The sequence below is a fragment of the Collinsella sp. TM09-10AT genome (assembly GCF_003436275.1).
Lineage (GTDB): Bacteria > Actinomycetota > Coriobacteriia > Coriobacteriales > Coriobacteriaceae > Collinsella.
Genome location: NZ_QSOP01000012.1, coordinates 1 through 57671, shown reverse-complemented (window position 1 = coordinate 57671; position 57671 = coordinate 1). Strand labels below are relative to the sequence as shown.

Sequence of the window (57671 nt, the reverse complement as noted above, 5' to 3'; positions counted from 1 at the left end):
CTGGGCCCCAACGGCTCGGGCAAAACCACGTCCATCAACTGTATTCTGCAGCTGCTTGCCTACGACAAAGGCACCATCGAGCTGTTCGGCGAGCCCATGACGCCCGCCCGCTACGACCTCAAGCGCCGCATCGGCGTGGTGCCACAGCAGGTGGCGGTGTTCGACGAGCTCACGGTGCGCGAGAACATCGACTATTTCTGCAGTCTTTACGTCAACGACCGCAAGCGCCGCCGTGCGCTCGTGGACGAGGCGATCGACTTTGTCGGTCTGGGCGACTTTGCCAAGTTCCGCCCCGGTAAGCTCTCGGGCGGCCTGGCGCGCCGGCTCAACATTGCCTGCGGCATCGCGCACAAGCCCGAGCTCATCTTCTTCGACGAGCCCACGGTGGCGGTCGACCCGCAGAGCCGCAACGCCATCCTGGAGGGCATCTGCCGTCTGCGCGACGAGGGCGCCACGGTGGTGTATACCAGCCATTACATGGAGGAAGTCGAGCAGATCTGCAGCCGCATTATGATCATGGACGGCGGCCGCGTGCTGGCGCAGGGCACTAACGACGAGCTCAAGCGCATGATTCAGATGGGCGAGAAGATTGTAATCGAGGTCGGCGAGGTTCCGAGTGCGGCGCTCGGTGCCGTCGCAAGCCTGCCGCACGTTCTGGACCTTTCGGCAACGGCGGGACAGCTCACGTTTTCGTGCGAAGCGAGCCCGCACAACCTGACGGACATTCTCGATGCGCTGCGCTCGCATGACGTGCCGCTCGGCCGCATCTATTCCGAACCGCCGACCCTCAACGACGTGTTCCTCGAGATCACCGGCCGCGAGCTGCGCGACTAGGGGGCGGCCATGTTCAACACCATCATCACCACGGTCAAGACGCTGCTGCGCCGGCCGAGCACGTGGGTCTGGGGCGCTCTCTTTCCTATCGCGCTTTCCACGATGTTCATGTTTATGTTTGCGAACCTCAGCTCCGACGGCACGGTCGACCCGGTGCCGGTTGCCGTCGTGGCGGACGAGGCCTGGGATGCCTCGACCTTTAAGGATGTGGCAGCTTCGCTTGCCAAGGCAGGCGACGACCAGCTGCTCGATGTGAGCGAGTACGAAGACTTGGCTGCCGCGCGCAAAGCGCTCAAGGCCGGCGAGGTCGCGGGCATCTATACGGTTGATGCCGCGGGCACGCCCAGGCTCACGCTGCTATCGAGTTACGACAGCTCGCGCGCCTCGTCGGTGCTTACCGACCGCAGCATCCTTGAAACGGCGGCAAGCTCGTATACGCAAAATGCCGAGCTCATGTCCCAGATTGCCCAGGACAACCCGGCGGCGCTTGCCGACCCGGAGGCGGTTGCGCGCGCCCTGTCGCTCGAGGGCGGAACCCGCCGCGTGAGCCTGACTCGTGCCACGCCCGATGGCACGGTCATCTACTATTACGCGCTTTTTGGCCTGGTCGCGATGATGTCTGCCGAGTTTGCCGCCTTGAGCGTCGTCGATTTGCAGCCCAATCTGTCCGGCCTCGGCGCGCGCCGCTGCGTGGGCGGTCTTTCCAAGACGGCGTCGCTGGCCGGCATTTTTGTCGGCTCGTGGCTGGTTTCCTTTGCATCGATGGCGGTTGCGATCGGCTACGTGCGCCTGGTCGTGGGCGTCGACTTTGGCGGGCGCGAGGGGTTGTGCCTGCTGGGCGGGGCTGCATCCGCGCTTGCCGCCACGGGCCTGGGGCTTTTTGTGGGCACGCTTCCCGTTAAGGGCGGCAAGGCATCCAAGTCGGGCATCCTCACGGGCTTTGCCACCACGTGCGCCCTGTTCGCCGGCCTCTACGGCGAGCCGGCGATGGCGCTTGCCGACGACGTCGCCCGCGCTTGTCCGGTCGAGTGCTGGCTCAACCCCGTCAAGCTCATCTGCGACATGTTCAATCGCCTGTATTTCTTTGAGGACCTGGGGCCCTTCGCTCATATGACCCAATCCGCTGTCAAGAGCCACAATGGCCCCGCCGACCGCTTGCAATCGGTCGGCGGGGCCTGCCGTTAACCCGTCCCGGTCCGCCCCCGGCATGTCATCGACGCCTTCGGCTCAGTCTCATATCCGCGGATACCGTTCTGTCGGCCCGCACTCCATTCCTTCGGCGGGGTTCCCCAAGTCTGTCGAGGCGCATGCGGAGGGCTCCGCGCGCACAGCGAAATAGGGGGTATCCCCGAAGGCCGCCCGGCTCGCCGGGGCGGGGGCTATGTCTATTCCGCGCCCTCCCGGCACATCATGCCGAGGGCCCAGAGCCACCTCACGAGCTCGGCCGCGGTGGCCGCGTTAGCCTTCGCCGCGGGCATGCCGCGGGCGAGCATCTCCTCGCGCCGCCGCAGGAGCCGCTCGGATCCCTTCCTCCCGTGCATCCTTATCTCGAGGGGCACGCCCGTGTCCCTTGGCATGAGCTTCGGCTGGTGCCGTGCCGCGGCGTAGCACCATGAACCCTCAACGGCCAGCTTCCTCACGAGCGCGTTGCCCGCACCGCTGATGCCTCCGAGCCGCACGGAGTCGCCGCTCGACCTCTGACTCGGCGCGAGGCCGAAATAGGCCGTGACCTGCCTTCCGGAACGGAACCTCGTGAAGTCGCCGACCTCGGCCGAGAAGGCTGCGGCCAGCGCGAAGGCGCAGCCCTTGATCGACTGGAGGGCGGCCACCTCCGCGGCGATCGGGCTGGCATCCACGGCTGCCCTGTACTCGGAGAGCAGATCCGCCCGGGCCTCCGCCGCGGCCTCGACCTCGCTCCTCAGAGCGGCGAGCGTCCGAACCCCGCCATCGTCCTCCGGCCTGACCTTGTCGAGCCACCTCAGGAAGTCGTAGGTCCAGTACTTCCTCGGGTTGCCGGCGGGCGTGGTGCCGCCGTAGGCGAACCCTCGCTTTGCGAGGAAGGCGAGCAGCCGCTGCTTGGCGGTCGCCAGGCGCGCGGTCGCCCCGTCGTAGGCGCCGGCGAGGTCCCTGATGCCCTCGACCTCGGGGGAGGGGACCCATACGGGGGAGATGTCGTGGGCGAGTATCGCCTTGGCCATCCTGGCGGCGTCGTTCCTGTCGTTCTTGGAGGCCGAGTCGGCGGCCGACCTGGGGATCTTCGAGACCGCGGCGACGACACACTCGACGCCGAGCCCGGCGAGCTCCCTCTGCGGGGCGAAGCCGGGGTAGCCGCTCTCGTAGGCCGCGAGCGACGGCCCGGGGAACCCACCCATCCACCCGGCGATCTCGCCCCAGGGGTTGCCGGGGAACCTCCTCGTCACGGCCTCGCCGGTGTCCGCGTCGAGGGCGCAGACGGTGGTCGACCTCAGGTGGACGTCCATCCCGAACGCGGTAGAATACTTTGGCATGGGAGCCTCCCAACCTCGTTGCGGCGCGGCTGCGCCTATGGCACTTCAACATCATTGTCGCAGCCCCGACCCGCGGTCACGAGCGGGGGCTCCTATCTTTTTAGTGCCCTCGGATTGGGTCATAGTGTCTGTTCGCGCCGGCGCGCTCGTCCTGATGGCCCTGGTGTTTGTCGCCGCCGCTACGCTGATCTTTGGAAGGAGCCGCTATGAGCACCTTTAAGACCGCGCTTCGCATGGCGCTGGCGCACCCGTTCTACCTGCTCATCTATACGGTGTTCATCTCGCTCATGGGCGTATTCATCGCGGCTTCGGTGAGCTGGAACTCGTCGCAGCTTACCGAGTACAAGCCCTACGACACCAACGTGATCGTGGTCGACCGCGACGATAGCGACCTTTCGCGGGCGCTTACCAAGCACCTGGGCTCACGCTTTGACCTGGTCACGGGCGTCGGCGACGACACATACGACCTTGCTGACGCGCTCTCCAAGAGCAACAGCGCCAAAGGCAGCGCCGACTGCGTGTTCTTTATCCCGGAGGGGTTTGAGGACGATCTTGTTGCAGCCGCCCGCGCGGGGGAGTCCCTGCCCAAGCTCGATGTGACCTACGGTGCCGGCACCATGGCGGCGGCGCTTTCGTCTGCCGAGGCCTCGCGGTGGATCTCGCTCGCGGGCGCTGCGGCCGCACTAGAGCCCGCTGCCTCCAACGGCGACGTCGCAAGGGCCGCCGAGCACGCGGCCGCAAAGCGCGCGGAGGTCCAGATCGAGCAGGTCAAGGTCGACTCGACTGCTGCTACCACGCTCGAGTCGTACTTCAACTTTGGCGCGTACGCGATCATCTCGTCGGTCATCGTGTCGGTGGGACTGGTGTTCTCGGGCATGAACGAGCCCGAGCGCGTGCGCCGCATGGATGCCAGCCCGGTCTCTGAGCGCCAGCGTTCGCTCGCTGTGTTCGCGGCCGCCGCCGTGCTCACCGTCTGCATCTGGCTCGTGTCGAGCATGATGGGCGTCGTGGGCTTTGCCAGCGCGGTTGCCGAGGTCGGCGTGGGTCGCGTGTGCCTGGCGCTGGCGGCAACGTTTGCCCTGGCGTGCACGCCGCTGGCCGTTGGCTTTACGCTGTCGAGCCTGGGCGCTCGCGAGGAGCTGCTCAACGGCGTGGGCAACCTGCTCGGCATGCTCATGACGTTTTTGGGCGGCGCCTGGATGCCATTGTCGCTGATGGGTCCGGCCGTGCAGACGGCGGCGCACTTTGTGCCGACGTATTGGGTGAACGACGCGATCGGCAAGGCGCTTGCCTCGGACCTGACGTCTGCCGTGCTGGGCGACATCGCCTGCGACCTAGGCGTCACGGTGCTCTTCGCCGCCGCCATCGCCGCCGTAGGCCTAGCCCTCGCGCACGCCAAATCCCACGCCTAACCACCTAGTCATTGGGGACAGTCTTTGCCGATTCGCCGGCAGGGCTGGCAGGGACTGTCCCAATATGTCGGCACTTGGGGACCACTCATTGGGGACAGACTTAAATTGAACTGCATCCCATTTCTTGGACTTTGAAATTAAGGTTCGAGAAAAGGGAGGCATCGGAAATGCCCCGCAGGAAGAAGGCAAGATACGGTCGCGAGATGAGGGCACGCGCCGCCGACCTGTTCGAGGCCGGCCTCGGCTTCGAACTCGCGGCCAAGAAGCTCGACGTTCCCGCCCCGGCGGTGAGAAAATGGCTCTACGCGTACCGGGCAACCGGGAGGAAGGGGCTGATCGGGATGGGCGAGAGCCGCAGGACCTACGACATGGAGACCAAGCTCGCCGTCGCGAGGGCCGTCGTGGACGAGGGGATGCCGCGGTCGGAGGCGATGGCCCGCTTCGGCATCGCCGCCGCCACATCGCTCGACCGCTGGTGCAGGCTGTACCGCGAGGGCGGGCCGGAGGCGCTCGAGCCGGGACGCCGCGGCAGGCCGGAGGGCCCCGGGGGGGGCGGACGCGCGAGCGGGAGCTCGAGGAGCGCGTGCGCAAACTCGAGGCCCAGGTGGCGTATCTAAAAAAATCGATAGCCCTGAAAGCGGAGAAGAGCTCTCGAACTGGGAGAAGGCCCAGGTCGTAGCCTCCCTTTCAGGGCACCACCGCCTATGCGACCTGCTCGCGGCCGCGCGGCTCGCGCCGTCGAGCTACCACTATGCCGTGGCGCACCCGCCGAGAGCGACCCGGCCAGAGCTCCGGGAGGCCGTGCGCGAGATCTTCTCGAGGACGGCGAACGGGTGCGGCCACCGCCAGATAGCGATGTGCCTGAGGGCCGAGCTGGGCGCGAGGATAGCGGACAAGACGGTCCTCAAGATGATGCGGGAGCTCGGCATCCGCTGCGGCATCCGCCGGGAGACCGGCTACCATCGCTACAACTCCTACCGCGGCCCGGTCGGCGAGAGGTTCGACAACCTGATAGCGCGTGACTTTCGCGCGGGCGCCCCGTGGGAGAAGCTCGGGACCGACGTCACGGAATTCAGGCAGCCCTGGGGCAAGGCGTACTTCGCCCCGGTCTACGACTTCTGCACGAAGGAGATCGTCTCCTGGTCGGTGTCGACGAGCCCGGACATGGCCCAGCAGGAGGAGGTGCTCAGGCGCCTGTTCGCGAGGATGCCGGCCGGGGCCTCGCCGATCGTCCACAGCGACATGGGCTGGCAGTACCAGCACCCTAGGTGGACCGGCGAGCTCAGGAGGCACGGCGCCAGGCAGAGCATGTCGAGAAAGGGCAACTGCCTAGACAACGGGGCGACGGAGCAGGTGTTCGGGCATCTCAAGGACGAGTTCTTCAGGGGCGTCGAGTGGGCCGACTTCGAGTCCTTCAAGAGGGACCTCGACGCCTACGTCGTGCATTGGAACACGAGGCGTCGCCAGGTGGCGCTCGGCGGCCTCACCCCGGTGGAGTTTCGGAAACGGCTATTGAAAGCGTCCTAGTGTTCGCTTCTAATAAAAGAAGGCCAAGATTCGGGACGCAGTTCAAATGAGCGATTTCACTCATTTAAGTCTGTCCCCAATGAGTAGTCCCAATGAGTAGGTTGGAAAATAGTTCGCGCACGTCGCTTAAAAATAGTTCACCTGGGTTTACTATTACCTTAGAAAAGTAGCATAAGGCTAACAACGGGGGATAGCATGGCGACAAAGCGTGCCTACGTCCAGGTCAACGGGCTCAAGAAACACTACGGCGACGGCGATGCACGCCTGACGGTGCTCGATGGCATCGATACGTCCATCAATCGCGGCGAGATCTGCGTCATGCTGGGGCCCTCGGGCTCGGGCAAGTCGACCTTTCTCAACCTGATCGGCGGCCTGGAGGATGCCGACGGCGGCTCCATCATGGTGGACGGCTGCGATCTCACGGCGCTCAAGCCCGCCGATCTGGGCGAGTACCGACGCCGCGAGCTGGGCTTTGTCTTCCAGTTCTACAACCTGGTGCCCGACCTTACCATCAAGGAAAACATCGAGGTCACGGCGCACCTGTCCAAAAAACCGCTCAACGTCGACGATCTGCTGCGTTCGCTGGGCCTCTACGAGCACCGCAACAAGTTTCCGCGCCAGGTCTCGGGCGGCCAGCAGCAGCGCTGCGCCATCGGCCGTGCGCTCGTCAAAAATCCGGGCCTGCTGCTGTGCGACGAGCCCACGGGCGCGCTCGACTACAAGACATCCAAGGAAATCCTGCAGCTCATGGAGGACGTCAACCGCACCTACGGCTGCACCATCATCATCGTCACCCACAACGCCGCCATCGCGCGCATGGCCAATCGCGTGCTGCGCCTGCGCGACGGGCGCATCGTCGAGGACGAGCTCAGCGAGTCGCCCGTCGCGGCCGCCGAGCTCGATTGGTAGGCGGCGCCATGACACCTCTCGCAAAACGACTCCCGCGCGAGCTGCGCCGCAATATCGGCAAGTACCTGGGCATCTTTTTGCTTATGTGCGGAAGCATCGCCCTCACGTCGGGCTTTTTGCTCGCGGCGCATTCCATCGGCTGCCTCATTGACGACATGCGCGATGCGTACACGATCGAGGACGGCCGCGTGACTACCTCCTTCGAGGCCACCAAAGATCAGCTCAAGGCTGCCGAAGACGCGGCTGAGGACGTCGGCGGCGTTACGTTCTACAAGAACTTCTCTATCGACGCCATCATCAAAAAGGCGGCTGGCGACGACGGCACCAAGCGCACCCTGCGCACCTACGCGCATCGCACCAAGGTTGACATTGCGTCCTACTGCGAAGGCAGGCAGCCCAAGACGGACGATGAGGTGGCAATCGACCGTGTCTTCGCCACCAACAACGACCTCGCCATCGGCGATAAGGTCGAGCTTGAGGGCCGCACCTACACCATCTGCGGCATCATGACCCAGCCCGATAGCCAGGCGCTGTTCCTCGACAATTCGGACTTTACGGTGAACACCATCACGTACGGCGTGGCCGAGGTCACCGACGCCGGCTTTGCCGCGCTTGAGGACGCCGGCGGCGCGCCTGCCTACACCTACTCCTTTACCTTTACCGATCGCGACCTCCCCACCGCGGATCGCATCGATGCGGAGCAGGATATGGTCGAGGCGCTGACCGATGCCGATGCGCGCGTGGACGATCTGATCGATGCCGATTCCAATCAGGGCATTGGCTATGCGCGCGACGACGTGGACGGCGACTCCATGATGTGGATGACGTTGCTCGACATCATCATCGTGATCATGGCGTTTGTCTTTGTGGTGCTCACCGACGCCACCATCGAGGAGGAGAGCGCCATCATCGGCACGCTGCTCGCCAGTGGCTATCGCCGCCGCGAGATCGTGTTGCACTACCTGGCACTTCCCGTCATCGTGGGCGTGGTCGCGGCGCTTTTGGGCACTGCGCTCGGCGTTGCGTTCTTTACCGAGCCCATGCGCGGTCTCTACTACGGTTCGTACAGCCTGCCACCCTTCCAGGTGTACTGGAGCTGGGAGATCTTCGTGAAGTGCGCTGTGGTCCCCGCCGCCGCGCTCATCCTCATCACGCTGGTGGGTCTGCTCCGCAAAATGGGCAAGACGCCGCTGCAGTTCCTTCGTCACGAGGCGAGTGGCAAGTCGGGTACCAAGCGCGGTCTGCAGCTGCCGGAACGCATGGGCTTTGTCTCGCGCTTTCGCCTGCGCGTCTTCCTGCGCAACCTGGGCAACTTCGCCACGCTCTTCGTGGGCATTGCGTTTGCCTCGCTGCTGCTGCTCTTTGGCCTGGCGATTCTGCCCACGATGACGCACTACGCGGACAACCTGGAGACGAGCCTGGTCGCCGAGCACCAGTACACGCTCAAGGCGCCGCTGGAGCTCGAGGGCACTGCCGAGGAGCGCGAGCAGTGGTCGGCACTCGAGCGCTTGCAGTCGGTTGACGGCGTGCTGCTTTCTGCCGCCCAAGATGCCGATGACGAGCTTGACGACGCGGCCGATGCCGCGCAGACGGCAGCCGATGCCGCGACCGCATCTCCGTCTGCCGAGAGCCTGACTGCAGCGCAGGATGCGCTTGCTAAGGTCAAGGACAAGAAGGATGCGCTCTACGCGCGCCTTGACGATCTTGCCGATGCCCTCGGCTGCAACCGCGATGAGGCCATCGATCTGATCGACAAGGCCTCTAAGATCGACACTGACAACGACGATATCCACCCGGTCAATACGACCGACAACGGCGCGGGCGCAATCGCGCAGGCCGAGAAATATGCCGTTCACCAGCTGCAGTACGACCGTGGCGACGGCAATGGCGAGGAGACGATTTCTGTCTACGGCATCTCGTCCGATTCGCGCTACTGGAAGGGCCTCAACATCGGCGATGGCCGCGTCGTCTTTGGCGGCGGTCTGCTCGATAAGTTTGGCTGGAGCGAGGGCCAGAAGGTCACGCTCAGCGACAAGTACGAGGGTGAGCATTATTCCTTTGAGTACGCGGGCAAGGACTGTGCCTGGGGCTCCAAGTCGGACATGAACATCTATATGAGTATCGACGACTTTAACGAGCTGTTCGACAACGACGCCGCCTACTTTAACGGCTATGTGAGCGACGAGAAGCTCGACCTCGACGCGCGCTACTTTGCCGGCGACACCACGCCCGACGACATGCGCGCCGTGGGTGACCAGTTCATCGGCATGATGAGCAAAATGATCGGCATGATGGTCGGGCTCGCGGTGTTTATCTTCCTGCTGTTTATGTACCTGCTGACCAAAGCGGTGATCGACCACAGCGCCCGTTCGATCAGCTACATGAAAGTCTTTGGCTATCGCGATAGTGAGATCTCGCATCTGTACATCCGCTCGATCACGCTGTGCGTGGCGGCGTCGCTCGTGCTGAGCCTGCCGGTCATTATTGGCTCGCTCACGGCCATCTTCCGCTCGATGCTGCTCGCCTACAACGGCAATATCGAGATCTACGTGCCCGCTTGGTCCATGGCTGCATGCGTCGGCATTGGCTTTGCGACCTACCTGGTCGTGGCGCTGCTGCACACGCGCTCTATCAAGCGCGTCAGCCTAGCCGAGGCCCTCAAGGTGCAAGAGTAGTCATCGGGGACGTTCTTAAATGACTGGTCATCGGGGACAGTCTTTGACGATTCGCCGGCTCGCTGGCCGGGCTGGCAAGGACTGTCCCTAACTGCCGGAAGGGAACGTCCCTAGCTGCCAGGTGGCGAGGCACTCATTTAAGTCTGTCCCCAATGAGTGGTTTCAGTCATTTAAGTCTGTCCCCAATGAGTGCCCAACGACTCGGCGTTGCGCTTGACTTCGACCCTACTTTAACGGGTACCATCCTCTATGTCTGTAATGCCATATAGACCGAGGGGATATATCTATGACCGCAACTGCACCCGCAGCACCCGCTAAGGTGTACTTTACCAACCTGCGCACGCATGCTCGCGAGAGCCAGCTCGACAAACTCAAGCGCCTCATTCGCCGCGCCGGCATTGAGCAGATCGACTTCGAGAACAAGTTTGTCGCCATCAAGATTCACTTTGGTGAGCTGGGCAACCTGGGCTTTTTGCGCCCCAACTACGCCCGAGCCGTCGCGGACGTCGTGAAGGAGCTGGGCGGCAAGCCCTTCCTTACCGACTGCAACACGCTCTATGTGGGTAGCCGCAAAAATGCGCTCGAGCACATCGACACCGCCTACCAGAACGGCTTTACCCCGTATGCCACGGGTTGCCAGATCATCATCGCCGACGGCCTCAAGGGTACCGACGAGGCGCTCGTCCCGGTCGAGGGCGGTGAGTACGTGTGCGAGGCAAAGATCGGTCAGGCACTCATGGATGCCGACATCGTGATCAGCCTCACCCACTTTAAGGGCCATGAGCAGGCCGGCTTTGGCGGTGCCATGAAGAACCTGGGTATGGGCGGCGGTAGCCGTGCCGGCAAGATGGAGCAGCACGCCGCTGGCAAGCCGAGCGTCGATACCACCAACTGCGTTGGCTGCCGTGCCTGCGAGAAGATATGCGCGCACAGCGCCATCACGTTTGACGGTACGCGTGAGCGCGAGCTTGCCAACGGCAGCACTCGCACGGTTCATGTGGCTGCCATCGACCACGATCGCTGCGTGGGCTGCGGACGCTGCATTGCGGCGTGCAACCAGGACTGCATCAAGCCCGACTATGATGCCGCGGCCGACGTACTCAACTACAAGATCGCTGAGTACACCAAGGCCATTGTCGACGGCCGCCCGAGCTTCCACATCTCGCTCGCCATGGACATCAGCCCCAACTGCGACTGCCATCCCGAGAATGACACGCCCATCGTCAACGACATCGGCATGTTCGCGAGCTTCGACCCGGTCGCCATCGACCAGGCCTGCGCCGACGCCGTCCTGGCGTCCGAGCCGCTGCCTAACACCGAGCTTACCGACAGCGCGGCCAAAATGGAGCACAATCACGAGCCTTTGAAGGGCGAGCAGGCTAAGGACCCCTTCTGCATCACGCACCCCGACACCGACTGGCGCTCCTGCATCGCGCATGCCGAGAAGATCGGCCTGGGCACGAGCAAGTATGAGCTCATCGAGGTCAAGTAGCACCTAGCTATTGAACAAAACAAGCGCCTCTGTGGCGTAAGTCGAGCAAAAGCCGCCCGTGAGCACAGCGCCCACGGGCGGTTTTCCGGAAGTATGCGGCAAATTTCGAGGCCGCCGAGCACACGACGTTTTTTGGCAACAAAACCCCTGATAAATTGTTGATAAAACTGCGGTCTGGTCGGCAGTTCCAGATTTTGCCGCATACTTCCGAAAATAGGGGGTCAGATAAAGCCCCGGACGTTGCTTTTTGCCTAAAAATTCTTTCCGAGGAAGTCGTCGACCGTATTCCAGTAGAGCTCGGGGTCAACTTGCGCACTCTTGGCGTGGGTGGCGCCATGGATGGTGAGCTTTTGCTTGACCTTGCTGGCGCACGCGTCGTAGTTTTGGTCGAGCATGCTGTACGGCACAAAGGTGTCCTGGTCGCCGTGGATAAACAACATGGGAACCGTCGCGTGTTTGAGTTGCTCCACACTGCTTGCCTCATGAAAGTCATAGCCTGCGCGAACGTTGCACACCAAGTTCGCCACATCGAGCAAAGGGAAGCTGGGCAGGCCGAACACGTCCTTGAGCTGCAGGGAAAACTCGTCCCAAACGCTTGTGTAACCGCAATCCTCGATGATGCATTTCACATTTGCGGGCAGAGATTCCCCCGCGACATTCATGGCCGTCGCCGCGCCCATCGACTCGCCAAAGACCAGGATGCGCGCTTCGGGATCGGCCTGAACGATTCGCCCGATCCACGCGAGGACATCGAGCCGCTCGGGCCAGCCCATGCCGATGTAGTCACCGCCGGAACGCTCGTGGGCGCGGGCGGCGGGTGCGAGTACGTTCATGCCGCGGTCGTGGAAGCGCTTGACGTATCGGGCCATGCCGATGGGCTCGTCGGTGTATCCGTGCAGGCAGACGGCGTAGTCGTGCGTGCTCTCTGACGCCGCGAAATACCAGGCGGCAAGCTCGGTTCCGTCATCTGCGGTGAGGCTGCTACTCTCGCGGTTTTCTTTAAACCATGCCCGCGCCTCGACTGCCTCGGCATCCATCTGCTCGCCCTTTTTGCCGTCCTTGCCGTCCTGCATCATCTTCATGGTGTAGGGCGCTTGGGGATTCAGGGCAAAGTCGAACAAGAAGTTGCCGGCAAACCCCAGCAGCGCGACAACGAGCACCAGCGCAACAACACCGGCTACCTTAAGCTTTCGATGGGAACGTGCGTTTTGAGACATAAGAAGCTTTCCTATAAGATGTTAATACATCAACATTTAATGCAAGCGCATTATGGACGTTCACCGTTGATGCGTCAACAGGCAAAGAATGGGTAAACAAAGGGTCACGTATGGTGCAAATTTCGCACGCGCCCAGACGCTTTGATATAGTGTTGAGAACTCTTTACGTTGGAGGATGTAACCGGCATGTCCGATTCGAGCGACAGTTCCAAGCCGCGACCCAAGGCCGCGGCCGTTCCGCAGTACACGGTGGGCGAGGAGATCATGAACTCCGTCACCCATGGTGTCGGTTGCCTGCTGGGCATCGCAGGTCTTGTGCTCCTGATCGTATTTGCCGCTCTTCGCGGTGGCGGTCCGGCGCATATGGCCGCGGCAATCGTCTACGGCGCCAGTATTATTCTCGAATACCTTGCCTCCACGCTCTACCATGCGATTCAGCCCGCGGGCGCCAAGCGCGTGTTCCGCATTATCGACCACAGCTGCATCTACCTGCTCATAGCCGGCAGCTATACACCGTTTTGTCTCATCACGCTCGCAAACGACGGCGGCCCTGCGCTGTTCTTTGCCGTGTGGGCCATCGCCATTATCGGCATCGCACTGGAGTGCTTTATGCGCGAGCGTCAGCCGCACTGGGTAAGCGGCCTGGTCTACCTGCTGATGGGCTGGCTCGTTGTCTTTAAGCTGCCTGAGCTTGTGGCGCTGCTGAACCCCGTCGCGCTTGCCCTGCTCGCCGTCGGCGGCGTGTGCTACACCGTGGGCGTGCCGTTCTACATCGCCAAAAACGTGCGCTATCTGCACAGCGTGTTTCACCTGTGGGTGCTCGCCGGCAGCATCTTCCAGTTCATGGCGGTGATCCTCTTCGTAATCTAGCGACCACGCCTGCGCCCGCGTCCCCGTTTGGGCGCCGGCACCACTGCCGTATCCGCCCTCAACGTTTTAACCTGACGTCCCGAATCTTGGAGGTTCGAGAAACTCCCGATGGACATAACCATCTCCCTTATCACCACCCTCGTTTTGACCCTCATCAACGGCTACTTCTCTATGTCCGAGATGGCGCTCACCACGGCCAAGCGCGCCGTGCTGGAGCACGAGGCCGAGGAAGGCGACAAGCGCGACGAGCGTGCCATTAAGCTGGCTGCCGACTCCGACCAGCTGCTCGCCACCATCCAGGTCGCCATCACGCTCGTGGGCTTCGCCTCGTCCGCCGTCGCCTCGACGAGCCTGTCCGACCCGCTCGCCACGTGGCTCATGAGCTTTGGCATCGCGCCGCTCTCCGCCATCGCGCGCGGCCTGGCGCCGGTCATCATCACCGTCGCGGTCGCCTTCGTGTCCATCGTGATCGGCGAGCTCGTCCCCAAGCGCATCGGCCTGGCCAATGCCGAGGGCGTGTCCAAGCAGGTCGTGGGACTGCTCTCCGTATTCCAAAAGATCGCCCGCCCGCTCGTGTGGCTGACCGGTGCCTGCTCCGACGGCCTGGCCCGCATCCTGCGCATCAAGAGCGCCGACGACCGTCAGAACGTCTCGGAAGAAGAGATCAAGTACATGGTCTCGGAGCAGGACGACCTGCTCGACGAGGAAAAGCGTATGATCCACGAGATCTTTGACCTGGGTGACACCGTTGCCCGCGAGGTCATGGTGCCGCGCGTGGACACCACCATGTGCGAGGACGACGAGACGGTCGCCGACGTGTTGTCCACCATGCGCCAGACCGGCTTCAGCCGCATCCCCGTCTATCACGAGGACCCCGACAACGTCGCGGGCATCGCGCACATCAAGGACCTGATCCAGCCCGCGCTCGACGGTAAGGGCGACCAGCCCATCGCCGGCTTTTTGCGCGACGCCACCTTTGTGCCCGACACCAAGGACATCCTGCCGCTGCTGTCCGAGATGCAGACTTCGCACGACCAGATCGTGGTCGTCGTGGACGAGTACGGCGGCACGGCCGGCATCATCACCATCGAGGACATCGTCGAGGAGATTGTCGGCGAGATCGAGGACGAGTTCGACCCCGACAACAAGTACCTTACGCGCCTTTCGCGCCGCGAGTGGCTCGTCGATGGGCGTTTTTCGTGCGATGACGCGATTGAGCTTGGTTGGCCGCTCGAGGAAAGCGATGATTATGAGACCATCGCCGGCTGGATTTTGGAGCTTTGCGACTCGGTGCCCGACATCGGAGAGGTGTTTGAGGTCGCGGGGTACAAGTTTAAAGTGCAGTCGATGCGTGGCCAGCGCATCTCGCTCATTCGCGTGATCGCTCCGGCCGAAACCGATAAGAAGGATTCCGAGTCTTCGGTAAACGAGCCGACGACGTCGGGTGCGGGTTCCGCGAATCCGCACGACGGCGACGAGTAGGGCAAGGAAGAGTAGGGGAGAGTTATGGCAGGCCTGTTCAACATCCTTAAGGTCACCGTCAGCGAGGACAAGATCTGCGCGCACGTGCTGGTGAACCCCGGCATGCCGCTCATGACCTCGGAGGACATCGAGGCCACGGCGCGCGTGTATTACCTGGTACCGGCGATTGCCAAGCACCTGTGCCTGGGTGATTCCGGTCGTGAGTTCCAGGACTGCATGGGCCAGACCGAGCTTTGCCACCTGCTTGAGCACGTGACGGTCGAGCTCATGAACGAGACCGGTCTTGCCGGTAGCATCTCGTGCGGCCGCACGCGCGTAAGCGAGCATGACGAGCGTGTCTTTGAGGTTGAGCTTTCGTGCCCCGACGATGCGTTGGCCATCGGCGCGCTGTCTTCGGCAACCTTTATGATGGACTGGGCGTACCTGCACGCCGACCAGCCTGCCCCCGACGTGGAAGGTACGGTCGCGGGCCTGCGCAACCTGGTGCTGGGCATGCGCGCCGAGGCCGAGGGCAAGGATCCTCACGAGGCCGTCGCTGCTGCGAACGGCGAAGATGCTGCCGAGGACGAGGGCGCTGACGAGGGCGATGTGCCGGTCGACGCCGAGCCCGTTGCCGATGCGACCGCCGAGCCCGTTCCCACCGAGCCCCAGGGCGTCCCCAATTTTGACGACGAGCCCCAGGTGGCGATTGATACCGAGGGCGCGGTTGCCGAGAGCCACGAGGCCTCCGCTGCCGTCTTTGGCGGTGCGGCGACGGTTCCGGCAGGACCTGCGCATGAGGGCGGCCTGCCGCTCGTGGACGGCGCCGGCGAGGACCCGGGTGCCACGGTGGCCATGCCGGCTATGCCTCAGGAGTAGGCCTACGCGTTTATCACCATCACGTACCTGCGCCTTTGCCGTACGCAGATGAGCGGAGCGGCAAGTGATGCGCTGCGGGTATAATGGACAGCATTCAAACGGTGGGCACCGACGTGCCCGCAGGAGAGGAATGATCATGGGTAAGACTTTCAGCTTTGTCTCCGGCGCACTTTTTGGTGCTGCTGCCGGCGCTATTATCGGTGTTGCTCTGGCTCCGCGCTCGGGCGCCGAGACCCGCGCCATGGCTGCCGATATCGCCAACGACGCCTGGGACAATATGCGCGACACCTACGAGCACAGCGCCGAGGAGGCCCGTGCCGCGGTGAATGACTTTGGCCCGATGGTCGACGCCAAGACCGACGACCTGCGCGCCAAGGTCGACCTGGCCCGCGAGCGCATGGACCAGCTGCGCGAGCAGCTCAACGACGCCATTTCGGGCGGCAACGTGACGCCTGCCGCCGACGTCGTGGTCGAGAACGCCGTCGAGGCTGATACCGAGGCCGCGGAGCCCTCGACCGAGGCATAATGCGCGCCGGGGATTTTGTCGGCGCCAAGATCTATCGCAAGCCTACCGAGGACAAGCGCACCAAAAAGGACGGCACGCCGCGCAGCCCTAAAAAGCTCGGAAAGATTCACTTTCCGGTCTTTACCCCGGGCGGTACGCGTGTGGTCGGCTTTATGGTCCGCCAGTCCGATATCGCGGGCATGATCGAGCGTCCCGATCGATTCGTAGCGCTCGACGCCATTGGTGTCTACGAGGGCGCCATTGCGGCCGATGACGTCAAGGACACGTACGATGCCGCTGCGGCCAAGCGCCTCGACATCAACCTGGACGATTGCATTATCTGGGTTGGCATGGACGTGCGCACGGAGTCGGGCGATGTTGTGGGCTATTGCTCGGATGTGGAGTTCAAGCCGCGCTCGGGTGTCGTGCAGACGTTCTACGTGACCGCCGGAACCGCCTCGAGCGTGCTGGTGGGCGACACACAGATGCCGCCGACGATGCTGCGCGGTTATGCGGACGGCGCGATGATCGTTTCGGATGAGGTCAAGTCGCTCGGATATTCGGGCGGCGCCGCCGCAAAGGCTGCCGAGGCAAGCGTCGTGGTGGGCGATAAGGTCAAAAAGGGCGCCAAGGTGCTCGATGACAAGGGTTCGGTCGCCGTGGACAAGGGCAGTCGCGCGCTGGGTAAGCAGCTCGGCAAGACGCGCGGTATGTTCAAGGCCTTTAAGGACGAATACCAAAAGGCGAGCGGAGGCTCGTCAAAAGCTACAAAATAGCGACGTACCAAATGATGGGAGGCAAGCCGGAGACCTGTTGCTCCGGCTTGCTGTGTTTATGGGGGAGGGCACATGCGCCAAAACGGATCCAACTTAAACGGGCGTTCGGGTGCGCGTCCGACGGCGCGCCGCGACCTGGGGCAGCTGCCCAGCGGTCAGCGCCGCCGTCACCGTAAGCCCGGCGCGATGTATCTCAACCATAGCCGCGGCTTTAGCGATCGCAGCGCGCGCATCGGCAACAGCCGCACACCCCGTCGTTCGTCTCGCCTGCCCTACGCGCTCATCGCCGTGGGTTGCGCGCTCGTGCTGTTTATCGCTGCCGTCGTGGGCTACGTCAACCGCAGTGTGGACGTGGAGCTCAACGGCCAGAAGACAGCGGTGCGTGTGGGCTCTACGCTGCAGAATCTCATCGACGACCAGGAGTTGACTGACACCTACGACGCAGGCGACCTGCTGGCCGTCGATGACAGCGTGCTCAAGCGCCATGGGGGCGAAAAGCTGTCGGTGAAGGTCGACGGCAAGCGCGTGAAACAGGGCAAATGGGATAGCCGCGAACTTGAGGGCGGCGAGAAGGTGACGGTCAAGGATGGCCGTAACACCTACGAGAAGCACGAGGTTCAGGCTACGGTTATCGAGCCCAAGCTCAAGGTCGAGGGTACGGGCGCTATCGAGTATGTGCAGACGTGGGGTGTCCAGGGCCGCTCCGAGGTGTGGGTCGGCGAGCAATCGGGCAAGACACAGGACCGCGGCGAGGTCGTGCCCGCCACCGATTGCGTCGTTGCGTGCGCCAGCGTGGCGCCCAAGGGCAACAAAAAGTACGTGGCGCTGACGTTTGACGAGGGTCCGAGCAGCGCTACCAAGCAGATCTTGCAGGTACTCAAGGAAAAGGGCGTCACCGCGACGTTCTTCCTGTCGGGCGATGCGGCCGAGGCATCGCCTGCCACGGCCAAGGCGATTGTCGATGCCGGGTGCGAGATCGGATCCAACAGCTACAGCGACGATTCGCTCAAGGGTCAGGACCGTGAGGCGGTACGCGAACAGATCACGAAAGGCACCGATGCGATTAAGTCGGCGACCGGCGTGAAGACGATGCTGCTGCGTGCTCCCTACGCTGCCTTTGACGAGCAAAACTGGATTGATGCGATGGACCTGGTCTCCGCCGTGGTCTCGTGGAATATTGACTCGGGCGACTGGCTGCTCAACGGTGCCGACGAGCAGGTCTCGACGGTGCTCGATTCGGTGACGCCGGGCAATATCGTGCTGCCCACCGATAGAGACGAATGCGCCGAGCAGACGCTCGAGGCGCTGCCGCAGATTATCGACGGCCTCATTGCCGACGGCTACAAGATCGTGACGCTCAGCGACCTGGTCAAGACGGACGCGTCGCTGAGCAAAAAGCTCACCTCGCTGACGAAGGTCACCATGCCCAAGGATGCCGTGTTCCCCCAACTTGCCGAGGACAACGACACCACAGAGTAGTTATTGGGTAGTCATTTAAGAACGTCCCCAATGACTATGTCACGGATGCGTCAGCGTTTGGTATGCCTGCAATGTGCAGCGCATAAATTCGATGCCGCAGGGCGATGCTGATGCTATAGTTACTGCGGTTAATGAGGGTCAAGAGAAAGGTTACAGGTGAAATCCAAACCTCGACCATACAGTCGATGACCCCATGCAGGTGCTTTTTGCGCATGCACGGGGTGTAAGCGTCGAGCGGCGTGCCGCCCGCGCATGCGTATACATATCCAGAAGCCCCCGGACGCCGCACGCGCGGCCGCGTCCGGAGGAATAATGATGGGGAGCACCATTGAATTATCTGAGTGAGATGCTCAAATTGCCAGTCTTGGACGTCGACGGCGAAAAGCTCGGCGTGGTCAACGATTTTGGCATTGCAACCGGCGAAGTTTTTCCGCACGTGACGTCGCTCGCGTTCCGCGGCCCCGGCAAGACGCCGTTTATGATCAGCTGGCGCAAATGGGTCGACCGTATCGACGAGACGGGCGTGTATCTCAATACGTCTGCCACCAATATTCGCTTCTCGTACCTGCAGCCGACCGAGCTCCTGCTGGCGCGCGATGTTCTCAATAAGCAGATCGTCGACACGCAGGGCATGAAGGTCGTGCGCGTCAACGACATCAAGTTTTCCATGTCGGGCGAAAATCAGCTGCGCCTGCTGGGTGCCGAGGTCGGTGCCCGCGGTCTGCTACGCGCCATCAGCCCCGCGCTCGAGCATATCGTCGAAGGCTTTATGAAGCACCTGGGCAAGCCGCTCAGTGAGGACATCATCGCTTGGTCCTACATGGACCTGCTCGACCGCTCGACCAAGAACATTCAACTCTCGGTGTCGCACAAGACGCTCGGCGAGCTGCACCCTGCCGACATCGCCGACATTATCGAGCAGCTCGACCCGCGCCTACGTGCGCAGGTGTTTGCGCAGCTCGATACTGCCCAGGCCGCCGAGGCCATCTCGGAGTTCGATGACGACGAGCTCATGACCGAGATGCTCGAGGGCCTGTCCGACACGGACGCATCGTCGATGCTGGCCATGATGGACCCGGATGACGCTGCCGACCTGATCGACGAGCTCGATTACGAGAAGGCCGAGAAGCTCCTGCGCCTGATGGGCGTCAAGGAGGAGAAGGCGATTCGTAATCTGCTGGGGTATGAGGACAACACCGCCGGCCGCATCATGACCTCGGAGTTTGTCTCCCTGCCCGCCACGGCAACGGTCGGTGACGCCATCGAGGCGATTCGCGAGCTCGACGAGGACTTCGAGAGCGTCTACTACGTCTATACCGAGGATCCGAGCGGCATGCTGACCGGCGTGCTTTCGCTGCGCACGCTGATCGTAGCCGACCGCGACGCCACGCTGGGTCAGCTGGCCTATCGCGACCTGGTCTATGTGTCGCCCGACGAGGACCAGGAAGACGTGACGGACGAGATGACCAAGTATGACCTGGTCGCTATCCCCGTCTGCGACGAGAACCGTCATATCCTGGGTATCGTAACCTTCGACGACGCCATGGACGTTATCGCCGAGGAGCATCAGGAGGACCTGCAGATCGCCGGTGTCGGCTCGGGCGACAGCGCGTCGGACGACTCGACGAACGTGCTCAGCTGGTTCGTGCATCGCCAGTACTGGGTTGTTGTATGGGGCATCGCGTCGTGCATCATGGCGACCGTGCTGGGGACGGCGCTCGGCTCCGCGCATCTGGTGGTGTTCCCCATGTGCGCCATGCCGCTCGTGCTGCTGGCGGCCTCGCGCATGGTGTCGTTCGTCAAGAACTACTTCCTGGAGTATGACGGTCACGACGACGAGCCCAAGCCGTATCTGGGGTTCTTCTTCCAGAGCACGGGCATGGGCCTGATTCTGTCACTCGTGACCTACCTGTGCGCCCAGCTGGTGCGCACCGCTGCGTTCCTCGATGCGCCCATGTTTGAGGAGCAGCTCTTTACCGGGTGCTTTAATATCGCTGCCATTATTTGCCTGGTTGGCAACATGAGCGCCGTGATTTACCTGATGGTGCTGTTCTGGCGTGACGAGCATGACCTCAACACGTCGGGCACCGCCATGAACGTTATTGCCGTCATGATCTCGTGTGTGGCGTATTGCATCGCCGCGGTGCTGCTCGCCATGTCAGTCATGGGCTAGGTGGTCGCGTGCAAAATACCAAGCAAAAGTCGGGCACCAAGCAAAAGCTGACCATCGCGGCCATCTTTGGCGCTATGGGTCCCGGTCTGCTGGCGGCGCTTTCGGGCAATGACGCCGGCGGCATTGCAACGTATTCCAGCGCGGGCGCCAGCTATGGCTATAAGATGCTCTGGATGCTTCCCGTCATGACTGTGCTGCTCATCGTGACGCAGGAGACCGCGGCGCGCTGCGGCTGCGTCACGGGCAAGGGCCTGGCATCGCTCATTCGCGAGCGCTTTGGCGTGCGCAAGAGTGTACTTGCTATGGCGGCGCTGTTGATCGCCAACACGGCTGTGACCATTTCGGAGTTTGCGGGCATCGCCAGCGGCCTTGCTCTTTTTGGCGTGCCGGCGAGCATCTCGGTGCCGTTGGTGGCGCTGCTGGTATGGATGCTTACCATGTCGGGTAGTTTCCAGCGCATCGAGAAGATTCTGCTGCTGGTGAGCTGCGTGTTCGTGACCTACATCGTCGCCGCGTTTATGGCTGGCCCCAACTGGGGTGAGGTCGCGGTCGACCTGGTCGTGCCTAACATTCAAAATGACCCCAGCTACGTGTCGCTCGTGGTCGCAACGATCGGTACCACCATCGCGCCGTGGATGATTTTCTTGGCGCAGAACAACGTGGTCGATAAGAACGCGGGCGAGGACGACATCGTGCTGCAGCGTATTGATACCGTGAGCGGCTCGCTTGCCGCCGATGTTATTGCCGGCTTTATTATCATCACGACCGGCACGGTGTTGTTCCCGGCGGGTATTCAGATTAGCGATGCTGCCGATGCTGCCCGCGCGCTGGAGCCTATTGCGGGTCAGTGGTCTACGGTACTGTTTGCCTCGGGCCTGGTCGCGGCGAGTTTCTTGGCTGCCTGCGTGCTGCCGGGCGTTACGTCGAGCGCTATCTGCGAGGCATTTGGCTGGGAGCGCGGTGCCGACCGCAGCTGGGACGAGGCCCCGGTCTATCGCGGCATCATTACGGCCATCATCGGTATCTCTGCCGTGCTGGTGCTTATGCCCGGCGTCGATCTGTTCCAGATTATGATGACCTCGCAGGTCATCAATGGCGTGCTACTGCCCGTGGTTCTGGTGTTCCAGGTGGTTATCGCCGCCGACCGTCACATTATGGGCGCCAACCGCAACGGCCGCGTATGGAACGTGCTCACGTGGGCGACTATCGGCGTGATTACGGTGCTCACGGTCGTCATGTTTGTCCTGCAGGCGATGGGCTACAGCGCTTAACGCCCACTTTTGCTTCCGAACAGGCCGCAGCGATGGACTGCGGCCTGTTTTTTGCCCGCTATAGGGCATTAGTTATATGGCAGTGGACAAAAAATGCCAAATATGAGTACTGTTGCTAAGTGAATAGCATTTACATCCAAGAAGATAATGGACATAGCCGATAGTATGTTCATTAAAATTGGCTCCAATATGTCTTAAACCAGTCAGGTTGGCTGCTTTAGGGGGTTGTAGGGGTCGCTCGGACGTCATTTTGGGTGGTTTTGCCTGCTACTAAAATGGTAACAGTACTCATATTTGCCCCTTTTTGTCCACGACCCCTTGGAGCCGGCTCGAAAAGAGTGATTTTGGGTTGTTTGCTGCGGGTGTGGGCTTGGAAACAACGTTCGGGGTGGCGAGGCGCCCAGAATTTGGTCGCAAGGAGGGCGTTCCTCGGCTGTGTCAGGAGTGTCCCTGGGTGCCGGCACATAAGGAACGTCCCTAACTGTCGGAGGGGGTGCCTGCCGTGGCGCACCCCTCCGGATGTGGGAAGTTTGCGCTGCAGGTTACTTGTCGGTGCCCAGCTTGTGCGGCTTGAGAGCGAGCGCATTGACGAGCGCGTCGGTGGCAGACTTGACGGCCGCCGGCTGCAGATCGTTGACGTGATCCTCGGGATGCACGGGCAGGTCCTTCTTGACTGCATCGTGGATCAAGTTGAGGTACTCAGTCACGCCAGTGGTCGACAGGTGCGTGCCATCGCCATCGAACAGGTCGTTGCGATTGGCACTGTATCCGTACCAGTCGATAACGCGCACGTTCTTGTAGCGCGTAGCAGCGTTGGCGATGGCCTGGTTGGTAGAGCCAACCCACGGCTGCGGGCTGCGCGTGTTCACAAACACCACAATACGCTTATCTCCTGCATCGGTCATGATGGCGTCGATCTGGTCGTCGGTTACCAAGCCGTTGGTGCCCAGTGCAAAGACCACGATCTTGCCGGCAAGGTTCTGTTGGAGATAGCCCTCAAATGTCGCGCGGCCCGCATCAAACTGGCGGCCCTTTTCGGCATCGATATGGCTGTGCGGGAACACGCCGTCAAAGGAATCAACGGCGCGCAGCGACACGGAGTCACCGATCATCAACAGGTCGTAGGAGCCATCGGGGAAGCCGTCGTTGTCCTTGTCGGTGTCGTCGGCCGCCTGTTGGTCTGTGGGCGCGGTGTTTTTGGCTTCCTTGTTGAGGACTTCGGCGCCCTCACCGCTCAGTGCGGAGGTCTCCGGCACAAAGATCAGGCCGCCCAGTGCAACGACCAACACGACAGCGCAGGCTGCGCAGACAGGGACGTGCGCGCGCACCCAGTTGGCGGGCGCGGTGATGCCGTCGCGGAACTCGGATACGGTGCGCCCAAAGGCGCCCTTTCTAAACGGCGTCTCGATAAAGCGATATGAACATTCGGCTACGGCGACCACCAACAACACCTGCAAAATGTACTGCCACCACGGCGTATCGTTGATGTTGGCGACCGGGTTCATGAGCAACAGTAGCGGATAGTGCCACAGGTAGATGCTGTACGAGCGCTTGCCAACCCACACGAGCGGCTCGGCGGACAGTGCGCGGGCAACCATTCCCTGGGGCTGCACGCAGGCCGCGATGACCATGAGCGTGAGGATGGAGCATAGCAGCGTGCCGCCGCGATACTGGAACGCGGTGTAGCCGTTGGTGAGCGCGACCATGGCGGCAAGGCCAACCAGACCCACGACGCCCAACACATCGATGGATGCGGGCGAGGACCAAAAGCGCACGAGGGCGCTCGGCTGTGCCGGGACGGTCTCGGCTGCGTTGTCGGCCTTCTCGCCAGGCTTGCCCTCGGCGTTCTTGCCGTGCTTGGCGGCGCCAGCCAGGCGATTGAGCCCCAAACGATGAGCGAGACACACCGGCGCCAGGTCGCGATCGGGGATAAAGGCCATCCAGGCGCCCAGCAGCAGCGAGAAGACGCGGGTGTCGGTGCCGTAGTACACGCGGCTGGGGTCGGCGGCAGGGTTGTAGAGCACCATCATGGCAAGGGCGGATACCGCTGCGAGTCCCAGGACCATACGGCGCGTGTTGGGTTTGCTCACATGCATGGACACCATGGCAAACAGCAGCGGTGGCCAAACCAGGTAGAATTGTTCCTCGATGGCGAGCGACCAAAAGTGCGTAAGCGGCGAGGGGTCGCCCAGGGCGTTGAAGTACGAAACGTCCTGCATAATCTGCCACCAGTTGTTAAAGAACAGCAGCGACGGCAGAATGTCGGGACGCATCTTGGTGAGCATCACGTGGTTGAAGACGGTGCACAGCGCACAGGTTACAACCACAACGGTCACCACGGCGGGGACCAGGCGACGGATGCGGCGGATCCAGAAGCTCTTGAGGTCGATGCGGCCGGTCTTAGCGACTTCGTTGAGTAGCAGGCGTGTGATCAGATAGCCCGAAAGCACAAAGAAGATCGTGACGCCAAGCAGGCCGCCCTGAGCCCACGTGAGGTTGAGGTGATAGAGCACCACCGCGACGACGGCAAGCGTGCGCAGGCCGTCGAGCGCAGGGATGTAGCGGGACTTGGGGCGAGCAGGCGTCTGCTCCGCGGCGGGAGTGTTGGCGCGGCCAGCGTTGTTGGCAGAAGCGCGATGGGGGCTCGCGGTGCGTCGCGGCTCGTTGGCACGGCGCTCGCCCTTCACGCGTTCGTGCGGCGCCGGCTCGTTGCCCGTGCGGCGTCGACCGCGCGAGCCCGATTGCGAGAATTGTTCCATAAAACATCATCCAATGACGAGAATAATCAGCACGTATTCATTGTAGCTGCCTGCCCCTGTGAATGCTTGCTGCTGGCGCAAGCTCAAGCGCGCGTCCACATCAAAGTGGACTAAAGTTATAGGGGGTGCGAGAGTGCACAATCGTTGGTCGATGGTGGGCGCAAAGCCTGAAGACGAGGAGGTTTCCATGGCGGATCACAGCATCGTTGCGGTGTTCGGCAGCATGAACATGGACCTTTCGGTGGCGTGCGAGCGCATGCCGCGCGCGGGCGAGACGGTCGATGGCAGCGGTTTTATCACCAACGCCGGCGGTAAGGGAGCCAATCAGGCCGTTGCCGCTGCGCGCATGGGTGCGCGCGCGTGCATGATCGGCGCTGTTGGGCGCGATACCTTTGGCGATGCGCTTGTGGCAGGGCTCCAAGATGCCGGCGTGGGCGTTGAGTCCGTGACACGTCTCGACGACGTGGAGACCGGTACTGCGACTATCATTCGCTGTGAGAGCGACAACCGCATCGTGCTGTCGCCGGGCGCCAACCATGCGCTTGCGGGCGAGGACGTTGCCCGCGCACTGAGGCGTTTGGTGGCCGACGAGCTCGACGGCGATGCCAGCGAGATTGCCCCGGCTGCTGGCGGCGTCTTTATCGCCCAGGGCGAATGTGACCTTGCGGCGACGGCCGGGGCGCTTGCTTGCGCTCACGAGCTGGGGTTCTATACGATCTTTAACCCGGCGCCCGCCTGCGACCTGCCGGCAGGAGCGTGGCCAGCGGTCGACCTGGTCTGCCCCAACGAGACCGAGTGCCAGGTACTGACGGGCATTCTGCCCACGGATGATGCGAGTTGCGTCGCCGCGCTCAATGCGCTGCTCGACAAGGGCGCCGGGGCTGCGGTCATCACGTTGGGCGGCGCCGGCTCGGTTACGCTCGGCGATGGCGGTGAGCCGCTGCGCATGCCGGCGCTTTCGAGCGCGGTGGTCGATACGACGGCCGCGGGCGATACGTTTATCGGCGCGTTGGCGGCGGCTCGTCTGGAGGGCCTGCCGCTCTTTGAGTGCATGGCGGCGGGTGCTCGCGCCTCGGCGGTGACGGTGTCGCGCCTGGGCGCTCAGCAATCAATTCCCACGCGTGCGGAAGTCGAGCACAAGTTTGGTTTAGACGGTTTGGATGTAGACGGAGAAGCGGAGTAGAACAATGGCAACCAAGAAGCTGATCCTTGATCTGGATATGGGTGTGGATGATGCGATGGCGCTTGCCTACGCCATCGCGAGCCCCGAGGTGGAGCTCGTCGGCATCACCACGTGCTTTGGCAACGTGCGCGTCGAGCAGTCGGCGCACAACTGCTTGGCGGTGCTCGACCTGTTGGGTCGTCCCGAGGTGCCGGTGTACCTGGGCGCCGATCGTCCCATGAAGGCGACCGAACCCTACACGCCGCCGGCGTCCACCACGCTTATCCACGGCAAGAACGGCATCGGCGGCGCAAGCGTGCCCGCCTCGCCGTACGAGCCGGTGGGCGCGACGTCGGCCGACGGCAATGCGGCGGTCGATTACCTGATTGATGCCGCGCGTACCTATGGTCCCGATCTGGTCTACGTTGCGACCGGCCCGCTCACCAATCTGGCGCTTGCCCTGGAGCGCGATGCGGCGGCGATGATGTCTATCGGCCGCGTGGTCGTGATGGGCGGCGCCCTTACCGTGCCCGGCAACGTGAGCGCGGGCGCCGAGGCCAACATGGCGGGCGACCCCGAGGCTGCCGACGCTGTGTTGCGCTCGGGCCGCAAGCTCACCATGGTGGGCCTGGATGTGACGCACCGCGTGGTGCTCACACGTCGCGACGTTGCCGGCTGGACGGGCTCGGGCACTATGGCTGGCTGCGCGTTTGCGAGCATGGTCGAGCACTATATCGGTTCGTACGAAATGAACGCGCCCTACCTGGGCGGCTGCGCGCTGCACGATCCGCTGGCGGTTGCCGTGGCGATTGATCCCACGCTCGTGGGTGCGCTCGGCTGTAACCTGCGTGTCGACCTGCTGGGCGAGTATCGCGGCCGCACCATCTGCGACGAGCACCGTCTGTCCGATCCAGATAAGAGCGCGCTCGTGGCGCTCACCGTGGACGCCCCACGCTTCCTGTCCGAGTTCAAGGCGCGTATGGCCCGCGTCCTGGGCTAAATGTTTTTCACGCCCCGCCCCAAGTAGTCAATTTGGGACGGGGCTTTTTTAGCTACCGAGCAAATGTGCCCGTTGGGGGAATAGTCGCGTCGCTTCGCTTGACAACAGGCTAAACTAGCTATTAAACATTTACTATTCTGTTTAGATTGAATTTGCGGTCGTTTAGTTGTCGAGTCACGGGGCGGTCAGGCCACGATGCTCGACCGCGACCGCTACTAGGGGGAACAATGGCCAAAGCAAGTGTTCGCGAAATCAGCCGCATCACCGGTTTTTCGCCTGCGACCGTGTCCAACGCGCTTAACCGCAAGCGCAGCGTGAGCGAGGAGACCGCCAAGGTCATCCTGGAGTGCGCGCGGTCGCTCGGCTATCAGCAGTCGACGCAGCTCGAGAGCATCCAGTTTGTGCTCGCGCGCAAGACGGGCGCCATCCTGGACGAGAGCACCTTCCACCCCGCGGTCATCGAGGGCGTGGAGCGCCAGGCGCGTCGCCACGGCATGAGCACGAGCTTTGTCTCGCTCGACTTTAGCGACCTGGACGCCGTGCGCCCGCAGGTCGAGGGCCTGATCGCCGACCCGTCGGCCGCCATCGTGCTGATGGGTACCGAGCTGGGTGAGGAAGACTATGCCTTGTTCGCCAACGCTGCCGCCCACTTGATCGTGCTCGATGGCTGGAGCGATCGTCAGTACTTCGATGCCGTAGTCATTGCCAACACCGACTCGGTGCTGCGCGCCGTGGACTACCTTATCGAGAAGGGTCACAAGCAAATCGGCTATCTGGCAGGCGACCTTCGCATCCGCAACTTTAAGGATCGCGAGCGCGGCTATCGCCAAGCGCTTGAGGATGCGGACCTTGAGGCCAACCCGACATGGCGCGTCACATTGGGCACCACGCTCGAAGGTGCTTATCGCGACATGGGCGCATGGCTCGACAGCGTCTCGCGCGACGACCTGCCGACGGCTTTCTTTGCCGAAAACGACGTGCTCGCCGTAGGCGCCATGCGCGCGCTGAACGAGCACGGCATACGTGTCCCCGAGGATGTCTCAATCATCGGCTTTGACGATCTGTCTTTGGGCGCCTTCTCCAATCCGCCGCTCACCACGGTGCACGTTCCCAAGCACGAGGTGGGCGAGATCGCGGTGCGCCGCCTGGTGGGCAACATCCGCAATCCCAAGAGCTATACCTGCAAGACGGCCGTGTCGACCTATTTTGTCGAGCGCCAAAGCGTGCGTGAGATCTAGGCAAAGGCAACGCTGGGCCGTAGGGAGGCAAAGCTCGCTAAGGCAGCCATACATAACGCTACTAAGAGAGGGTCCTTTGGGCCCTCTTTTTGATGCCCTTGTATGTTCAGTTTGTTTACATACCGTTTAGGCTGATTTCTCTACCGTCTACGGGTATTTCGCGTTAAACTTCTAAACAGTAGAGTAAAACATTTAGTAAACAGAACAAAACGAAACATGCGTCTGTTTACTGAACATGTGATTAGGGGAGGACGTACATGGACAAGATCAAGCTCGGCTTTGTGCCCACGCGCCGCAGTATCTTTAGCGCGCCGGACGCAATCAAGTATCGCGGCCTGACGGCTGATCGCCTGCGCGAGATCGGCGTCGACATCGTGGATATCGACGACATCAATGAAGAGGGCCTGCTGTTCGACGACAGCCATATCGAGCCCATCGTCAAGAAATTCCGCGCCGAGGGCGTCGATGGCATTATGCTGTGCCACGCCAACTTTGGCACCGAGTACGTTTGCGCTCGCCTTGCCCGCGAGCTCGGTCTACCCGTACTGCTGTGGGGTCCGCGCGACGAGCGCCCCGAGCCCGACGGCACACGCCTGCGCGATAGCCAGTGCGGCCTGTTCGCCACCGGCAAGGTCCTGCGCCGCTTCCAGGTTCCCTTCACCTACATGACCAACTGCCGCCTGACCGACCCCGAGTTCGAGCGCGGCGTTTGGGACTTTTTGGCCGTTTGCAACGTGGTCAAGACCTTCAAGCACACCCGCATCCTGCAGATGGCCACCCGTCCGTTCGACTTCTGGTCGACCATGTGCAACGAGGGCGAGCTGCTCGAGAAGTTCAACATCCAGCTTTCGCCTATCCCCATGACCGAACTTGTCCAGGCTGTGCGCGACGCCCAGGCCGACGAGCAGGCCATGGCCGCCATGCTTGCCCACATCAACGACAGCTTTGAGATCTGCATCCCCGAGGACAAGGTCCCCGCGGTCGCCGGTCTTGCCATCGCCATGAAGCGCTTGGTCGAGAAGTATGGCTGCAACGCCGGTGCCATTCAGTGCTGGAACGCTCTGCAGGACGAGCTGGGCATTATGCCCTGCGCCGCCAACGCCATCCTCAACGAGATGGGCATTCCTATCGTATGCGAGACCGATATCCACGGCGCCATCACCGCGCTGATGGTCGAGGCCGCCGACCTGGGCCGTCACCGCGGCATGTTCGCCGACTGGACCGTGCGCCATCCCGATAACGAGAACGGCGAGCTGCTGCAGCATTGCGGCCCCTGGCCCTGCAGCTGCGCGGCCGTCAAGCCCAAGCTCACCTACCCGCTGGCTTTCGATCACCCCGGCGCGCTGACGGCCGAGGCCAAGCACGGCGACCTCACCCTTGCCCGCTTTGACGGCGACAACGGCGAGTACTCGCTGCTGCTGGGCAACGCCCGCGGCATCGACGGCCCGGCCGGCATGGGCACCTACCTGTGGGTCGAGGTCGACAACCTCAAGCGCCTCGAGGCCAAGATCGTCGAGGGTCCCTACATCCACCACTGCGTCGCCATTCACGCCAACGTGGTGCCGGTGCTCTACGAGGCGTGCAAGTACATCGGCATTGTCCCCGACCTGTACGACCCCATCGAAGAAGACGTCAAAGCTTACCTGCGAGGAGAGTAGAAATGGCAACTATCGAAGAGCTTGAATCCCTGCGTTGGGACCTTCGCCGCGATTGCGTCGATATCATCATGGCTGGCGCCGGCGGGCACATCGGCGGCGACATGTCGGTCATCGATGCGCTGATGACCCTCTACGCCAATCACCTCAACATTTCGCCCGAGACCGTCGACGATCCCAGCCGCGATCGCTTCGTGCTCTCCAAGGGCCACGCCATGGAGGCCTACTACGCGGTGCTCTGCCACGAGGGCTATCTGGACCTCGACGACGTCAAGGCCCGCTTCTCCAAGTTCGGCAGCCCCTACATCGGTCACCCCAACAACAAGCTCAAGGGCATCGAGATGAACTCCGGCTCGCTGGGCCATGGCCTGCCCGTGGCCGTCGGCATGGCGCTTGCCGGCAAGATGGACGGCCGCGACTACCGCGTCTACACCATCATGGGCGACGGCGAGCTTGCCGAGGGCTCGGTCTGGGAAGGCGCCATGAGCGGTGGCAACTACCAGCTCGATAACCTGTGCGCGCTCGTGGACCGCAACCGCCTGCAGATCAGCGGCAGCACCGAGGACGTCATGAAGCAGGATTCGCAGGAGGAGCGCTGGGCTGCCTTCGGCTGGAACGTGCTTTCCATTCCGGGCAACGACATCCAGGCCATTGACGCCGCGCTGACGCTTGCGGCCGAGACCAAGGGAAAGCCCACGGTCATCATTCTCAACACGGTGAAGGGCTATGGCTCGCCCATTATGGAGGACAAGGCCGCCTGGCATCATCACCTGCCCAACGATGAGGAATACGCCCAGATCATCGCCGATTTCGCTGCCCATAAGGAGGCCATCAATGGCTAACAAGATCGCCAACCGTAAGGTTATCTGCGACACGCTGCTCGAGGCCGCCGAGACCGATAAGGACATCGTCGTCCTGTGCTCCGACTCCCGCGGTTCCGCATCGCTCACGCCGTTCTTCGATCAGTATCCCCAGCAGTCCGTCGAGGTCGGCATTGCCGAGCAGGACCTGGTGAGCATCGCCGCCGGTATGGCTTCGTGCGGCAAGAAGGCCTGGGCCGCCTCGCCGGCGTCCTTTGTGACCACGCGCTCGTATGAGCAGTGCAAGGTTGATGTCTCGTACTCCAACACCAACGTCAAGCTCATTGGCATCTCGGGCGGCGTGTCCTACGGCGCCTTGGGCATGAGCCATCACTCCGCGCAGGATATCGCTGCCATGAGCGCGATTCCCAACATGCGCGTATATCTGCCGAGCGATCGTTTCCAGACTGCCGAGCTCGTACGCGCCCTGGTTGCCGACAACAAGCCGGCCTATATCCGCGTGGGCCGCAACCCGGTCGAGGACGTGTACACCGAGGACGAGTGCCCGTTCCAGATGGACCGTGCCACCTGGGTACGTCGCGGCACCGATGTGACGATTGTCGCCACCGGCGAGATGGTCCGCCATGCCGTTGACGCCGCCGATCTGCTGGCCGAGCAGGGTATCTCCGCTACCGTGCTCGACATGTACTGCGTCAAGCCGCTCGACGCCGAGGCCGTGATTGAGGCCGCCGGTGCCACGCGCGCCGTCGTGACCGTCGAGGAGCACAGCCCCTTTGGCGGCCTGGGCTCCATGGTCGCGCAGGTCGTGGGCGAGCATTGCCCGCGTCCGGTTAAGTGCCTAAGCCTGCCCGACGCGCCGGTCATCACCGGCACGAGTCCCGAGGTCTTTGCGCACTACGGTCTCATCGGCGAAGGCATTGCCAAGACGGTTACCGAGTTCCTGCCCGCAGAGTAATTGGAATGTGACAAAGGGACAGCCCCTTTGTCACATTCGATTTGACGGAAGGAATGGGAGAGTACATGAGCAAATACATCATCGGAATCGATCAGTCCACGCAGGGCACGAAGGCGCTGCTGGTGGACGAGGGCGGCCACCTGATTCATCGTGCCGATCGCTCGCATCGCCAGATTGTCAACGGGGCCGGCTGGGTGAGCCATGATCCGGCCGAGATTGCCGCCAACGTGTTGGCCGTGGCACGTGCCGTGGTGGAGGAGACCGGGGTCGATCCGGCCGATATCGCCGGCATTGGCATCTCCAACCAGCGCGAGACCACCGTTGCCTGGAGCCGCACGACGGGCGAGCCGCTGTGCGACGCCGTGGTGTGGCAGTGCGCCCGCGCCCGCGAGCTGTGCGACGAGCTTGCTGCGCGCGAAGGCGTGGCCGAGCTGGTGCGCGACACGACAGGCCTGGTGCTTTCGCCCTACTATCCGGCGGGCAAGATGGCCTGGATCCTCGCGAACGTTCCGGCGGCTGCCGAGGCAGCGGCGGCGGGCGAGCTGTGCCTGGGCACCATCGATGCCTGGGTTGTCTGGACGCTCACGGGCGGCGCGGAGTTCCGCTGCGACTGGTCCAATGCTAGCCGCACGCAGCTCTTTGACCTGCGCCATGGCTGCTGGAGCGAGCCGGTGTGCGAGGCCTTTGGCATCGATCCGGCTTGCCTGCCGCAGGTGACCGACTCCGACGGTCTCTTTGGCACGACGGACCTGGACGGCTTTTTGCCCGCGCCCGTGCCGGTGCACGGCGTGCTGGGCGACAGCCATGCGGCCCTGTTTGCGCAGGGTTGCCACAGCCGCGGTATGGCCAAGGCAACGTATGGCACCGGCAGCTCGGTCATGATGAATGTCGGCAACGAGTTTGTCGCCAGCTCGCACGGGCTTTCGAGCTCGCTTGCGTGGCGTATGAACGGCGTGACCGAGTACGTGCTCGAGGGCAACGTGAGCTACGCCGGCGCCGTCAAGACCTGGCTGCGCGACGATTTGGAGCTCATCAACAACCCCGAGGAGGTCACCGACCTGTGCTACGCCGCCAATCCGTCGAGCCGCGTCTACTTTGTGCCGGCGTTTACCGGCCTGGGCGCGCCGCACTGGGCGAGTGATGCCGAGGGCTGCGTCTTTGGCATGACGCGCACCACGGGTCGTGCGGAGTTCGTAAAGGCCGCCGATGAGTCGATCGCCTATCAGATCTTCGACGTCATTGATGCGATGGTCGAGGATTCGGGCGCGGCGCTTGCCGAGCTTCGTGTTGACGGCGGCCCCACGCGCGATGCGTACCTGATGCAGTTTGAGAGCGACTTGGTCGGCTCGCCCATCCGCATTGCGAGCAATGACGAGATGAGCGGTCTGGGCGCAGCTTGGGCCTGCGGCATTGCGCTGGGCATGTACGCGCGCGATGTCGTCGACGTCTATGGCGCCCGCGGCATCGTGGAGCCTGCCATGCCCGCAGACGAGCGAGCCAAAAAGATCGTCGGCTGGCGGCATGCCGTCGATGCGACCATCGCGTACACGGCCTAAAATGATTTTTCTGGGACGGGGATTAAAAACTCATTGATCCTCGTCCTAGGCAGCTCATTTGGGACGGGGCTTTTTTGACTGGTATGATTGGTGCGACCATTCGAACCAGCTAAAAGAGCCCGTCCCAAATTGACTATCGAGAGGATCTGCCATGGAGCGCATCGCCAGCTTTTCCGTTGACCATCTGCTGCTTGAGCCCGGCGTTTATGTGAGCCGCATCGACCGCGATCCGGCGACCGGCGCCGCCGTCACCACGTTTGACCTGCGCCTGACCACGCCCAACAAGGAGCCGGTCATGAACACCGCCGAGTGCCACACCATCGAGCACTTGGGTGCGACGTTCCTTCGCAACCATGCCGAGTGGTCGCGCCGAATTGTCTACTTTGGCCCCATGGGCTGCCGCACGGGCTTTTACCTCGTCGTATTTGGCGAAGTGACGAGCGAGGAGATCCTGCCGCTCGTGCGTGAGCTGTTCGAGTTTGTCGCCGACTTTGAGGGCGATGTCCCCGGTGCCGCTCCCGAGGAGTGCGGTAACTACCTGGACCAGAACCTCCCCATGGCAAACTGGCTCGCGCGCCGCTACCTCGACCGCGACTTGGCCGATATCGACGAGAAGCACCTGCACTATCAGCAGGCCTAAGGGCTATATCGCCTAAAACGCGCGCATTGGGCGCCTTCGCTTATACGGGGGCGCCTTTTTGTTGAGTGGTCGGGACGAGCGTTCAAAATCGCTCATGTTTGTTCTAGAATGTTCGTATAGTCACATTTACGAACAGGAGCGAACATGCATATCTACTCTGTTAACGATCCCGAGTTCAAATCCTATGGCAACGTTTGGGATGACGTTCCGTCCGAGCTCACGTCGCCCGTGCTCGAGGCGCTCTCTGCCACGCCCATTCCTGAGGGCAGCAAGTACGTAGCGAGTGCGCCGGAGCTCGAGGGCGTCAAGGATGCCGACAAACTGGGTTTTCTCATGTTTGGCGGTCGTCCCTTCCAGCTCGGCTGGTGCAATGGCCACAACACGAAACTCAACTGTCTGGAGTATCACCGCGCCAGCGAATTCAACCTGGGCGCTCGCGACTTTATCCTGCTTGTGGCGCATCGCTGGGAGATCGAGGACGGCAAGCTCGACACCGCGTGCGTCAAGGCGTTCCGCGTGCCGGCGGGTACGGTCATCGAGGTCTTCAACACCACGCTTCACTACACGCCGTGCATGGTCGACGGCGGCGGCTTCCAGGTGATGGTGGCGCTGCCCGCCGGCACCAACGGGCCGCGCCCCGAGGCCGCGGCCGACATGCCTGCGGTCGGCGACAGCTACTGCTACTGGAAGGCCGACAAGTGGGTTCTCTGCCACGCCGACAGCCCCAAGGCAGCCGAAGGCGGCTACGTAGGCCTCATCGGCAAAAACCTCGACATCACCTGCGACTAGAATCTTCTGTCTCGATCTGTAACATCTAGCGGGCTAAATCGCCTCTACCTGTTACAGATCGAGACAAACCGTAGAGGGCCGCCCGAAAAATCTCAATCTGTAACACCAAACCCGATTTTGACGGCCTAGCTGTTACAGATCAAGACAAACCGGCCCAAACCACCACAAAGGTACCTGTCCCCTTTGTGGTGGTTTGGGCAGGCGGGTATCAAAAAGTGTCAGACGGGGGCGGCCGGCAGGCGCCTGCGCGCGAAAAGAAGTATCGACTTGTGCTGTTGCCGTTGAGCGACGCACTGTTTGCAGGGATACTGAGCCTACGACAAACAACGTGTGAAAGGATCGATGCATGGCTTTCCGTAACGACTTCCTGTGGGGCGGCGCAACAGCTGCCAACCAGTGCGAGGGCGCCTACAACGTGGACGGCCGCGGCCTTGCCAACGTGGACGTGGCTCCGCACGGCCCCGAGCGCTATGCGGTGGTCTCCGGTCAGCGCAAGATGCTCGACTTCGAGGACGGCTATTACTATCCCGCGCAGACCGGCATCGATTTCTATCACCATTACAAGGAGGATATCGCCCTCTTTGCCGAGATGGGCTTTAAGACCTTCCGCATGAGCCTGGCGTGGACCCGCATTTTCCCCAACGGCGACGAGACCGAGCCCAACGAGGCCGGCTTGGCCTTTTACGAGGACGTATTCCGCGAGTGTCAGGCGCACGGCATCGCGCCGCTCGTGACCATTACGCACTTCGACTGCCCGATTCACCTCATCAAGGAGTATGGCGGCTGGCGCAATCGCAAGCTCATCGACTTCTACAAGAACCTCGCGACCACGATCTTCACCCGCTACAAGGGCCTGGTGAAGTACTGGCTCACCTTCAACGAGATCAATATGATTCTGCACCTGCCGTTTATGGGTGCCGGTCTGGTCTTTGAGGAGGGCGAGAACAAAGAGGCCGTCGAGTACCTGGCCGCCCACAACGAGCTCGTCGCCAGCGCTTGGGCAACCAAAATTGCCCACGAGATCGACCCCGAGGTCAAGATCGGCTGCATGCTCGCCGCGGGTAGCTACTACCCCTACAGCTGCCGTCCGGGCGACGTGCGCCAGGCGCAGCTCGATAACCAGAGCAACTACTTTTTTGTCGACGTCCAGAGCCGCGGCTACTACCCGGCCTATGCGCTCAAGAAGCTCGAGCGCCTGGGCATTGACGTCGGGATGACCGATGAGGATCGCGAGATCCTGGCCGCCAACACCGTCGACTTCATCAGCTTTAGCTACTACAGCACCCGCTGCTCTGCCGGTGCCGACAACCCCGATATCGAGCGCACTCAGGGCAACGCTTTCGCCGGCGCCAAGAACCCCTATCTGCAGGAGAGCCAGTGGGGCTGGGCTATCGATCCGCTGGGCTTCCGCATCACGCTCAACGACCTGTACGACCGCTATCAGAAGCCGCTGTTTGTGGTTGAGAACGGTCTGGGCGCCAAGGATGTTGTCGAGGAGGATGGCTCCATCAACGACGACTACCGTATCGACTACCTGCGCCAGCACATCGCTGCCATGCGCGACGCGGTGACCGAGGACGGCGTGGACCTTTTGGGCTACACCACCTGGGGCCCGATCGACCTCGTCTCTGCCGGCACCGGCCAGATGTCCAAGCGCTACGGCTTTATCTACGTCGACCGCGACGACGCGGGCAACGGCACCCTCAAGCGCTCCAAGAAGAAGAGCTTTGATTGGTATAAGAAGGTAATCGCCTCCAACGGCGAAGACCTGGCCTAAGGGCCTGAGGCACTCAACCTTGGGGCTCCAACCCTCCTCGCGTACCTAAAGTACGCTTCGTCGGGCTTGTCGCTCCCAATCTTGAGCACCTCAGGCCCTTAGGAGGTAGACCTGACCGTCGCATTTCGAAAGTCATGCTTTATAACGTTCTAACCAAGGCGCCCGGCGAGCAACTTATGCCCGCCGGGCGCCTTGTTAAAAGAAGTGAAAGAAAGCAAAAGAAGTTAAAGCTTGCAAAAGAAGTGAAAGCGGGATGGCAGTAGTCATCGGGGACGTTCTTAAACGACTAGTCGTCGGGGACACTCCTTGCCGAGCCGGCAGTCTACGTCGTGCTCTTTCTGGGCCAGACGGCTCAAAAACGCTGCACGCGTGGACTGCTGGGGCCAAATATGCGGCATTTCGAGCACGGCTTCGATATTGGGACTGATTCTTTATTAAAATAGTTTTACAGACATTTGAGTGCGGGGGGGGGGGGGGGGATTCATGAGAGGCATGGGAGACGCAGCCGCATACTTGCGTCGGGGCATTCGGGAGATTATATGCCTGGCGCTGTTCTATTTTACGTATTTGGCTGGCGAGTATCTTTTTGACGTGCGCGTTGCCGAGTTTGTGCCGCCGAGCGAGGTCAGTGTCTACGAGAGCTTCATCGTCGGTGCGAGCGTGATCGGCTTTCTTGTGCGCCCCCTTCTGTACTACCGCCGCCCCCATGCGATCGATACGACGAGCGACGTCACGGGCGTGCTGCTGGTATCGGCATTGCTGCTGCTGATTATGGCTGTTCGGTTTGAGGTGGTAATCGCTGGCGGTTTGATAGCGTGCTGCACGCTGGGCTACTGCGGATCGACCGCCCATGCCAACTTTGCGCGACGCTTTGCACGGACGCCGTATTTGGCGCGCGCGGCGGCGCTTTCGTATGCCCTGGGCGTTCTGGTGCAGGTGCTCAACCATATGGTGATGCCCGCGGGAATTCCGCAACAGTTTGTTCTTGTTTCCTGTGCGGTTGTGCAGGTGGCGCTGCTCCACGACGCTCGTCGTGCCAAGCTGCGCGGTGAATCTGAGCCTGGGAGCGAGTCCGATATCGCCGAGCTTTCGGTGGATGCGTCGGAATTTGGCGCCAAATGGCAAGACGATTCTGAATCAACGGCGGCTTTTCGGCGCGCCGTGGTGCGTTTGACGGTCGCAATCGCCTGTCTTGCTGGCGTGTTTGCCGCCCTCAATGCGGGGCTCACGACCTCGCACGCCGCCGGGGCCATCGACTTGGGCGATTGGCCGCGCTTGCTGATGGGCGTGAGCGCTCTAGTCGCCGGCGCCCTATTTGACCTGCACGGTCGTTCGTATATGAACATCACCATGACTTGCACTGCCATGTTGTCCACGCTTTCGTTCTTTGTCTTGCTCGTCGACGGCAATGGCGGTAATGCGCTTGCGGCCATGGCGATTTTCTATCTGGGTTCGGGCTTCTTCGTGGTGTTTTTCACGACGAAATTTGCTGCCATTTCGGTTTATGCGCACTGGTCGTATCTGTGGCCGTGCATGGGTCGTGTCATCAGCAACGTTTGCGCGATGCTCGTGACGGCGCCGGCGGTGGCGATTGTCTCGAGCCAGAACGTGCTGCTGGCGGTGAGTGCGGTGCTCGTGCTGTTTGTGGGCATTGCGATTTCGCTGCTGGGGCAGTCTGGGCATCGGACCGATGACGCTGCGGCGCCCGGCGAGCTGGCGTTTGCTGCCGATGATCTTGGTGCGGACCGCGCGTCTGCTCAGAGCGAGCCCGATTTCGCGGAGGTTCCGGAGCTCACGCTCGGCGAGCGGCTCGATGCCTTTGTCGCCGCCTTTGAGCTTACAGAGCGCGAGCGCGATATTTTGGAGGCCTTGGTCGCATCGCACGAGAGCGTTCAGGACATCGCCGCAACGCTCTTCCTTTCGCGCTCCACGCTCTACCGTCATATCGCCTCGATTAACAAAAAGACCGGCGCCGCCTCGCGCGTGGCCCTTATCAACTTCTTCTGGTCTTGGACACCAAATGATTAGTTAATTTGGGACGGGGCTTTTTTAGCTGTTTTGGGCCGCTGCGGCCAGCAGGGACGGGTCGCGGCGGCCCGGGCATTCTTGACGATAGTTCCGGCGACGCTACAGCAGCTCGCCGTGGCGGGCGATGTAGTGGTGCTTGGCCAGCTGAGTGAGTGCGATGTAGGCGGCGACGATGCCGATGAGCAGCGCGAAGAAGCTCGTTGGCAGCGGCATGAGCCCCAGTGCATCGGCGATGGGGCTTGCCGGCAGCCAGGTGACGAGCGCCAGGCCCAGCACGGTGAGTACGCACAGCGCGGGGGCGGCGTGGTCGCGCGGGCTCGGCAGGCGCGGGGAGCGCAGCATGTGGATCACGAGCGTCTGCGACCACATGGACTCAACGAACCAGCCGCTCTGAAAGAGCGCCGCAAAGGTCGCCATGCCCGCGACGTCGCCCGCGGCGGCAAGCTCGGACCAGCTCGTGCCCACGGCGGCGGGGCATACCACAAAGAAGAGCGCGGCAAAGGTCACAATGTCAAACAGCGAGCTCACGGGGCCCAGCTCGAGCATAAAGCCCTTGATGGACGCGGCGTCCCAGGCGCGCGGACGGGCAGTCCAGGCGTCATCGACGGTGTCCCACGGCAGCGCGATGCACACGATTTCGTAGACCAGCGACAGCAGTACCAGCTGCAGGGCGCTCATGGGCAAAAACGGCAAGAACAGGCTCGCGACGGTTACGGACAGTACGTTGCCAAAGTTGGAGCTCACCGTGGTCTTGAGGTACTTGAGCAGGTTGCCGTAGGTGCGGCGGCCTTCGATGATGCCGCGCTCGAGCACGCCCAGGTCCTTCTGGAGCAAGATGATATCGGCGGATTCCTTGGCGATGTCGACGGCGGAGTCGACCGAGATGCCGCAATCGCTCGCACGCATGGCGGCGGCGTCGTTGATGCCGTCGCCCATAAAGCCCACGGTGTGACCGAGCAGCTCACGCATGACGCGCACCAGGCGCGCCTTCTGCAGCGGCGAGAGCTTGGCAAAGAGATGAGTTTTCTCAGCGCGCTCGGCAAGCTCGGCGTCATCGAGCGCATCGATCTCGGAGCCCAGCAAGACGTTGCTCGCGTCGATACCAATCTGTTCGCAGACGGTTGCAGCGACGCGATCGTTGTCGCCGGTCAGGACCTTGACCGCTACGCCCTTGGCCTCGAGGGTGGCGACGGCGCCCGCGGCACTTGCCTTGGGCGGATCGAGGAAGGCCAAAAAGCCCATCAGTACCATGTCGCACTCGTCGGCGATGCCAAACTCGCCCACGCAGCGCGGATTGGTCTTCTGCGCCACGGCAATCACGCGCAGACCCTCGGCGTTGAGTCCGGCGACCTGCTTGCGAATCTGGGCGAGCTCCTCGTCGGCGAGCGGCTGGACGATGCCGTTGACCTCGACAAAGGAGCAGATCTCGAGCATTTCCTCGGCAGCTCCCTTGGTAACCATCTGGGTTTTGCCTTGGGCGTCGGCGACAACTACGCTCAGGCGGCGGCGTGAGAAATCGAAGGGCACCTCGTCGACCTTGGTATAGCGGTCGCGCAGGCTCTGGCCCAGCATGGAATCGGGCACGACGGTCGAGGGCGTCACGTCGGCACGGTCGATTACGGCCAGGTCGATAAGGTTCTTGAGGCCGGTCTGGAAGAAGCTGTTCAAAAATGCATGGCGCAGTACGCGTGCGTCCTCGTTGCCGTCGGTGTTGAGGTAGCGCTCGAGCACGATGCGGTCTTCGGTGAGGGTGCCGGTCTTGTCACAGCACAGGACGTCCATGGCACCCAGGTTTTGAATCGCCGGCAGGTCCTTGACGATAACCTGGCGACGGGCGAGGTCCTTGGCGCCCTGCGACAGGCTCGTGGTCACGATGACGGGAAGCATCTGCGGCGTGATGCCCACGGCCACGCTCGTGGCGAACAGCAGCGCGTCGATGACGTTGCCCTTGGTGGCGGCGTTGATGGCAAAGACGGCCGGCGCCATAACGAGCATGAGGCGTATGAGCAACATGGAGACGCTCGAGACGCCGCGGTCAAACGCACTCTTCTCGCCGCGCCCGTTGAGCATCTTGGCGATGCCGCCCAGGTAGGTGTCCGATCCGGTAGCGACGACAAGTGCCATGGCGCTGCCGTTTTGCACGGAGGTGCCGGTAAAGACGATGTTCTTGCAGGCAGAGAGCGGTAGCGCGGAGCTGTCGGCACCCTCGATAACCGTGGCGGCAGCGGTCTTCTCGACGGCCTCGCTTTCGCCCGTGAGCGCTGACTCGATCACAAACAGGTCGCGCGCGGTGATGATGCGGGCGTCCGCCGGTACCATATCGCCGGCAGAGAGGTGGATCACATCGCCGGGGACGAGCTCGTCGAAGGGGATCTCGAGACGCTCGTCGTCGCGCAGGGCGCAGCAGGTGTTGGAGACCAGGTCCTTGAGGGCCTCGGCTGCATTGCCGCTGCGGGCTTCCTGGATAAACTTCATGCCGCCCGATACCAGCAGCATGATGCCGATGACGATGACCGTGGAAGGGTCGCGCTGCGGCTCGGGCACGGCGAGCACGTCGATGTAGAGCGAGACCAGCGCGAGCGCGGCGAGGATGCCGGCGAAGGGATCGATGAACGCGTCGGCGATGCGGCGGGCGAGCGTTTTGGTCGGCGCCTCGATGGTGTTGGGCCCGGTGGCGTCTAGGCGCTCGGCGGCGTGCTCGGCAGTGAGCCCGTCGGCCGTGGTGTCGAGCAGCACGAGGGCGTCCTCGGCGCTATGGGTGGCGGCGAATATGGTGTTCTTTGACAGGCCGGCGTGAGCGGCGGGGCGCGCCGTGCGGCGGCGCTTGGAGATGGCTTCGAGTACCGTGGCGGTTTTGAGCATCAGCATAGGGTCCTCCTTGTTGAAGGGAGTTAGCGTACGTGTCGTATTTGCTTTAAAAAACCTAGATGTCGCTCACGTCATACTCGCGAACCACCACAAAGGGGACAGGCACCTTGGTGGTGGTTTTGACGATCGGTTAGTGGCGCTTATGCGTGCGCGGAATCCTCGCGGCGTGCCGAGGGCGACATGCAGGTTTTTCGACTATGACTGCCTTCCATGGCACACCTCCTTAAGGCCGGGCGCGGCGCGCTTCGGGCATCTCGTGCCCGTTTGAATCCGCCCGTATTCTTGATGAGGGGGTTTGCCGTGTCAACCCCATTGTTCGGAAAATCATCGCCCCTGACAAAGCCTTTACAGAATGTCGCGGTCTCAAAGCGCGCCCGCAATGAGCCCTGCCTGCGCTAAACTGGAAGGCACGTACGCGAACACGAGAGGAGCCCGCATGGAGGCTTACAAGCAAGAGTTCATCAAGTTCATGGTCGAGTCCGACGTCCTTAAGTTCGGCAGCTTTACGCTCAAGAGCGGCCGTCAGTCCCCGTTCTTTATGAACGCCGGCGCTTACGTGACGGGCTATCAGCTCAGGAAGCTGGGCGAGTATTATGCCCAGGCCATCCACGATAACTTTGGCGACGACTTTGACGTGCTGTTTGGACCGGCCTACAAGGGTATTCCGCTGGCTGTTGTTACCGCCATTGCCTACCACGAGCTGTACGGCAAGGAGGTCAAGTACTGCTGTGACCGCAAGGAGGCCAAGGACCACGGTGCCGACAAGGGCAACCTTTTGGGTTATGAGCCCCAGGACGGCGATCGCGTGGTGATGGTCGAGGACGTGACCACCTCCGGCAAGTCCATCGACGAGACCTATCCCAAGGTCATGGCTGCGGCCGATGTCGAGATCAAGGGCCTGATCGTCTCGCTCAACCGCATGGAGGTCGGCAAGGGCGGCGTGACCACCGCTCAGAAGGAGATTGAGGCCAAGTACGGTTTCCCCGTCGCGAGCATCGTTTCCATGGCCGAGGTCGTCGAGACCCTCTACAACCACGAGATCGACGGCAAGGTCGTCATCGATGACGAGCTCAAGGCCGCCATCGACGCTTACTACGAGCAGTACGGAGTTAAGTAGGTTCCGCCGTTCTGCCGAACGGCGGACCGGCCGACGCTGCGCGGGCCGCATTTGGACAATCTGACGTTCAACTTCAAGGGCGCGACCAGAAGGTCAGCGCCCTTTCGTTTCACGTCACCTTGTCTCAAATGCGACCCGCTCGCTGTCGTTGCCAAAACATCGGCGTTGCCGTTGCTGTGGGGGTACTCATTGGGTACTCATTGGGGACGTACTTAAATGAGTGCCCGCAGAGTGAGAGTGGATAATCTCCCGTTTTTGGCCTGTTTGCGGGCTCAAAGTGGGAGATTATCCACTCTCGTCATTTTGGCACTTGGGGACGTTTCTTTTGTGCCGGCACCTGGGGACACTCCTTGCCGAATGTGGGCGCCGCCGGTTGCTACGCGACGGTGATGGCGATCTGGGCGTAGCGGGTGCAGGGGCGCTCGGCGCGCGTCTGCACGCTGAGGGTGAGCACGAAGCGGTCGCCTGGTCGTGCGTCGGCGGGCACGATGAAGGCGGTGTCCACCGTGCATTCTTGCCAAAGCGACAGATCTTGGGCGCCCGCATAGCTCGACGGGCCTACGGCGACATCCCAATGTGCGTCGAAGCCGCGGTCGTCGGGGTCGACAATCGTCGCTGCAAGGGCGACGCGCTCGCTAGCAGCGGCGCTACGGTCGGCCGTAACCTCGACAACATACGCCGGATGCGAGCAGACTGCCGGATCGTGGGCACACCATTGCGCGCGGGCGGCAAAGTCTTCCTGATAAGCGCGCAGGTAGGGATTGGGATTGTCGTCTGCGGGCGTGCTGATAGCGGCAAAACCGGCGGGCGCGTTTGCATCAGGATGCCCATCAAGAAACATGCGGCCGAGCAGTGTGTCGAAGCCGCGGTCGTCGATACCGCGCAGGCCAAACGGCAGCAGCGGAATATAGGTCATGCTGTCACCTTCGGCCATAAAGTCGCCGCGCTCAAACTGCATCGCGGGCATGCCTTCCAGACCCCAATCCAGACGGGCATGCTTGCCAAACTGAAAGCGCTCGGGCTCGTTTTCGTAGACCTTGCCATCGCCATAGAGCATATAGCGCGCCATGAGGGGGCCGTTGCCCTGCGTGAGGTTCTGTGCAGGCCAAGGAGCCTTAAACAGCCGCAGCGTATCGGGCTGAGCCGTCTTGGCGTCGACATAGCCGCCATACCTATAGGGCACGCGCCAAAAGACGAGCTTGGGAAAGAGCTCGCGCCCATGGTCGAGCCATGAGTTGTCCTGGCCTACGCCATTGGCAACCCCCATCACGCGCACCTTCTGATAGATCCGCTGCTGAACGGCGGGCCACTCGGGTGTGGCGCGATAGCGTTCGGAAATACTCATGAGGGCGCGAACGATAGTGTTCATACCGCCCCAGCTGAGCAGCCACAGCGTGCGGGGATCGTCATCCATGATGGCGTCGGCGATGACGCGCGAACCGGGCGTTTCCTCGCGCACGTCGCCCTCAAAGGCGGCGTTGCCCATATAGGTGCGCTCGATCATCTGAGCGGGCGTGGGGAAGGACGGCTCGCCGGCGGCAGCGGCGTTGGCCTGCAGCTGCGGCCAGGCCTGGGCATACTCGTTGCTCCACAGGCTTTCGATCCAACCCTCGGGGAATGGACGGTACTCCATGAGCGAGCCAGCTTCGGGGTCGGGCTCGTGCGGAACGACGTCCCAGGTATAGGAGCGCACACCTTTGGTCCGCCAATGCGGATTCACCTCGCCCAGCGTATGGACACCATCGCCAAGAAAGTGATATTGCGAAGCCGTGTACACCACAGCCTGCACATCGAGCACATTGAGATACAGAGCCAAATGAACCAGAGAGTTCATATCATCGACTTCCATATCGGTGGTGACAATCACCCGAGTCAAATTCTGAGACATAGGAACAACTCCAACCACGATTTTTTTTCAGCCAGTTACGCGCAAGGCAAGACGGGACCCACGCTCACATCGCCACCGACCCGGCGGTCCGCCGGAAGCGCCCGGCCAGCGTTTCGAACAACGTTAGCTCAGGGTGCCCCGCCCTTTAGTTTTGTGAACATTCCGCAGCGCGGGCCCGTTTATCCGATGCTCCGAAGGAGCAGGATGAACGGGCCCATGCGCGAGGACGTTCACAAAACTAAAGGGCGGGGCACCCGATGGAATGGTTACCTCGAAACCCTGGCCGACCACTCCCAGCAGCCCACCGGCTCGCCGTCGATGAGTACGTTGCCCCCGTCGAAGTCTTGATAACACAGGTCGTTGAACTGGTGGATCCACACGCCGTGGTTGAATATCTTCTTGGCCGAGCCGTCGGCCTCGCGGTACACGCCGGTCAGGTCCTCGACATGGCTAAAGTAGGTGAGGTGCACGTTGGCGCCGGCATCACGCAGGCGCGCCGTGAGCGGCAGCACCGTCTGCTGCGGGCACACGAGCTCGTCGCCCTTGGAGTGCGTAAACCACAACGGCGTCTTGGAGAGTGCGGCCACGTCCTCGTCCGTGGCGTTGTACCACGGCGCGCAGCAGGGAAGGCCCGCGGCGAAGAAATCGGGGTAGTCGGCGCACAGGCGCAGGGTCATAAAGCCGCCGTTGGAAAGACCGGCGACCACGATGCGATCGGTGTCGATGCGGTCGGCATGCTCGGCGACAAACTCGTCGATGAGCGCCTTGAGCACGGGGGAGTAGATGCTCTGGTTGGAGCGACCGAGTTGCTCGATGCCGTTGTCCATCCAAAAGGTGGGCGACTGCGGCACGAGCACCCAGGCAAAGCCGCCAAAGTAGCGCTGGATCTGCTTTTGTGAGAGCGCTGTCACGCGGTTGCCGGTGTAAGCACGCGTCGCGCCCTCGCCCTGCGTGGCGCCCTTGCCCTCGCCGGCGCCGTGCAGGTACACGATCAGCGGCGCCTTCTCGACGGCGGGCGTGTCCTCAGGCGCAAACGGGTTGAAGAGCGCGGAGTCAGCGGGCTCAAAGCTCGGCTCATAATAGCCGTACTCGAGCGCGATGCCGTCGACGGGCGTCTGCTGCACGGCGTTATGCCAGCCCTTGAGCGCGGGGCAGATGTCGCCGCGGCTGCGGTCGAAGACGAGACCTGCGGTGGGGTCATCGCCGTCTTCGCCCGGGAGCGCCACAAGCTGCGTCACGCGCAGGCGGTTCTCTATATAGCGCGAACCCAGCACGCCACCCTCGATCTCTTTGGTGAGACGCACCTCGGGCGTCTCGAGCGCTACGTGTGTGCCCTTGGGCAGGCGCTGGCCGTTCTCATCACAGGGGTAGGTGGCGAGGACCGGCACGTAGCCCACGGAGGGCGCCGCGTGATCGGTCCCGTGCTCCTTGCGCATCAAGACCTCGCCGGCGCGCTCGTGGCGGGCACAGTAGATATTGAACGTGTGCTCGTTCACGTCGTTGGCGCGCACGGTACAGGGCAAGTCGAGTACGACCTTGCTGATCCAGGGGCCAAAATCGCCCAGCGTGGTGACGGTTGCGTAGGTACACGATTTGAGTTCCATGAGCTACTCCTTTGTGCCGCAAGTACTAAACAAGAGCGGCAATACAGACTAAACATGTTTAGTTTAATGCAGAACTGTAGAATGAGCAGATGAACTCGGTAAACGGTAAAACTGAACACGCAATGAACTACTAAACAGACGTTTACTATTAACTAGCAGGACTTTTGTTGAGGATCCAACAGGTTATAGAGGTGTTTATCAAAATAAAAGCCCACGTAAATAGCCATATATCAATATCGGGTCAAATAGACGATCTTCTACCGTCTAAATACGCTTACCCCCGATTTCCTACCGTTCACCGGACTCTAGACGGCAGAATTGCCACAAATGAGGCGCTCCGTGTAAACTAAAGTCCGTAAACGTTCAGTAAACACAATGTTTACGACGACGTATCCAAGGGTTCGGTAACCGTAAGGGGTTATAGTCACCGGGCCAAAGGCGTGCCTACGCCCAAGCGGATAGGCACACGAAGATATGGGGAGGGGTCCCATGGCAGTAGATAACAAGCAGATTGCCACCGATGTCCTCGAGCTCGTGGGCGGTGCGGAGAATGTTACCGTCGCCACCAACTGCATGACGCGCCTGCGTCTGACGCTCAAGGACAACAGCAAGGCCGACGTGGAGAAGATCAAGAAGGTCAAGGGTGTTCTGGGTTGCCAGTTCGCCGGCAGCCAGCTCCAGGTCATCATCGGCCAGAACGTGCCCAAGGTGCTCGCCGAGTTTGTGGCCATGTCCGGCGTCAAGCAGGGCGAGGCCGTCAACGAGAACCTCGACGCGCCCAAGGAGAAGTTCGAGCTCAAGAACCTGCCGAACATCATCCTCGACTATCTGTCCGGCTCCATGACCCAGCTCATCCCGCTGCTCATGGCCGGCGGTCTGTTCCGCACCATCGCCGCGGTCCTCGGTCCCACCATGCTCGGCGTGCTCTCGGCCGACGACCCGACCTACACCTTCCTCTACACCACGCTGTACGAGGCAACCTTTACGTTTATCCCCATCTATCTGGGCTATGCTGCGGCTAAGAAGCTCGGCGCCAGCCCTGTGCTCGGCATGCTCCTCGGCGGCGCTCTCATGGCCCCGTCCGTGGTGACGGCCGCTACGCAGGAGGGTGGCGGAATCATCTCCGTCTACGGTATCCAGATCGCTGCCGCCAACTATCAGCAGTCCGTTCTGCCGATCATCCTTTCGGTGCCTGTCCTCTACTTCATCGAGAAGTTCTTCAAGAAGGTCATGCCCGACGTGCTCTCCACGGTCTTCACGCCGTTCTGCACCATGATCGTCACGATCCCCATTGCCTTCATCGTCCTTGCCCCCGTCGGCAACGAGATCGGTTCCCTCATCGCAAACGCTCTGTTTGGCCTGGCTGATATGGGCGGCATCGGCGTCCTCGTCGTCATGGCCGTGCTCGGCGCCTTCTGGCAGCTCTTCGTGGTCTGCGGCATGCACATGCCCGTCATCCTGCTCGCTCAGGTTCAGATCATCGCCGCCGGCTTCGATCCCTTTGTCTTCGTTTCCACCAACTGCGCCATGGCCGCTGTCTGGGGCTGCGCCTTCGGTGCTTTCCTCAAGATGAAGAACCCCGACGAGAAGTCCCTTGCCATCGGTTACGTCATCTCCGCTATCGCCGGCGGCGTCACCGAGCCCGCGCTCTTCGGTATCCTCATGCGCTTCCGTCGCACCATGTTTGGCATGTTCATCGGCGGTGCCATCGGCGCTGTGTTCTCCGGCCTCATGGGCGTTACCTATTACCTCGCAGGCGGTGCCTCCAACTTCCTGGTCTTCACCAACTACCTGCAGGGCGGCCAGATGAACACCGTCTGGGCTATCGTCGGTATGGCAATCTCCTTTGTCATCGCCGCTGCCGTCGTCTTTGTCTCCGGCTTCTCCAAGGAGGAGCTCGCCGAGATGGAGGCCTAAGGCCAAGCCATTCGGTCTAAAAAGACCCCTACACGACAGGGCCCCGTCAGGCGCAAGCCCGGCGGGGTCTTTTTTGCAAGGTAGACTGATTGGGGGCGGATGAGATCCGCCCGCGAGGAATTGCCAAGTGCCGAGGGCTTTCGCGCGGGGCTACCGCGAAAGCCCCCGGCGGTTCGCAACTCCTTTGTCAAACGAAAGGACATGCAGATGAGTTTGGGAAAACTGACCGTTAACGGTCGCCAGGATGGCTTCTTGTGCGACGGCAAACCATTCTTTTGGTTTGCCGATACGTGCTGGAGCGCATTCACGAGCATCACCGAGGTGGATTGGGACTACTACCTGACCCGCCGTGCCGAGCAGGGCATGAACGTACTGCAGATCAACACCCTGCCGCAGTGGGACCGCTGCCTGCCCGATCTGGGTATCTGGCCCTACGCGAGCGAGGACGGCGTTCACTTTGACTGGAACGCGCCCAACCAGGAGTACTGGGACCGCGCCCGCCGCATGTGCGAGGCAGCTGTGGAGCACGGCATTCGCCCGGCGCTCGTGCTCATGTGGTGTAACTACGTGCCCGGTACCTGGGGCGCCAAGATTGCCGAGCGTTGCGGTGCCGAGATTATGCCGCGCGAGGAGGTTCGCGCCCACGTTGCGCGTGTCGTCGAGAACCTGGGCGAGTTCGACCCCGTCTACGTGGTGACGGGCGATACCGACTTTGCCAGTGGCGAGGCGATTGCCTATTACGAGGAGGCGCTCGACGAGGCCGCCAAACTGGCGCCCGAGGCCCTGCGCACCATGCACATCAACCGCGGCAACCGCAGCCTGCCCACGCAGTTTGCCAAGCGCCTGGACTTTTACATGTTCCAGCCCGGGCACAACTACGAGGGTCAGCCCGAGGCCTGGAAGCTCCCCGAGGACTTCCGCGCCAACTATCCCAAGCGCCCGATGGTCAACTCCGAGCCCTGCTACGAGCAGATGGGTGCGTCGCGCAACGTGTACTGGCGTTTTACCGCGCAGGATTGCCGTGCAAGCGTGTGGTCGAGCATCCTGGCCGGTGCCTCGGCGGGCATTACCTACGGTGCGCACGGCGTGTGGAACTGGCAGACCTCTCAGAGCCGTGGCAGCGTCCTTGGCGAGGGCTTTGACATGCCGTTCCGCTGGCAAGAGTGCCTGCAGTTTGCGGGCGTGTGGGACTTTGGCCTGATCGAGCACGTGCTGCGCGGCCTGGGTGCCACGAGCGCGGATGGGGCGGTAGCTGTTGAACCCGCGCAGGAGTTGCTCGACGACGCACGCGAGGCCATCCGCGTGGCGCGCGTGGGCGAACGCGTGGTGGTCTATCTGCCGAGGACCACGTCCGTCAAGCTCAAACTCGAGGGCGGCACCACCGCCTGGAATGCTGTGGCGTTTGACCTAGAGAACAAGCGCGTGGCAAACCTGCCGGTTGTGCCCGTCGACGGTGCCGTGCGCGTGGCCCAGCATCCCTTCGAGCACGATGCACTCCTGGTGGTCTCGTCCGCTCAGTAGCGCGCGGTTCCAACGCGACCGGCGGCAAAAAGGCCCGAGTAACGACTACAGAATGAGGGTGGATAATCTCCCGTTTTTTGCCTGTGTACGGGCTCAAAGTGGGAGATTATCCACCCTCGTCATTTAAGTGACCAAAAATCCTCTCTCGTTTTATTTGAGCCCGGGCAGCTTGGTAAAGGGGAAGGACTGCTCGAGGAACTCGGAGCAGCGGGCGTAATCTTTGGCAAAGTAGCTGCTGTAGAGCGAATCGAGTACGTATTGCACGGCGATGTGGCTGGCAAACTGCGTGATGCGGTGGCTCAGGCTCTCGATATCGCTTACGGTGAGATATGCCGCAAAGCCGGGGTGAATGCGGGCACAGTATGGCGTGCCGATGACGATGACCGGGACATGTCGACTGCAGAGGATCGGCAAGATCTCCTTGAGGTTGGGGGCAAGGCCGCTGTAGGAGATGACGATTGCCACATGGTCGGGGCCCGAGGCGAGCGCCGTGCGCACTTGGGCCTCGATATTGTCGTAGCACGTTGAGCTCTTACCGGCGGAAAGCAGGCGATCGCGGAACATTCCCGCCGGATACAGGTTGTGCGAGCCCGTGTAGATGTCCACGGTGCCGGCGCGTAAGACGAGCTTGGCGGCGTAGTCGAGCTGTGCCGGGTCGAGGATTTCGCGCGTCTCGGAAAGCGTGGTCTCGTACAGTCGCGCCATGCGCTCGGAGATCTCCTGGGCGCTGGAGGTCGCATCAAAGGGAAAGTTGATATCCACCTCGGGGGCGGAGTCTGCGCGCGAGGCTGCGCGCATCAGCTCGACCTTGAGTTCTTTGAAGCCCTCGAGGCCGAGCTTTTTGCAAAAGCGGTGGATGCTCGCAACGGAGACATTGGCCTGGCGCGCAAATTCCTTAATGGAGAGCCCGCGGACGTCCTCGCCCATGGCGAGAACCGTCTGCCCGAGCTGCTGCTCGGTGGGGGTGAGCTCCTTGCCCTGCGTGATCTTGCGCTTGATGTCCATATGACTCCTATGCGTTCGTGTCGCTATGTATCAATCATAGCGGTAAACAAAACGCCGGGGAGCAAGCCCTTTCTATGGTCCGCCGTTCTAACGAACGGCGGACCGCTTGACGCTGCGCGGGCCCCAAGCACCCCATCTTGCCGCTCAGCTTCGACGGCATGGGCAAAAGCCCTATGCCGCCTTGCTTCGTGGCAACCTGGGGCACTTGGAACCCGCTCGCTGACTTAGATTCAACCAAGGATTTTGCCTTGATTGAAGTGGGCTTCGATGCCGTTAGCCAAGCAGGCGCACGGGGCCGAGCAGGCCGCTGGGTCCGGAGGGTTCGGTGAGGGCGAAGATGTCGGGGATGGCGTGGTCGAGGGTGTTGATTACATCGATTGTGAGCGCATGTTCACCGGCGGCAAGGGTGCCGAGCTCAAAGCGGTAGGGCGGACAGATGCGGCAGCCCAGATCCGCGCCGTCAAGTGCGACCGTGGCGGTCTCAAAGACCTCGCCCAGGTCGAGCGCGGCGCCGGCGAGGTTCTCAGCAACGGCAAAGCTTGCCTGGTAGCGGAAAGTGCCTGCCTTGCCGGGGAATTCGGCGCAGGAAAGATCGTGCAGGTCGCCAAGCTCGACGGCCTCGTCAAAGACCAGGTGCGTGGCATCGGCGTCGGGCGTGGCAAAGGAGACGTTCCAGGGGCCGTCAACGCGCATGACCTCACGCTCGGCATCGGAGTTTCCGCGCTCGGCGGCAGCGGGCGCCTCGGCCCCGAGCACCACAATGCAGCTCTCGTAGGGCGCGAGCTCAAGCGTGCCGTCAAAGGCGACGGGTGCGCTGCCGTTGAGCAAATCGAGGCGCACGCCGTGCACGGGCGCGCCGTCTGCGAACTCAACATGCGTGTGAATGCCCTGCTTGGGATGCTCGTTTACCAGCATGAGGTAGCTCTCGCCGGCGCGGTCGTAGCGAAGCGCGCGCAGCCACGGCTGCGGCTCGGTGCACGACACGGTCTGCATGCCGGCTGCGGCGAGCACGCTCGCAAGCTCGGAAGTGGCAACAACACGCACACGTGCAAGCTCGCTGGCCTCCACGGGGGCAAAGCCCGCGCGGCTGGCAGCTTCGCCGTCATAGCGCTTGCTCGGCAGCTTATCCAGGGCATATACGCCAGCGCCTGCGGCCGCAGCGCGCGCGGCAAAGTTGAGTACGGCCCCGCCGGCATATTCGGCGCCGGGCATCACCAGACAGCGGTACGCCTGGCCGTTCACGCTAAAGCCGCTGCTGTCTGCGGCGAACTCCACGGAGTAGCGTTCGGTATCTTCAAACGACTCGGCCGGCACGATATCGAAATCGATCTGCGCGCGCACGAGCTCGGCGGCGGCATGCTGCATAAACGAGGCCTCGCCCGCCCACTCGGCATCGGCGTGGTACAGAAGCGCCACCGGCGTGGCGGCCCGCCCGCCCGAAAGCAGGCTCGAGGTGCGGTTCATGTAGCTCATGAGCTTGCCAAAGTGCGCAAACTGGGGGTTCTGACCGTGCGCGTAAAAGTGCGGCGGGCAGTCGAAATCGGGGAAGGCGGCCATGCTAAAGGCGTGTGGCACAAACCAGTTGACGCCGCGCACCATAACGTGGTCGGCGATCCACTTCATCTCGCGCAGGCCCTCATGCCAGCCAAAGGCGCCAAATACCTCGGCCATGCAGCAGCCCTGCTTTTTGGGGTCGAGATGCGCTGCCGAGGAGCCCAGCTTGGGCAGCACGTAGTTGTAGAACTCCAGGTCCCACACGCCGCGGCCGTAGGAGTGGAGCCCCCGGTCCATGCCGGGGATGAGCTGGTTGATCACGATGTCCACGCCCGCCATGTCCTGGCCGCCCACGGCGCGGAAGTAGTGGCCGGCGCCCACACCCAGGCGCGCGTGGCAATCCTTGTCCTCGATCACGTGGCCGATATACTGCACGCCGTGCGCGCGGCACCAGTCGCCGAGCTGGTCGCAGAAGCACTCCTTGTAGAGCGTGCTCGCAATGTCCATGTACGCGTGGCGCACGTGCGCGCCGGCGTCCTTGCGATCCCACAGGTGCGGGAGCTCGTCCAGGTAGCGCTCGCCCAGCGCCGCACGCAGGCGGCGCTCGAGCTCGGCCGACCAGGGCAGGGGCGCGGTGGCCTTACCGATGAGTGTGTCGGAGATGCCGTTGGCGCCGGTGACGCCCTTCTCGTTGGCAAAGCCGGGCTCATCGGAGAAAAAGCCCAGGATGGTCTTGCCAAACTCATCGCCCAGATGCGCAAAGTGCGGCTTGTACACGGCATCGATGAGCTGCGCCACCGAGGCACGGTCGACCATGTTGATGTAGTCCTCGTTGTAGGAGGTCTTGCCGCTCGTGAACATCACGCACGCCTGCGTGGTGCCGGCCGGTGCGTCAAAGACCAAGCGGCAGGGCATGCCGTGCTCGTCCTCGATTACGCGGTGCTCGACCTCGACGGTGCGCCCTTCCTGCATAAACGTTACGCCATAGAAGCGCTCCGTCTTGTCGAACATGTTGGTGAGCGCGATGCTCGCCTGCGGCGTGGGGCCCACCACGTCGATGGTGCGGTGGGTGAGAACGATCTTGCGGAGCTCGGGCGCCGCCTCCTTGACGGCGCCGTTGGCGTATCCGGTGGGAAAGTGCGCATCGTCTAAGATCCAGATTTTGAGGCCCAGCTGCTTGCACGTGTCGATCACAAAGTGCAGGTCGCGCCACCAGCCCTCATCGCAAAAATCGGGATGCGGGCGGCTCTCGAGGCAGACCTCGTGGATATCGGCGCCGGCAATCTTCTCCAGATATTCGGCAATGGTCTGTTGGTCCTCGCCCTTCATCCACAAAAACGGGAGCACGTGGTTGTCATAGGCACCGTTGAGCACCTGCTGGTAGTACGCGGTCATGGATCCTCCTTGCAAGCCGATGGTGGGCAGCGTATGTTGCATGACTCCATTCTGGCGTGCGGGCGATGGCGTGCTAATATCCAAATCACGACAGAATATGACCGAATCAACGATTGGTGGGGCCATGGAGATCTTGGAGCTCGAGCGCCGGCTGAGCGAGCTGAGCGCCAGCGAGAGGCGATATAGGGACGAGGCTCCCTTTGACTGGTCGATCATGACCGAGCGCGTTGAGGTCGATGGACGGTCGGTGCGAAAGATCGGGCAGATGGGGGCGGAATATGCTCAGGCCGGAATGCCAGCTGGCCTGATGATCAGGAGAAACTCGCGCTTTAACGCGGTACCCGAGCATGTGCACGACTACGTTGAGATCAGCTATGTGTACCGGGGGCGCTGTCCGCAGACGGTTGCGGGGGAGAAGCTCGTGCTCGAACGCAACGAGGTACTGCTGCTCGATGCCGCCTGCCCGCACGCGGTGGCGGCGCTCGGCGAGGATGACATCATGCTAAGTATGACCGTTTCACGTACCTTTTTGCAGCGCGGCCTCGAGGCGAGCCTCTCGCGCGAGAGCGCGGTCTCGCGGTTTTTGTTCAACGCGCTCAACAGCGAGACCGACCATCGCGGGCACGTGCGCTTTCGCTGCGGGGAGAGCCGGCGCGTGCGGCGCTACATGCAGGAGATGCTCTGCGAACGCTACGAGCCGAGCCTCAACAGCGCCGAGATCGTTCTGCGCCTGTTTCAGCTTCTGTTGGCCGAGCTCATGGATTGCTACGAGCACGAGCTCGTGCGCGGCGCGGCGGCGGGGCGCGATGAGTCGGGGCGCGCGGCCTCGCTCGTGGCAGGGATGCTCGGCTACATCGAGCGCTCGTTTGCCACCTGCTCGCTCGAGGAGATGGCGGCACGCTTTCATGTGAGCCCTAACTACGCGTCGGCGCTGCTCAAGCAGCATGTGGGAAAGACCTACCGACAGCTGGTCCAGGAGCGCAGGCTCGCGCGTGCCGCGGAGCTCTTGCGCGCGGGTGCCACGGCCGAGGCGGCGGCGCGTGCCGTTGGCTATGAGAACATGAGCTTTTTCTATCGCAAGTTCCGCACCGCCTACGGCTGCACGCCGGCAACATACCGTGGATGAGCAAGGCGGGGCGGGCTTTTAGCTATCGATATGCCACATCTAAATAGGTCGTTTCGTTTCATCCACCCGGGTTGGAGGGTGGCCGTCAGGTCGATTTTTGCCTCGTCTAGACCTCGGTATCAAAAAGTGTCAGCCGGCGGACGCGCTGGGGCGAAAAGAAGTGTCCAATGCGCCGCCTCCGCGCCTTGGGCGCCCGGGCGCGCGCGATACTCAGCTCAGCACATAAAACCCGCTGCGAGGAGGCACATATGGGATTTCCCGAGGGATTCTTTTGGGGCGGCGCCACGGCCGCAAACCAGTTTGAGGGCGCATGGAACGTTGACGGCCGCGGCCCCAGCGTAGACGACCACTTCCTGGGCGGCAGCTACAAGGAGCCGCGTCAGATTACGCTCGACATCGACCCCAACCGCTTCTACCCCAATCACGACGGTATCGATTTCTACCATCACTACGAGGAAGACATCGCGCTCTTTGCCGAGATGGGCTTTACCATGTTCCGCATGTCCATCTCCTGGAGCCGCATTTTCCCCAACGGTGACGATGCCGAGCCCAACGAGGCCGGCCTTGCCTTCTACGACCGCGTCTTCGACTGCCTGCGCGCACACAACATCGAGCCGCTTGTTACGCTTAGCCACTACGAGATGCCCTATGCCCTGGTCGAGAAGTACAACGGTTGGGAGAGCCGCGAGCTTATCGGCTTCTTTGAGCGCTATGCCCAGACCGTGCTCGAGCGCTATCACGACAAGGTGACCTACTGGCTCACCTTCAACGAGATCAACTGTGGCACCCTGGACCTGGGCAACCTCTTTGAGACCAGCATGATTCGCGGCTACGAGGGCCCGGCCTCCGGCGCCCACACCACTCCGCAGCAGCGCTTCCAGGCCCTCCACCACCAGTTTGTGGCGAGCGGTCGCGCCATCCGCTATGCGCACGAGCACTTCCCCAAGCTCAAGATGGGCAACATGGACTGCTTTATCCTGTCCTATGCCGCCACGTGCGACCCGGCCGACGTCCTTGCCACCCAGCAGGAGATGAACACCATGAACTGGTACTGCTCCGACGTGCAGGTGCGCGGCAAGTACCCGTTCTACGCCAAGCGCTTCTGGGCCGAGAACGGCATCGAGCTTAACATCGCCGACGGCGACCTGCAGGACATCGCCGACGGCAAGGTTGACTTCTACACCTTTAGCTACTACATGTCGGGCACCGTGGGCACCCATAAGGACCACGAGATGACCGAGGGCAATATGGCCTTTGGCGGCAAGAACCCCTACCTCGAGAGCACCGACTGGGGGTGGCAGATTGACCCGACGGGCCTGCGCATCGCCCTCAACGAGATCTACGCCCGCTACGAGATTCCGCTGATGGTGGTCGAGAACGGCATGGGCGCCTACGACGAGGTGGAGGAGGACGGCTCCATCCACGACCCGTACCGCATCGCCTACCTCCAGAGCCATGTCAAAGCCATGGGCGAGGCCATCGAGGACGGCGTCGACCTGATCGCCTATACCTGGTGGGGTCCCATCGACCTGGTCTCCGTCGGCACCGGCGAGATGCGCAAGCGCTACGGCTTTATCCGCGTCGATAAGTACGATGACGGCACCGGCACCTACGAGCGCCGCCGCAAGGACAGCTTCTTCGCCTACCAGAAGATCATCAAGTCCAACGGTACCGAGGGCCTGGCTTAATTGACAAGATGAGTGCCACCGGGGAAAGCCTTGGTACGGGCTCGCGATTCGAGTCCCCACCTTAGCATTTGAACCATTTGGCACTATAATCACCATAGGCATGCGCATAACGTTGCGCTTGATCAAGAGGAGAAAACGTATGGGTCTGTTTGACATGTTCAAGAAGAAGGCTGAGCCCGCGGCTGCCGCTGCTCCGGCCTCCATCTCTGCTTCTGCCGGCGCCGACGTGCTGTGCTCGCCCGTCAAGGGCAAGGTCATCAAGATGGCCGACGTGCCCGATCCCGTCTTTGGTGGCGAGGTTCTGGGCAAGGGCTGCGCCGTGTGGCCCGAGGACGATCTGGTCTACGCTCCCTGCGACGGCAAGGTGACCGTCACCATGGGTCACGCCGTGGGCCTGCAGTCCGATAGCGGCATCGAGGTTCTGGTGCACGTTGGCGTCGATACCGTCAACATGAACGGCGACGGCTTCGAGGGCTTCGTCAAGGCCGACGACGTCGTTAAGGCTGGCCAGCCCATGCTCAAGATCGACCGCGCCAAGATCGCCGCTGCCGGCTACAAGGACTGCGTCGTGGTGGCCGTGTCCAACACCGCCGAGTTCGCCGACGTCGAGCTCGCCGTCGAGGCTGACTCCGCTGTCGCCGCCGGCGATGCCATCGTCAAGGTCGTCCGCAAGTAGTCTGCGGCAACATAAGGGTGTTTTGGGGTGGTCGGGTTATCCGGCCGCCCTTTTTTATTGCAATGCGGCGGAACGTTTTATTGCGCGTTGGGCGGACCGGTAAACCGTTCGGACGTTAAATCGAGCCGACTGCGCCTTTGCTTTGCCGGGGGTGTTCGTTATCGGCTAATATGGCCTTATTGTTACGACGCGCACCGCGTCGGGAAGCGCGGTGCCGCTTGTTGGGAGGAATGTCATGAAGAAGAAGCTGCTGCTTGCGCCCCTGATGGCTGTTCTGGTCGCGTGCGTGGTTGTGCTTTCCGGCTGCGGAGGTCCTTCGGTTGAGGAGCTCATCACCGAGGATCTTACGACGCAGTTTGACGAGGTCAAGAACGGCGGCGACGACTTCCTCGCCGGCCTGGAAGAGGCCTCGGGCGACGAGTTCGAGCAGCTGGGTATCGATCCCAAGGAGTACGCCAAGAGCTATCTCGAGGGTTTTGACTACAAGATCGGTGACGTGACGGTCGACGAGGACAAGGGCACCGCAACTGCCGAGGTCACCATTACCTGCAAGTCCATGAACCAGATCGTTGAGGATTTTGCCACCCAGTATCAGGAGAAGGTCGCCGCGCTCGATTCGATGCCTTCCGATGACGAGCTGTACAAGATGGCCGGTCAGGTTATGGTCGATGTGACCAAGGCTGCTAAGACCAAGGACACCAAGGTCACCTTCAAGTATTCCTGCAATGACGATGGCGAGTGGTCTGCCGACGATTCCGCAACCACCGAGATGATGAATGCGATGATGAACTAGGGGGGTTACGCGGGCACCAGAGCGACAACTTGTCATTCAAAGAGGACGGCATGACCAGAAGGTCTATGCCGTCCTCTTTTCATGCCAATTTGTTCGCTCTGGTGCCCGCTCGCTGTCCGTCCTCTACCTGCGACGTTGCCATGGTGCTGCACTTGGGGGCGTTCCTTTTAATATGAGCAGGACATTGTCAAGAGGCAAAATCGGGCCTGGCC

General features: G+C 62.1%; 43 protein-coding genes (1 of these 43 running past the window's edge). 35 read left to right on the top strand and 8 right to left on the bottom strand.

The features are described from left to right. Together DXD77_RS06380 and DXD77_RS06375 are read left to right on the top strand one after the other, a co-directional pair. A protein-coding gene (locus tag DXD77_RS06380) for an ABC transporter ATP-binding protein (RefSeq protein WP_117648249.1) crosses the window boundary here: on the top strand, window positions 1-834 show its 3' portion. It extends 105 nt beyond the left edge of the window; 834 of the gene's 939 nt are visible here — the last part of the coding sequence; its start codon lies off the left edge, out of view; it ends in the stop codon at window positions 832-834. Window positions 835-843: 9 nt separating this feature from the next. Then, window positions 844-2019: an ABC transporter permease gene (locus tag DXD77_RS06375; protein WP_117648236.1), complete on the top strand. Its 1176-nt coding sequence runs from the start codon at window positions 844-846 to the stop codon at window positions 2017-2019. Window positions 2020-2219: 200 nt separating this feature from the next. On the opposite strand, the gene DXD77_RS06370 is transcribed toward DXD77_RS06375, so the two are convergent. Then, window positions 2220-3341, bottom strand: coding sequence for an IS110 family transposase (locus DXD77_RS06370; RefSeq protein WP_117648235.1), 1122 nt, complete (start codon window positions 3339-3341; stop codon window positions 2220-2222). A 206-nt stretch (window positions 3342-3547) separates the two neighbouring features. Between DXD77_RS06370 and DXD77_RS06365 the strand changes: the two genes are divergently transcribed. From DXD77_RS06365 to DXD77_RS06340, 6 genes are all read left to right on the top strand, one after another. After that, entirely contained in the window at window positions 3548-4753 is a 1206-nt protein-coding gene (locus DXD77_RS06365) for an ABC transporter permease (protein WP_117648234.1), read from the top strand. Window positions 4754-4920: 167 nt separating this feature from the next. After that, a complete protein-coding gene (locus DXD77_RS06360) occupies window positions 4921-5370 on the top strand; it encodes a helix-turn-helix domain-containing protein (protein WP_233506755.1) in 450 nt (149 codons plus the stop codon). A gap of 4 nt (window positions 5371-5374) precedes the next feature. Next, window positions 5375-6280 carry an IS3 family transposase gene (locus DXD77_RS06355; protein ID WP_117648248.1) on the top strand — a complete coding sequence of 302 codons (906 nt, stop codon included), beginning with the start codon at window positions 5375-5377 and terminating at the stop codon, window positions 6278-6280. Window positions 6281-6475: 195 nt separating this feature from the next. Next, window positions 6476-7189, top strand: a complete 714-nt coding sequence (locus DXD77_RS06350) for an ABC transporter ATP-binding protein (protein ID WP_117648233.1) — start codon at window positions 6476-6478, stop codon at window positions 7187-7189. An 8-nt stretch (window positions 7190-7197) separates the two neighbouring features. Then, window positions 7198-9864 carry an ABC transporter permease gene (locus tag DXD77_RS06345; protein WP_117648232.1) on the top strand — a complete coding sequence of 889 codons (2667 nt, stop codon included), beginning with the start codon at window positions 7198-7200 and terminating at the stop codon, window positions 9862-9864. 286 nt (window positions 9865-10150) lie between these two features. Next, window positions 10151-11356 (top strand): DUF362 domain-containing protein, encoded by a 1206-nt coding sequence (locus tag DXD77_RS06340; protein WP_117648231.1) that lies wholly within the window; start codon window positions 10151-10153, stop codon window positions 11354-11356. Window positions 11357-11607: 251 nt separating this feature from the next. On the opposite strand, the gene DXD77_RS06335 is transcribed toward DXD77_RS06340, so the two are convergent. Continuing rightward, window positions 11608-12573, bottom strand: a complete 966-nt coding sequence (locus DXD77_RS06335; RefSeq protein ID WP_117648230.1) for an alpha/beta hydrolase — start codon at window positions 12571-12573, stop codon at window positions 11608-11610. A 186-nt stretch (window positions 12574-12759) separates the two neighbouring features. On the opposite strand from DXD77_RS06335, the gene DXD77_RS06330 reads away from it, so the two are divergent. The 8 genes from DXD77_RS06330 to DXD77_RS06295 all read left to right on the top strand — a co-directional run bounded on the left by DXD77_RS06330 (window position 12760) and on the right by DXD77_RS06295 (window position 21987). Further along, window positions 12760-13443, top strand: a complete 684-nt coding sequence (locus DXD77_RS06330) for a hemolysin III family protein (RefSeq protein ID WP_199409012.1) — start codon at window positions 12760-12762, stop codon at window positions 13441-13443. A 108-nt stretch (window positions 13444-13551) separates the two neighbouring features. After that, complete coding sequence (locus DXD77_RS06325; protein ID WP_117648229.1) at window positions 13552-14925, top strand: hemolysin family protein; 1374 nt, start codon at window positions 13552-13554, stop codon at window positions 14923-14925. A gap of 24 nt (window positions 14926-14949) precedes the next feature. Further along, window positions 14950-15783: a hypothetical protein gene (locus DXD77_RS10565; protein WP_222847415.1), complete on the top strand. Its 834-nt coding sequence runs from the start codon at window positions 14950-14952 to the stop codon at window positions 15781-15783. A 136-nt stretch (window positions 15784-15919) separates the two neighbouring features. Further along, complete coding sequence (locus DXD77_RS06315; RefSeq protein WP_099432470.1) at window positions 15920-16309, top strand: YtxH domain-containing protein; 390 nt, start codon at window positions 15920-15922, stop codon at window positions 16307-16309. Continuing rightward, on the top strand, window positions 16309-17064 hold the full coding sequence (locus DXD77_RS06310; RefSeq protein ID WP_117648228.1) for a PRC-barrel domain containing protein: 756 nt from the start codon (window positions 16309-16311) through the stop codon (window positions 17062-17064). Before DXD77_RS06315 ends, DXD77_RS06310 begins: the two co-directional genes overlap by 1 nt. A 72-nt stretch (window positions 17065-17136) precedes the next feature. Next, window positions 17137-18543 carry a polysaccharide deacetylase family protein gene (locus tag DXD77_RS06305; protein WP_233506754.1) on the top strand — a complete coding sequence of 469 codons (1407 nt, stop codon included), beginning with the start codon at window positions 17137-17139 and terminating at the stop codon, window positions 18541-18543. Between the two features lie 328 nt (window positions 18544-18871). Then, complete coding sequence (locus tag DXD77_RS06300) at window positions 18872-20716, top strand: magnesium transporter (protein ID WP_117648227.1); 1845 nt, start codon at window positions 18872-18874, stop codon at window positions 20714-20716. Between the two features lie 74 nt (window positions 20717-20790). Further along, the gene (locus tag DXD77_RS06295; RefSeq protein ID WP_006235731.1) at window positions 20791-21987 is read left to right on the top strand and encodes an Nramp family divalent metal transporter; all 1197 of its coding nucleotides are present in this window, start codon (window positions 20791-20793) and stop codon (window positions 21985-21987) included. A 542-nt stretch (window positions 21988-22529) separates the two neighbouring features. Here DXD77_RS06295 and DXD77_RS06290 read toward each other — a convergent pair. Further along, window positions 22530-24746, bottom strand: coding sequence for an acyltransferase family protein (locus DXD77_RS06290; protein ID WP_117564513.1), 2217 nt, complete (start codon window positions 24744-24746; stop codon window positions 22530-22532). 187 nt (window positions 24747-24933) lie between these two features. Here DXD77_RS06290 and DXD77_RS06285 point away from each other — a divergent pair, with 187 nt between their 5' ends. From DXD77_RS06285 to DXD77_RS06235, 12 genes are all read left to right on the top strand, one after another. Beyond that, a complete protein-coding gene (locus DXD77_RS06285) occupies window positions 24934-25929 on the top strand; it encodes a ribokinase (protein WP_117648226.1) in 996 nt (331 codons plus the stop codon). Between the two features lie 4 nt (window positions 25930-25933). Beyond that, window positions 25934-26908: a nucleoside hydrolase gene (locus tag DXD77_RS06280; protein ID WP_117564514.1), complete on the top strand. Its 975-nt coding sequence runs from the start codon at window positions 25934-25936 to the stop codon at window positions 26906-26908. A 227-nt stretch (window positions 26909-27135) separates the two neighbouring features. Next, window positions 27136-28146, top strand: a complete 1011-nt coding sequence (locus DXD77_RS06275) for a LacI family DNA-binding transcriptional regulator (RefSeq protein WP_117564515.1) — start codon at window positions 27136-27138, stop codon at window positions 28144-28146. A 257-nt stretch (window positions 28147-28403) separates the two neighbouring features. Beyond that, window positions 28404-29804, top strand: a complete 1401-nt coding sequence (locus DXD77_RS06270) for an L-fucose/L-arabinose isomerase family protein (RefSeq protein ID WP_117564516.1) — start codon at window positions 28404-28406, stop codon at window positions 29802-29804. Window positions 29805-29806: 2 nt separating this feature from the next. Next, a complete protein-coding gene (locus tag DXD77_RS06265) occupies window positions 29807-30643 on the top strand; it encodes a transketolase (protein WP_199407917.1) in 837 nt (278 codons plus the stop codon). Further along, window positions 30636-31577, top strand: coding sequence for a transketolase family protein (locus DXD77_RS06260; protein ID WP_117648225.1), 942 nt, complete (start codon window positions 30636-30638; stop codon window positions 31575-31577). Before DXD77_RS06265 ends, DXD77_RS06260 begins: the two co-directional genes overlap by 8 nt. A gap of 65 nt (window positions 31578-31642) precedes the next feature. Further along, the gene (locus DXD77_RS06255; RefSeq protein WP_117648224.1) at window positions 31643-33133 is read left to right on the top strand and encodes a glycerol kinase GlpK; all 1491 of its coding nucleotides are present in this window, start codon (window positions 31643-31645) and stop codon (window positions 33131-33133) included. 151 nt (window positions 33134-33284) lie between these two features. Beyond that, window positions 33285-33773 (top strand): S-ribosylhomocysteine lyase, encoded by a 489-nt coding sequence (locus DXD77_RS06250; RefSeq protein WP_117564519.1) that lies wholly within the window; start codon window positions 33285-33287, stop codon window positions 33771-33773. 144 nt (window positions 33774-33917) lie between these two features. Beyond that, window positions 33918-34562: a DUF4867 family protein gene (locus DXD77_RS06245; protein ID WP_117564520.1), complete on the top strand. Its 645-nt coding sequence runs from the start codon at window positions 33918-33920 to the stop codon at window positions 34560-34562. Window positions 34563-34908: 346 nt separating this feature from the next. Then, on the top strand, window positions 34909-36339 hold the full coding sequence (locus DXD77_RS06240; protein WP_117564521.1) for a 6-phospho-beta-glucosidase: 1431 nt from the start codon (window positions 34909-34911) through the stop codon (window positions 36337-36339). Between the two features lie 134 nt (window positions 36340-36473). Then, window positions 36474-36602 carry a hypothetical protein gene (locus DXD77_RS10645; protein ID WP_255413161.1) on the top strand — a complete coding sequence of 43 codons (129 nt, stop codon included), beginning with the start codon at window positions 36474-36476 and terminating at the stop codon, window positions 36600-36602. Between the two features lie 220 nt (window positions 36603-36822). Further along, on the top strand, window positions 36823-38367 hold the full coding sequence (locus DXD77_RS06235) for a helix-turn-helix domain-containing protein (protein WP_117646426.1): 1545 nt from the start codon (window positions 36823-36825) through the stop codon (window positions 38365-38367). 99 nt (window positions 38368-38466) lie between these two features. Here DXD77_RS06235 and mgtA read toward each other — a convergent pair whose 3' ends face one another. Continuing rightward, window positions 38467-41235: a magnesium-translocating P-type ATPase gene (gene mgtA, locus DXD77_RS06230; protein WP_117564524.1), complete on the bottom strand. Its 2769-nt coding sequence runs from the start codon at window positions 41233-41235 to the stop codon at window positions 38467-38469. 436 nt (window positions 41236-41671) lie between these two features. Between mgtA and pyrE the strand changes: the two genes are divergently transcribed. Further along, window positions 41672-42352 carry an orotate phosphoribosyltransferase gene (pyrE, locus tag DXD77_RS06225; RefSeq protein WP_117648223.1) on the top strand — a complete coding sequence of 227 codons (681 nt, stop codon included), beginning with the start codon at window positions 41672-41674 and terminating at the stop codon, window positions 42350-42352. A gap of 376 nt (window positions 42353-42728) precedes the next feature. On the opposite strand, the gene DXD77_RS06220 is transcribed toward pyrE, so the two are convergent. Together DXD77_RS06220 and DXD77_RS06215 are read right to left on the bottom strand one after the other, a co-directional pair. Beyond that, entirely contained in the window at window positions 42729-44240 is a 1512-nt protein-coding gene (locus DXD77_RS06220; protein ID WP_117564526.1) for a nucleoside hydrolase-like domain-containing protein, read from the bottom strand. 266 nt (window positions 44241-44506) lie between these two features. Beyond that, on the bottom strand, window positions 44507-45844 hold the full coding sequence (locus tag DXD77_RS06215; RefSeq protein ID WP_117564527.1) for a prolyl oligopeptidase family serine peptidase: 1338 nt from the start codon (window positions 45842-45844) through the stop codon (window positions 44507-44509). A gap of 489 nt (window positions 45845-46333) precedes the next feature. Between DXD77_RS06215 and DXD77_RS06210 the strand changes: the two genes are divergently transcribed. Then, window positions 46334-47761 carry a PTS transporter subunit EIIC gene (locus DXD77_RS06210; RefSeq protein WP_117564528.1) on the top strand — a complete coding sequence of 476 codons (1428 nt, stop codon included), beginning with the start codon at window positions 46334-46336 and terminating at the stop codon, window positions 47759-47761. Window positions 47762-47968: 207 nt separating this feature from the next. Further along, a complete protein-coding gene (locus DXD77_RS06205) occupies window positions 47969-49282 on the top strand; it encodes a DUF4038 domain-containing protein (RefSeq protein ID WP_117648245.1) in 1314 nt (437 codons plus the stop codon). 150 nt (window positions 49283-49432) lie between these two features. On the opposite strand, the gene DXD77_RS06200 is transcribed toward DXD77_RS06205, so the two are convergent. Continuing rightward, complete coding sequence (locus DXD77_RS06200; protein WP_117564529.1) at window positions 49433-50287, bottom strand: MurR/RpiR family transcriptional regulator; 855 nt, start codon at window positions 50285-50287, stop codon at window positions 49433-49435. Between the two features lie 273 nt (window positions 50288-50560). After that, a complete protein-coding gene (locus DXD77_RS06195) occupies window positions 50561-53176 on the bottom strand; it encodes a glycosyl hydrolase (protein WP_158548949.1) in 2616 nt (871 codons plus the stop codon). A gap of 97 nt (window positions 53177-53273) precedes the next feature. Between DXD77_RS06195 and DXD77_RS10280 the strand changes: the two genes are divergently transcribed. From DXD77_RS10280 to DXD77_RS06165, 4 genes are all read left to right on the top strand, one after another. Further along, window positions 53274-54302 carry an AraC family transcriptional regulator gene (locus DXD77_RS10280; protein WP_158549105.1) on the top strand — a complete coding sequence of 343 codons (1029 nt, stop codon included), beginning with the start codon at window positions 53274-53276 and terminating at the stop codon, window positions 54300-54302. A 248-nt stretch (window positions 54303-54550) separates the two neighbouring features. After that, a complete protein-coding gene (locus DXD77_RS06175; RefSeq protein ID WP_117564532.1) occupies window positions 54551-55990 on the top strand; it encodes a glycoside hydrolase family 1 protein in 1440 nt (479 codons plus the stop codon). A 139-nt stretch (window positions 55991-56129) separates the two neighbouring features. Continuing rightward, window positions 56130-56666, top strand: coding sequence for a PTS glucose transporter subunit IIA (locus DXD77_RS06170; RefSeq protein ID WP_055310775.1), 537 nt, complete (start codon window positions 56130-56132; stop codon window positions 56664-56666). A gap of 235 nt (window positions 56667-56901) precedes the next feature. Further along, window positions 56902-57459 carry a hypothetical protein gene (locus DXD77_RS06165; protein ID WP_117564533.1) on the top strand — a complete coding sequence of 186 codons (558 nt, stop codon included), beginning with the start codon at window positions 56902-56904 and terminating at the stop codon, window positions 57457-57459. The last annotated feature ends 212 nt before the right edge of the window (window positions 57460-57671 follow it).

Excerpts from the sequence above, each read along its gene's own strand:
- DXD77_RS06375 (WP_117648236.1), top strand. The coding sequence starts at position 844 with ATGTTCAACACCATCATCACCACGGTCAAGACGCTGCTGCGCCGGCCG.
- DXD77_RS06370 (WP_117648235.1), bottom strand. The coding sequence starts at position 3,341 with ATGCCAAAGTATTCTACCGCGTTCGGGATGGACGTCCACCTGAGGTCG.
- DXD77_RS06365 (WP_117648234.1), top strand. The coding sequence starts at position 3,548 with ATGAGCACCTTTAAGACCGCGCTTCGCATGGCGCTGGCGCACCCGTTC.
- DXD77_RS06360 (WP_233506755.1), top strand. The coding sequence starts at position 4,921 with ATGCCCCGCAGGAAGAAGGCAAGATACGGTCGCGAGATGAGGGCACGC.
- DXD77_RS06350 (WP_117648233.1), top strand. The coding sequence starts at position 6,476 with ATGGCGACAAAGCGTGCCTACGTCCAGGTCAACGGGCTCAAGAAACAC.
- DXD77_RS06345 (WP_117648232.1), top strand. The coding sequence starts at position 7,198 with ATGACACCTCTCGCAAAACGACTCCCGCGCGAGCTGCGCCGCAATATC.
- DXD77_RS06340 (WP_117648231.1), top strand. The coding sequence starts at position 10,151 with ATGACCGCAACTGCACCCGCAGCACCCGCTAAGGTGTACTTTACCAAC.
- DXD77_RS06335 (WP_117648230.1), bottom strand. The coding sequence starts at position 12,573 with ATGTCTCAAAACGCACGTTCCCATCGAAAGCTTAAGGTAGCCGGTGTT.
- DXD77_RS06330 (WP_199409012.1), top strand. The coding sequence starts at position 12,760 with ATGTCCGATTCGAGCGACAGTTCCAAGCCGCGACCCAAGGCCGCGGCC.
- DXD77_RS06325 (WP_117648229.1), top strand. The coding sequence starts at position 13,552 with ATGGACATAACCATCTCCCTTATCACCACCCTCGTTTTGACCCTCATC.
- DXD77_RS10565 (WP_222847415.1), top strand. The coding sequence starts at position 14,950 with ATGGCAGGCCTGTTCAACATCCTTAAGGTCACCGTCAGCGAGGACAAG.
- DXD77_RS06315 (WP_099432470.1), top strand. The coding sequence starts at position 15,920 with ATGGGTAAGACTTTCAGCTTTGTCTCCGGCGCACTTTTTGGTGCTGCT.
- DXD77_RS06310 (WP_117648228.1), top strand. The coding sequence starts at position 16,309 with ATGCGCGCCGGGGATTTTGTCGGCGCCAAGATCTATCGCAAGCCTACC.
- DXD77_RS06305 (WP_233506754.1), top strand. The coding sequence starts at position 17,137 with ATGCGCCAAAACGGATCCAACTTAAACGGGCGTTCGGGTGCGCGTCCG.
- DXD77_RS06295 (WP_006235731.1), top strand. The coding sequence starts at position 20,791 with ATGGGTCCCGGTCTGCTGGCGGCGCTTTCGGGCAATGACGCCGGCGGC.
- DXD77_RS06290 (WP_117564513.1), bottom strand. The coding sequence starts at position 24,746 with ATGGAACAATTCTCGCAATCGGGCTCGCGCGGTCGACGCCGCACGGGC.
- DXD77_RS06285 (WP_117648226.1), top strand. The coding sequence starts at position 24,934 with ATGGCGGATCACAGCATCGTTGCGGTGTTCGGCAGCATGAACATGGAC.
- DXD77_RS06280 (WP_117564514.1), top strand. The coding sequence starts at position 25,934 with ATGGCAACCAAGAAGCTGATCCTTGATCTGGATATGGGTGTGGATGAT.
- DXD77_RS06275 (WP_117564515.1), top strand. The coding sequence starts at position 27,136 with ATGGCCAAAGCAAGTGTTCGCGAAATCAGCCGCATCACCGGTTTTTCG.
- DXD77_RS06270 (WP_117564516.1), top strand. The coding sequence starts at position 28,404 with ATGGACAAGATCAAGCTCGGCTTTGTGCCCACGCGCCGCAGTATCTTT.
- DXD77_RS06265 (WP_199407917.1), top strand. The coding sequence starts at position 29,807 with ATGGCAACTATCGAAGAGCTTGAATCCCTGCGTTGGGACCTTCGCCGC.
- DXD77_RS06260 (WP_117648225.1), top strand. The coding sequence starts at position 30,636 with ATGGCTAACAAGATCGCCAACCGTAAGGTTATCTGCGACACGCTGCTC.
- DXD77_RS06255 (WP_117648224.1), top strand. The coding sequence starts at position 31,643 with ATGAGCAAATACATCATCGGAATCGATCAGTCCACGCAGGGCACGAAG.
- DXD77_RS06250 (WP_117564519.1), top strand. The coding sequence starts at position 33,285 with ATGGAGCGCATCGCCAGCTTTTCCGTTGACCATCTGCTGCTTGAGCCC.
- DXD77_RS06245 (WP_117564520.1), top strand. The coding sequence starts at position 33,918 with ATGCATATCTACTCTGTTAACGATCCCGAGTTCAAATCCTATGGCAAC.
- DXD77_RS06240 (WP_117564521.1), top strand. The coding sequence starts at position 34,909 with ATGGCTTTCCGTAACGACTTCCTGTGGGGCGGCGCAACAGCTGCCAAC.
- DXD77_RS10645 (WP_255413161.1), top strand. The coding sequence starts at position 36,474 with ATGCTTTATAACGTTCTAACCAAGGCGCCCGGCGAGCAACTTATGCCC.
- DXD77_RS06235 (WP_117646426.1), top strand. The coding sequence starts at position 36,823 with ATGAGAGGCATGGGAGACGCAGCCGCATACTTGCGTCGGGGCATTCGG.
- mgtA (WP_117564524.1), bottom strand. The coding sequence starts at position 41,235 with ATGCTGATGCTCAAAACCGCCACGGTACTCGAAGCCATCTCCAAGCGC.
- pyrE (WP_117648223.1), top strand. The coding sequence starts at position 41,672 with ATGGAGGCTTACAAGCAAGAGTTCATCAAGTTCATGGTCGAGTCCGAC.
- DXD77_RS06220 (WP_117564526.1), bottom strand. The coding sequence starts at position 44,240 with ATGTCTCAGAATTTGACTCGGGTGATTGTCACCACCGATATGGAAGTC.
- DXD77_RS06215 (WP_117564527.1), bottom strand. The coding sequence starts at position 45,844 with ATGGAACTCAAATCGTGTACCTACGCAACCGTCACCACGCTGGGCGAT.
- DXD77_RS06210 (WP_117564528.1), top strand. The coding sequence starts at position 46,334 with ATGGCAGTAGATAACAAGCAGATTGCCACCGATGTCCTCGAGCTCGTG.
- DXD77_RS06205 (WP_117648245.1), top strand. The coding sequence starts at position 47,969 with ATGAGTTTGGGAAAACTGACCGTTAACGGTCGCCAGGATGGCTTCTTG.
- DXD77_RS06200 (WP_117564529.1), bottom strand. The coding sequence starts at position 50,287 with ATGGACATCAAGCGCAAGATCACGCAGGGCAAGGAGCTCACCCCCACC.
- DXD77_RS06195 (WP_158548949.1), bottom strand. The coding sequence starts at position 53,176 with ATGACCGCGTACTACCAGCAGGTGCTCAACGGTGCCTATGACAACCAC.
- DXD77_RS10280 (WP_158549105.1), top strand. The coding sequence starts at position 53,274 with ATGACCGAATCAACGATTGGTGGGGCCATGGAGATCTTGGAGCTCGAG.
- DXD77_RS06175 (WP_117564532.1), top strand. The coding sequence starts at position 54,551 with ATGGGATTTCCCGAGGGATTCTTTTGGGGCGGCGCCACGGCCGCAAAC.
- DXD77_RS06170 (WP_055310775.1), top strand. The coding sequence starts at position 56,130 with ATGGGTCTGTTTGACATGTTCAAGAAGAAGGCTGAGCCCGCGGCTGCC.
- DXD77_RS06165 (WP_117564533.1), top strand. The coding sequence starts at position 56,902 with ATGAAGAAGAAGCTGCTGCTTGCGCCCCTGATGGCTGTTCTGGTCGCG.